This window comes from Pseudomonas sp. NFACC51 (genome assembly GCF_900103575.1).
GTDB classification, from domain to species: domain Bacteria; phylum Pseudomonadota; class Gammaproteobacteria; order Pseudomonadales; family Pseudomonadaceae; genus Aquipseudomonas; species Aquipseudomonas fluorescens_Q.
The window spans coordinates 258457-316127 of record NZ_FMXH01000008.1 but is presented as its reverse complement, the minus strand read 5'-3'; the positions used below and the strand labels follow the sequence as shown (position 1 = coordinate 316127).

General features: G+C 60.7%; 44 protein-coding genes (2 of these 44 only partly in view). 33 read left to right on the top strand and 11 right to left on the bottom strand.

Features of this window, described 5'->3' with window-relative positions:
• Positions 1-2734: part of a type I secretion C-terminal target domain-containing protein coding region (locus BLT00_RS18355; protein ID WP_139209645.1), annotated on the top strand (this coding region is incomplete at its 5' end). 446 nt of the annotated region lie to the left of the window's left edge; the window shows 2734 of its 3180 annotated nt.
• 263 nt (positions 2735-2997) lie between these two features.
• Here BLT00_RS18355 and BLT00_RS18350 read toward each other — a convergent pair.
• Positions 2998-3393, bottom strand: coding sequence for a YbaN family protein (locus tag BLT00_RS18350; protein WP_063322443.1), 396 nt, complete (start codon positions 3391-3393; stop codon positions 2998-3000).
• Positions 3394-3401: 8 nt separating this feature from the next.
• Positions 3402-3989: a UPF0149 family protein gene (locus BLT00_RS18345; protein ID WP_003198997.1), complete on the bottom strand. Its 588-nt coding sequence runs from the start codon at positions 3987-3989 to the stop codon at positions 3402-3404.
• A 433-nt stretch (positions 3990-4422) separates the two neighbouring features.
• Between BLT00_RS18345 and recQ the strand changes: the two genes are divergently transcribed.
• The 3 genes from recQ (at position 4423) to BLT00_RS18330 (ending at position 9168) form a co-directional block, all read left to right on the top strand.
• Positions 4423-6549, top strand: coding sequence for a DNA helicase RecQ (gene recQ / locus BLT00_RS18340; protein WP_092145032.1), 2127 nt, complete (start codon positions 4423-4425; stop codon positions 6547-6549).
• A gap of 118 nt (positions 6550-6667) precedes the next feature.
• Entirely contained in the window at positions 6668-7102 is a 435-nt protein-coding gene (locus BLT00_RS18335; RefSeq protein ID WP_003199001.1) for a MarR family transcriptional regulator, read from the top strand.
• A gap of 113 nt (positions 7103-7215) precedes the next feature.
• The gene (locus BLT00_RS18330) at positions 7216-9168 is read left to right on the top strand and encodes a FimV/HubP family polar landmark protein (protein ID WP_092145030.1); all 1953 of its coding nucleotides are present in this window, start codon (positions 7216-7218) and stop codon (positions 9166-9168) included.
• A 133-nt stretch (positions 9169-9301) separates the two neighbouring features.
• Here BLT00_RS18330 and BLT00_RS18325 read toward each other — a convergent pair whose 3' ends face one another.
• The gene (locus tag BLT00_RS18325) at positions 9302-11503 is read right to left on the bottom strand and encodes a patatin-like phospholipase family protein (RefSeq protein WP_092145028.1); all 2202 of its coding nucleotides are present in this window, start codon (positions 11501-11503) and stop codon (positions 9302-9304) included.
• Positions 11504-11573: 70 nt separating this feature from the next.
• Between BLT00_RS18325 and BLT00_RS18320 the strand changes: the two genes are divergently transcribed.
• Positions 11574-11861: an Rdx family protein gene (locus tag BLT00_RS18320; protein WP_063322439.1), complete on the top strand. Its 288-nt coding sequence runs from the start codon at positions 11574-11576 to the stop codon at positions 11859-11861.
• On the opposite strand, the gene BLT00_RS18315 is transcribed toward BLT00_RS18320, so the two are convergent.
• On the bottom strand, positions 11855-12745 hold the full coding sequence (locus BLT00_RS18315) for a DMT family transporter (RefSeq protein WP_092145026.1): 891 nt from the start codon (positions 12743-12745) through the stop codon (positions 11855-11857). The two genes, BLT00_RS18320 and BLT00_RS18315, sit on opposite strands and share 7 nt — an antisense overlap.
• Positions 12746-12862: 117 nt before the next feature.
• The gene (locus BLT00_RS18310; RefSeq protein WP_092145024.1) at positions 12863-13612 is read right to left on the bottom strand and encodes a helix-turn-helix transcriptional regulator; all 750 of its coding nucleotides are present in this window, start codon (positions 13610-13612) and stop codon (positions 12863-12865) included.
• Positions 13613-13747: 135 nt separating this feature from the next.
• On the opposite strand from BLT00_RS18310, the gene BLT00_RS18305 reads away from it, so the two are divergent.
• Complete coding sequence (locus BLT00_RS18305; RefSeq protein WP_092145022.1) at positions 13748-14566, top strand: UDP-2,3-diacylglucosamine diphosphatase; 819 nt, start codon at positions 13748-13750, stop codon at positions 14564-14566.
• A gap of 188 nt (positions 14567-14754) precedes the next feature.
• On the opposite strand, the gene BLT00_RS18300 is transcribed toward BLT00_RS18305, so the two are convergent.
• Entirely contained in the window at positions 14755-15345 is a 591-nt protein-coding gene (locus BLT00_RS18300) for an HD domain-containing protein (RefSeq protein WP_092145020.1), read from the bottom strand.
• A 12-nt stretch (positions 15346-15357) separates the two neighbouring features.
• On the bottom strand, positions 15358-15669 hold the full coding sequence (locus BLT00_RS18295) for an Mpo1-like protein (protein WP_063322434.1): 312 nt from the start codon (positions 15667-15669) through the stop codon (positions 15358-15360).
• Between the two features lie 320 nt (positions 15670-15989).
• On the opposite strand from BLT00_RS18295, the gene BLT00_RS18290 reads away from it, so the two are divergent.
• Complete coding sequence (locus BLT00_RS18290; protein ID WP_092145018.1) at positions 15990-17051, top strand: AraC family transcriptional regulator; 1062 nt, start codon at positions 15990-15992, stop codon at positions 17049-17051.
• Here BLT00_RS18290 and BLT00_RS18285 read toward each other — a convergent pair.
• Complete coding sequence (locus BLT00_RS18285; protein WP_092145016.1) at positions 17008-18462, bottom strand: TrkH family potassium uptake protein; 1455 nt, start codon at positions 18460-18462, stop codon at positions 17008-17010. The genes BLT00_RS18290 and BLT00_RS18285 overlap by 44 nt on opposite strands.
• A gap of 162 nt (positions 18463-18624) precedes the next feature.
• On the opposite strand from BLT00_RS18285, the gene BLT00_RS18280 reads away from it, so the two are divergent.
• Entirely contained in the window at positions 18625-19188 is a 564-nt protein-coding gene (locus BLT00_RS18280; protein WP_092145014.1) for an NAD(P)H nitroreductase, read from the top strand.
• A gap of 192 nt (positions 19189-19380) precedes the next feature.
• Here BLT00_RS18280 and BLT00_RS18275 read toward each other — a convergent pair whose 3' ends face one another.
• The 3 genes from BLT00_RS18275 to phhA all read right to left on the bottom strand — a co-directional run bounded on the left by BLT00_RS18275 (position 19381) and on the right by phhA (position 21815).
• On the bottom strand, positions 19381-20574 hold the full coding sequence (locus tag BLT00_RS18275; RefSeq protein WP_092145012.1) for an amino acid aminotransferase: 1194 nt from the start codon (positions 20572-20574) through the stop codon (positions 19381-19383).
• Positions 20574-20930 (bottom strand): 4a-hydroxytetrahydrobiopterin dehydratase, encoded by a 357-nt coding sequence (locus tag BLT00_RS18270; RefSeq protein ID WP_003184087.1) that lies wholly within the window; start codon positions 20928-20930, stop codon positions 20574-20576. The genes BLT00_RS18275 and BLT00_RS18270 overlap by 1 nt, the downstream gene beginning before the upstream one ends.
• 99 nt (positions 20931-21029) lie before the next feature.
• A complete protein-coding gene (gene phhA / locus BLT00_RS18265; RefSeq protein WP_053120239.1) occupies positions 21030-21815 on the bottom strand; it encodes a phenylalanine 4-monooxygenase in 786 nt (261 codons plus the stop codon).
• 411 nt (positions 21816-22226) lie between these two features.
• Between phhA and BLT00_RS18260 the strand changes: the two genes are divergently transcribed.
• The 25 genes from BLT00_RS18260 to pseI form a co-directional block, all read left to right on the top strand.
• The gene (locus tag BLT00_RS18260) at positions 22227-23789 is read left to right on the top strand and encodes a sigma-54-dependent transcriptional regulator (protein WP_092145011.1); all 1563 of its coding nucleotides are present in this window, start codon (positions 22227-22229) and stop codon (positions 23787-23789) included.
• A 347-nt stretch (positions 23790-24136) separates the two neighbouring features.
• Positions 24137-24874: a flagellar basal body rod protein FlgF gene (locus tag BLT00_RS18255; protein ID WP_092145009.1), complete on the top strand. Its 738-nt coding sequence runs from the start codon at positions 24137-24139 to the stop codon at positions 24872-24874.
• 49 nt (positions 24875-24923) lie between these two features.
• Positions 24924-25709 carry a flagellar basal-body rod protein FlgG gene (gene flgG, locus BLT00_RS18250; RefSeq protein ID WP_053120245.1) on the top strand — a complete coding sequence of 262 codons (786 nt, stop codon included), beginning with the start codon at positions 24924-24926 and terminating at the stop codon, positions 25707-25709.
• A 70-nt stretch (positions 25710-25779) separates the two neighbouring features.
• Entirely contained in the window at positions 25780-26475 is a 696-nt protein-coding gene (flgH, locus tag BLT00_RS18245) for a flagellar basal body L-ring protein FlgH (protein ID WP_018614454.1), read from the top strand.
• A gap of 45 nt (positions 26476-26520) precedes the next feature.
• On the top strand, positions 26521-27591 hold the full coding sequence (locus BLT00_RS18240) for a flagellar basal body P-ring protein FlgI (protein ID WP_162488974.1): 1071 nt from the start codon (positions 26521-26523) through the stop codon (positions 27589-27591).
• Between the two features lie 14 nt (positions 27592-27605).
• Positions 27606-28907 carry a flagellar assembly peptidoglycan hydrolase FlgJ gene (flgJ, locus tag BLT00_RS18235; RefSeq protein ID WP_092145043.1) on the top strand — a complete coding sequence of 434 codons (1302 nt, stop codon included), beginning with the start codon at positions 27606-27608 and terminating at the stop codon, positions 28905-28907.
• Positions 28908-28917: 10 nt separating this feature from the next.
• Positions 28918-30984, top strand: a complete 2067-nt coding sequence (gene flgK, locus BLT00_RS18230; RefSeq protein WP_092145007.1) for a flagellar hook-associated protein FlgK — start codon at positions 28918-28920, stop codon at positions 30982-30984.
• A 13-nt stretch (positions 30985-30997) separates the two neighbouring features.
• Entirely contained in the window at positions 30998-32563 is a 1566-nt protein-coding gene (locus BLT00_RS18225) for a flagellar hook-associated protein 3 (protein ID WP_092145005.1), read from the top strand.
• A gap of 94 nt (positions 32564-32657) precedes the next feature.
• Positions 32658-36224, top strand: a complete 3567-nt coding sequence (locus tag BLT00_RS18220; RefSeq protein WP_092145003.1) for a glycosyltransferase — start codon at positions 32658-32660, stop codon at positions 36222-36224.
• A 166-nt stretch (positions 36225-36390) separates the two neighbouring features.
• Positions 36391-40011, top strand: coding sequence for a beta strand repeat-containing protein (locus BLT00_RS18215; RefSeq protein WP_092152544.1), 3621 nt, complete (start codon positions 36391-36393; stop codon positions 40009-40011).
• Between the two features lie 271 nt (positions 40012-40282).
• Positions 40283-42022, top strand: a complete 1740-nt coding sequence (locus BLT00_RS18210) for a type I secretion system permease/ATPase (protein ID WP_092144999.1) — start codon at positions 40283-40285, stop codon at positions 42020-42022.
• On the top strand, positions 42022-43332 hold the full coding sequence (locus BLT00_RS18205; protein ID WP_092144997.1) for an HlyD family type I secretion periplasmic adaptor subunit: 1311 nt from the start codon (positions 42022-42024) through the stop codon (positions 43330-43332). Before BLT00_RS18210 ends, BLT00_RS18205 begins: the two co-directional genes overlap by 1 nt.
• 214 nt (positions 43333-43546) lie before the next feature.
• Positions 43547-44320, top strand: coding sequence for a glucose-1-phosphate cytidylyltransferase (gene rfbF, locus BLT00_RS18200; protein ID WP_063322426.1), 774 nt, complete (start codon positions 43547-43549; stop codon positions 44318-44320).
• Positions 44302-45384, top strand: a complete 1083-nt coding sequence (gene rfbG, locus BLT00_RS18195; RefSeq protein WP_092144995.1) for a CDP-glucose 4,6-dehydratase — start codon at positions 44302-44304, stop codon at positions 45382-45384. The genes rfbF and rfbG overlap by 19 nt, the downstream gene beginning before the upstream one ends.
• Complete coding sequence (locus BLT00_RS18190) at positions 45381-45941, top strand: dTDP-4-dehydrorhamnose 3,5-epimerase family protein (protein WP_092144993.1); 561 nt, start codon at positions 45381-45383, stop codon at positions 45939-45941. Before rfbG ends, BLT00_RS18190 begins: the two co-directional genes overlap by 4 nt.
• Positions 45938-47164 carry a class I SAM-dependent methyltransferase gene (locus BLT00_RS18185; RefSeq protein WP_063322423.1) on the top strand — a complete coding sequence of 409 codons (1227 nt, stop codon included), beginning with the start codon at positions 45938-45940 and terminating at the stop codon, positions 47162-47164. The genes BLT00_RS18190 and BLT00_RS18185 overlap by 4 nt, the downstream gene beginning before the upstream one ends.
• Positions 47161-48018, top strand: a complete 858-nt coding sequence (locus BLT00_RS18180) for an NAD-dependent epimerase/dehydratase family protein (protein WP_092144991.1) — start codon at positions 47161-47163, stop codon at positions 48016-48018. Before BLT00_RS18185 ends, BLT00_RS18180 begins: the two co-directional genes overlap by 4 nt.
• Positions 48008-49078 (top strand): class I SAM-dependent methyltransferase, encoded by a 1071-nt coding sequence (locus BLT00_RS18175; protein WP_092144989.1) that lies wholly within the window; start codon positions 48008-48010, stop codon positions 49076-49078. The genes BLT00_RS18180 and BLT00_RS18175 overlap by 11 nt, the downstream gene beginning before the upstream one ends.
• A gap of 15 nt (positions 49079-49093) precedes the next feature.
• Entirely contained in the window at positions 49094-49831 is a 738-nt protein-coding gene (locus BLT00_RS18170) for a cephalosporin hydroxylase family protein (protein ID WP_063322420.1), read from the top strand.
• 51 nt (positions 49832-49882) lie between these two features.
• Positions 49883-52816 carry a TIGR00180 family glycosyltransferase gene (locus BLT00_RS18165; RefSeq protein ID WP_092144987.1) on the top strand — a complete coding sequence of 978 codons (2934 nt, stop codon included), beginning with the start codon at positions 49883-49885 and terminating at the stop codon, positions 52814-52816.
• A gap of 25 nt (positions 52817-52841) precedes the next feature.
• A complete protein-coding gene (gene pseB, locus BLT00_RS18160; protein WP_063322418.1) occupies positions 52842-53843 on the top strand; it encodes a UDP-N-acetylglucosamine 4,6-dehydratase (inverting) in 1002 nt (333 codons plus the stop codon).
• On the top strand, positions 53840-55000 hold the full coding sequence (gene pseC, locus BLT00_RS18155; protein WP_092144985.1) for a UDP-4-amino-4,6-dideoxy-N-acetyl-beta-L-altrosamine transaminase: 1161 nt from the start codon (positions 53840-53842) through the stop codon (positions 54998-55000). Before pseB ends, pseC begins: the two co-directional genes overlap by 4 nt.
• 2 nt (positions 55001-55002) lie before the next feature.
• Positions 55003-55704, top strand: a complete 702-nt coding sequence (gene pseF, locus BLT00_RS18150) for a pseudaminic acid cytidylyltransferase (protein ID WP_092144983.1) — start codon at positions 55003-55005, stop codon at positions 55702-55704.
• A complete protein-coding gene (pseG, locus tag BLT00_RS18145) occupies positions 55701-57206 on the top strand; it encodes a UDP-2,4-diacetamido-2,4,6-trideoxy-beta-L-altropyranose hydrolase (protein WP_092144981.1) in 1506 nt (501 codons plus the stop codon). Before pseF ends, pseG begins: the two co-directional genes overlap by 4 nt.
• A protein-coding gene (pseI, locus tag BLT00_RS18140) for a pseudaminic acid synthase (RefSeq protein ID WP_063322414.1) crosses the window boundary here: on the top strand, positions 57199-57671 show its 5' end (the start). Its footprint extends 580 nt past the window's final position; the window shows 473 of its 1053 coding nt (coding positions 1-473); the start codon lies at positions 57199-57201; its stop codon lies beyond the right edge, outside the window. The genes pseG and pseI overlap by 8 nt, the downstream gene beginning before the upstream one ends.

The following is a 57671-nucleotide window of genomic DNA, read 5'->3' as shown; positions in this document are numbered from 1 at the left end:
TACCGGTGAAACCGCCAGCGGGACCTTGGTCGGCTCGGTCAGCGGTGCCACGGGCGCCGTCACCTTCACCCTGGTGGGCAATGCCACCGGTGCCTACGGTCAGTTGCTGCTCCATCCTGATGGGTTGTACACCTACACCTTGACCTCGCCGGCCACGACCACACCCCATGCCAACGATGGCCCGAACGTGTTGAGCGAAAGCTTCACCTACCAGGCCACGGACTCCCTGGGCAACAGCACCACCGGCAGCCTGGTGGTCAGCATCGTCGATGACATACCAAAGGCTGTCGCGTCCGAGCGTTCGGTCACGGCGGTGGAGGTCGATTCGAACCTGCTGATCGTGCTGGATGTGTCCGGCAGCATGAAAGACGATTCCGGCGTGCCGGGGCTCTCGCGTATGGATCTGGCCAAACAGGCGATCAGCGCCTTGCTCGACAAATACGACGACATGGGCGACGTCAAAGTCCAGCTGGTGACCTTCAGCGGCAGTGCCACCGACCAGAGTGCCGTGTGGGTGGACGTGGCAACTGCCAAGACACTGATCGCCGCGCTGAGCGCGCACGGTGACACCAATTACGATGCGGCCGTGGCGATGGCCAAGACGGCGTTCGCCACCCCCGGACAACTGACCGGCGCCCAGAACATTGGTTATTTTTTCTCCGATGGCAAGCCGACCTTGGGCGAAATCGGCTCGGCGGACGAGGTCGCATGGAAAGCCTTTCTCGATGCCAACGGCATCAAGAATTACGCCGTCGGCCTGGGCAGCGGCGCCAGAAACATCAACCTCGACCCGCTGGCCTATGACGGCAGCACGCACACCAACACCAACGCGGTGGTGGTCACCGACCTGAACCAGCTCAACTCGGTGCTTTCCGGTACCGTGCAAGGCGCGCCGGTCACCGGCAACCTGCTGGGCGAGGGAGGCTCGTTCGGCGCCGATGGCGGGTTTATCAAGAGCCTGGTGGTCGATGGCACCACGTACAGCTATGACCCGGCGGCCAACGGTGGCCATGGCGCGCTGACCGCCAGCGGCGGGCTCAACCATGGCTCCTTCAATACCGCCACCAACACATTGAGCATCGCCACCGACCACGACGGCACCCTGGTGGTCAACCTCGATACCGGTGCGTTCAGCTACACCTCCCAGACGGCCACCAGCACCTTGATCTCCGAGCACATCGGCTACACCGTCAGTGACCATGACGGTGACCTGGCGAGCTCCAACCTGGTGATCAACGTCGTACCCAACAGCCCACCGATAGCGGCTGACGACAACATCATCACCAACGTGCTGTCGGGCAACATCGTGATTCCGGGTGAATTGCTGTTGGGTAACGACAGCGACGCCAACGGCGATCCGCTCAGCGCGTCACCCACCAGTTTCAATACCGGTTGGGTCGCCAAAGGCGCGGACTTCACCGGCAGCACCGGCACGGCCAGCTTCACCGGCAACAACGTGCAATCGATCAACCTCAGCCGCAGCGCTTTCGTCGCCAATACCGCGAGCATGACGGCGATGTTGGTGGTCAGCGGTGCACTGGGGATGGTGTCCAATAACAACACCAACGATGAAGACCGGCTCAACATCAGCCTCAAACAGGGCGAAACCCTCACCCTGGACCACAACCTGTCGGCCGGTCGCATTGCGATGGAGTATTCGCTCAACGGCGGGCCATTCATTGCGATCAACGATGGGGCTTCTTTCACCGCGGCAGCGGATGGCAATTACCAGATCCACGTCACCAATATCGCCAATCCCGGCGGCGGTAATTCCAACGCTGCGGAGAACTATCAACTGACCCTCACCGTTGACTATTCCGGGGCGCAAGACAAAACACCGGACTACCACGGCAGCTACACCGCCAGCGATAACCATGGCGGCAGTGACAGCGCAGCGGTAGGCATCAGTTACCAGGCGGGCCATACCCTGACGGGCACCAGTGGCGACGATGTGCTGTTGGCTAGCAACGGCGACAACATCCTCAACGCCGGCGACGGCAACGACGTACTCAGCGCCGGTTCGGGCAACAATACCCTGAACGGAGGGGCCGGCAATGACTTGCTCTACAGCGGCACGGGCAACGACCTGCTCGATGGCGGTACGGGCAACGACACCGTCAGCTACGCCCATGCCACGTCGGCAGTCACGGTGAACCTGGGCCTGCTGGCGGCGCAGAACACCCTGGGCGCGGGCACCGATACATTGATCGGCATCGAAAACCTGGTGGGCTCGAACTTCAACGACACCCTCACCGGCGACGGCGCCAGCAACCGCCTCGACGGTGGTCTGGGCCATGACGTGCTCAATGGCGGTGGCGGCGATGACCTGCTGATTGGCGGCCTGGGCAACAACACCCTCACCGGCGGCAGCGGCGCCGACACCTTCCAATGGCAGGCGGGCAACAGCGGCCACGACGTGATCACCGACTTCGCGCCCGGTGTCGACAAACTCGACCTGTCCCAGTTGTTGCAGGGGGAGAATGGCAGCGCGGCGTCACTGGACGATTACCTGCATTTCAGCGTGAGCGGCAGCGGGGCGTCGGTCATTACCAGCATCGACGTCAGCGCCATCGCCGGCGCCACGCCGAACCAGACCATCGACCTGGCCGGCGTCAACCTCGCCAGTCATTACGGCGTCACACCCGGCGCAGACGGAATGATCGCAGGTGCAGATACGGCGACCATCATCAACGGGATGTTGAATGACCACTCGTTGAAGGTGGACACGGTGTGAGATGAGCTGAAATAACAAAACCCGCGATTTCCGGTCTGGAAATGGCGGGTTTTGTTTTTCTGAACCTTGTGGGTGGATCCACAGATTGCTGGACGCATGCATGCCTTTGTGGCGAGGGAGCTTGCTCCCGCTCGGCTGCGCAGCAGTCGCAAAAAAGGCTGGGTGCGATGAGCCAGGAAAATTGAGTTAGTTCATTTGGGGTGGCTTTGCCACCCAGCGGGAGCAAGCTCCCTCGCCACAGGAGATCCAGGCTCGTGCCACAGTCAAGGCTTGCGCAGCGTCTTTTGCCTGAGGATATAAACCGTTACCAGCACCGCACTGGTGAGCATGAACCCCCGGGCCCACGGCAGGGGCACCAGGTAGCAGGAAAAGAGGATGCTCGCCCACATCAGTCCGATGGCATAGACCTTACCCTTGAGCGGGATGCCCTTGCCACTGAGGTAGTCACGAATCCACGGGCCGAGGCGGGGATGTTCTACCAGCCATTGGTAGAAGCGCGGCGAACTGCGGGCGAAACAGGCCGCCGCCAAGAGCAGGAAAGGGGTGGTGGGCAGTACGGGGACGAAGATGCCGATGACCCCCAGCGCTACGCTCAGCCAGCCGATGGCCAACAGAACGTAACGCAGGATCAGCGGGCGATTGCCAATGGGCGAGGGCACCCGGTCACTCAGTGGTGGCGAGGCTTGAGGATCGCCGGTTTCTCGTCCGGTGCGTTGCACAGCAGGTACAGGGCCGTGAGGGCTTCGGGGATCTGGACGATCATGTCGTCCATCAGGTTGGCGTCGGCGGCGATGTCGGAAAACTCCGGTTGCTCGTCGAACAGACCGGAACCGACCATGATCGGCAGCAGCATTTCGCTGACTTCCTCTTCGGCGGTTTCGAACCAGGCGGCTTCGCGCAGGAACACGCCTTCCATGAAGCCGATGCACCAGCCACGCAGTTCCGAATCGTCCGGGTCATCGCCCAAGTCCAGGTCGCACGGCAGTTCGAACTCTTCGTCGGAAGCCAGTTGGCGGGCGATGTGGGCCTTGAGGCCGACCAGCGTGGCTTCGATTTCGGCACGCTGGGCTTCGTCGCTGTAATGCGGCTCTTCGGCGAACAGGGCGTCGATCCACTCACGGTCCGGCACCGTTTCTGCGCAGATGGACAGGGCGGTCAGATAGCCGTGAGCGGCCACGTAGTCCAGCGCCTCTTCGTGCAGCTCATCGGCGTCGAGGAAGACTTGCAGGCGGGTCAGTTGCTCAGCGAAGGACATTACGGGCTACCTTGGGGAATAAACAATGCGGGAATTCTAGGCCTTCTTGAGCGCCCAGGCCAGCCGCGTGGCGTATTTGCCTTGCCGGTAAGGGCTGGGTTGCCCGCATGCCCTGGCATTTATCCCCCGTGGCGAGGGAGCTTGCTCCCGCTGGGGCGCGCAGCGGCCCTGTTTTTTGGGGCGGCTTCGCCACCCAGCGGGAGCAAGCTCCCTCGCCACAGGTTCGGTGCATGACTGGCAACAGTGCAAGGGCTTCATCGAACACCTCTTGTCAGCAGCGCCCTTCGCAACGAAGGCCTCGGGTATACTGCCGCGTTTTGTGATGCCCTGCGGCGTCCCGCCGGTTCGAAACGCGCACTTACGATTTGCCGGTGCAGCTTTTGTGATTCTGAACCAGCCTTGCAGGGATGTTTCGGTGATTTTTGGAGTTTCTATGCTCGAACAGGCTCAACGCGTCCTCAAGGACATCTTCGGCTACGACAGTTTTCGTGGCCGCCAGGGTGCCATTATTGAGCGCGTGGCCAGCGGTGGCGATGCCCTGGTGCTCATGCCCACCGGCGGCGGCAAATCCTTGTGCTTCCAGGTCCCGGCGTTGTTGCGCAACGGCCTGGCCGTGGTGGTCTCGCCACTGATCGCATTGATGGACGACCAGGTTGCGACCCTCGAGGAACTGGGGGTTGCCGCTGCTTCGCTGAACTCCACCCTCAGCGCCGAGCAACAGCGGGACCTGGCGACACGCATCAGGCGCGGCGAAGTGAAGATGTTGTACCTGGCCCCGGAACGCCTGGTGCAGCCACGTATGCTGGCGTTCCTGCAGAGCCTGGAAATCGCCCTGTTCGCCATCGACGAAGCCCACTGCGTGTCCCAATGGGGCCATGATTTCCGGCGTGAATACCTGCAACTGGGACAACTGGCGGAACTGTTCCCCGACGTGCCGCGCATCGCCCTGACCGCCACCGCCGACAAGCGCACCCGCGAGGAAATCGTCGAGCGCCTGCACTTGCAGGATGCCGAGCGCTTCCTGTCCAGCTTCGACCGTCCGAATATTTTCTACCGCATCGTCCCCAAGGAGCAGCCGCGCAAGCAGTTGCTGGCGTTTCTCGCCGAACGTCGCAGTGATGCCGGCATCGTCTACTGCCTGTCGCGCAAGAAGGTCGATGAAGTGGCGGCGTTTCTGTGTGAGCAGGGGTTCCCGGCGTTGCCGTATCACGCCGGCCTGCCCAACGACCTGCGGGCCTATCACCAGAAGCGCTTCCTCAACGAGGAAGGCCTGATCATGGTGGCCACCATTGCGTTCGGCATGGGCATCGACAAGCCCAACGTGCGTTTTGTCGCGCACCTGGACCTGCCCAAGTCCCTCGAGGCGTATTACCAGGAAACCGGGCGTGCCGGTCGTGATGGCTTGCCGGCCGACGCCTGGATGGCCTACGGCCTGCAAGACGTGGTGATGCTCAAGCAGATGTTGCAGAGCTCCGAAGGTGATGAGCGCCACAAGCGCCTGGAGCAGCACAAGCTCGACGCGATGCTCTCTCTGTGCGAAGAAACCCGCTGCCGGCGCCAGACCCTGCTGGCCTATTTCGACGAAGACATGCCCCAGCCTTGCGGGCATTGCGACAACTGCGTTGATGGCGTGGAAACCTGGGACGCCACCGAACCGGCCCGCCAGGCCTTGTCGGCGATTTTCCGCACCGGCCAGCGCTACGGTGTTGGGCATCTGGTGGACGTGTTACTGGGCAAGGACAACGAAAAGGTCCGCAGCTTTGGCCACCAGCACCTGTCGGTGTTCGGTGTGGGCAAGGCGCGCACCGAGAGTGAGTGGCGTTCATTATTCCGACAACTGGTCGCCCGCGGTCTGGCCGACATCGACCTGGAAGGCTACGGCGGCCTGCGCCTGAGTGCGACTTGCCGGCCATTGCTCAAAGGTGAAGTCACCCTCGAACTGCGCCGCGACCTCAAACCGGCAACGGCGGTCAAGAGCAGCAAGAGCCAGGCCAGCCAACTGGTGCGTGGCGAAGAGCGCGATCAATGGGAAGCCTTGCGGGCCTTGCGGCGCAAGCTGGCCGAGGAGCACGGCGTCCCGCCGTACGTCATCTTCCCCGACTCGACGCTGTTGGAAATGCTCCGCAGCCAGCCCACCTCCCTGGCGGAAATGGCCCGGGTCAGTGGCGTGGGCGCGCGCAAGCTGGAGCGGTATGGCGAGGCCTTCCTCCAGGTCCTGGGCGGCGAGGCCGAAGCACCGAAAGCGGTGGCCGATGTACGCCACGAACTCATCACACTGGCCCGGGCCGGCATGACGCCGTTGCAGATCGCCGGGCAACTGCAGTGCTCGGAAAAGAACGTCTACACGATGCTGGCCGAGGCCATTGGCAAACAGCAGTTATCCCTGGAACAGGCACTGGATCTGCCCGAGGAACTGCTGGGTGAAGTGCAGGATGCCTTCCTGGACGGCGAAGGCGAGTTACCACCAGTGTCTGAAGTTGCCGCACTGTTTGTCGGACGGGTTCCCGAAGGCGTGTTGTATTGCGTCAGGGCTGCATTGCAGTCGGAATTTGAAGTCTGATCAGTAAGTTGCGTTCCTTTAACGATTCAGTACAAGGCGAGCCTTGCTTGAATCCAAAGCTCATGCTTAGCTGACTAATAATTAGTTTTTCTCTATTTCAGATCTGATGAGTTTTTTTATGCCGTTAACCGATCAACACCGTTTTGGCATGCAGTTGGCGCAAATGTCTCGGGGCTGGCGTGCCGAACTGGATCGTCGCCTGGCCGGGTTGGGCCTGTCCCAGGCGCGTTGGCTGGTGCTGTTGCACCTGGCCCGTTTCGAACAGGCGCCGACCCAGCGTGAACTGGCCCAGAGCGTCGCCGTCGAAGGACCGACCCTGGCCCGGTTGCTCGACAGCCTGGAAACCCAGGGGCTGGTACAGCGCCAGGCCGTGGCCGAGGACCGCCGGGCCAAGAAAATCGTGCTCTGCGCACCGGCCCTACCGTTGATCGAACAAATCGAAACCATTGCCACGCAATTGCGGCGTGAGCTGTTCGAAGGGGTCGATGAAGCGGACATGCGCGTGTGCATGCGGGTCCACGGTACGATCCTGGCCAACCTGGAAAAATCCTGAGGCATATCCCTGGCGCCAGACTTTTGAGATTCGGCGATTAGCGAACTATAACCAGTACTAAGTGATCGTATTGGATGCGTTTACGCTCAGTCTGGTAGTCGAAAGGGATACCCATGCTTGAAAGTTTGCAGTCCACGTTGCGCAGTTGGGTCAACGTGTCGGTCGTCGTGGGTGCCCTGGGGTATTCGGCCTTGGCGTCGGCGCTGGGACTGGGGGACATGACGCTCCATTCCGCCCTGAACCAGCCGTTGCGCGCCGATATCGCCTTGGTCGATGTGGCCGGCATCGGCGAGGGCGATCTGTCGGCCAGCCTGGCGAGCCCGGACGATTTCAGTCGTGCGGGTGTGGAGCGGGCGTTTTTTCTCAACAACCTGCGCTTCACGCCGGTCTTGCGCGGGGAGCGCAGCTTCATTCGGGTGACCTCCAGCAAACCGGTGGAGGAACCCTTTCTCAACTTCCTGGTGCAGCTCAATCAGCCCAACGGGCGCCTGCTGCGCGAATACACCGTGCTGATCGACCCGCCGGGCACACCGGGTATCGTGCCTGTCCGTGACGAACCTTCCGAGGCCCCGCCGTCCATCAAGCCGCCCCCGGCGGTACAGGGCAAGCGCTACACCGTGGTGCCGGGGGACAACCCCTGGCTCATCGCCAAACGCCTGCATGACGCCGGCAGCAACGCGTCGATCAATGAGTTGATGCAAGCAATCCAGGCCTTGAACCCCGGCAGCGACCGGCTTTCCATCGGCCAGCGCTTGTTGTTGCCCGACTCGGCCGTGCTGCCGACGTCGGCTGCAACCCCGGCCGGCCAGGCCCCCGCCGCGTCCGATGAGCAATTGGCCGCCAGCGTGCTGCTAAACCAGCAGCAACAGAAGACTATCGAGCAACTGCAGGCCCGGCTCCAGGCCCAGGACGAGGAAGTCGCTGGCCAGCGCAAGCAGATCAGCGAATTGCAGGCCCGGCTGGCCGAGGTAGCGCCAGCCCCTGTCGCATCGACGCAACCGCAACCGGCGCTTCCTGCATCGGAACCGGCGTCGAACGCGCAACCCGCTACAGAACCGGTAGCAGAGCCAGAGGGCATCAATTGGACATGGGTGGCGGGGCTGGTGGGCCTGTTGGGGTTGCTGGCGCTGTTACTGTTCGTTCGGCGTCGGCAGCAGCAGGCCGAGTTGGAACCGATGACCGGGCGTCCCGAGCCGATGCTGGAGGAGGGCGACGAAACCTTTGCATCAATCCCCGACACGGAGCCGTCCGAGAACGCGGCATCGTTCAATAACGGTGACACGCCCCTGGGTGATGTGCTGGAGGGCGTCGGGATCTACCTGACCTACGGTCGATTCACCGAGGCCGCAGGGCTGTTGCGCGCCGCGTTGCTGGCGGAGCCGGAACGCACCGACCTGGGCCTCAAGTTGCTGGAAGTACTGGGCAAGCAGGGCGATGTCATCGGTTTCCAGGCCCAGGAGCATCATCTACAGGCACAGGGTATCGATGCCGGGACGTTGGAGGAGGTCCGCGGGCGCTACCCCAAGGTTTCCATGATCGCCGCGCCGACAGTGGCGTCGGTACCATCTCAGGTCCCGGCTCTTTCATCTACACCGACACCTGCTCCTGAACGTGAGCCGGTGCCCGGTGACGAGTTCGAGTTGGACCTGGATGCGCTGTCCATGGAAACCAGCTGGGACCTCGCCGATGCCCAGGACAACACTGCCGATAAAGAGGCTGTTTCACCTTATGCCGCCGAGAGCTTTTCGCTTTCAGGTTTTGACGAACCGGACCTGCAATGGGAAGCGCCACTGGAAACCGAGTCGCTGGACGATGCCTTCCTCGATAGCTTTGCCGACGAAGAACAGTCGCTGGAACTTGAGCCACTGGCCCTTGAACCTGTTTCCCTGGACACCCTGTCCCTCGAGCCTCAGGCCCCGGAACACTCGGTCAAGCTGGAACAGGCACAGAATTGCATCGACGATGGAGACCTGAAAACCGCCGTCTCCCTGCTTGAAGAACTGCTCGAGGAGGGTGACGAACCCCTCAAGGAGACCGCCCGGGTGCTGCTGGCGGGGATTCGCTAAGAACCATCGAGGCTGTAGCGGCTGGCCTCATCGCGAGCAAGCTCGCTCCCACAGCCATCTGCGTCCCCATGTGGGAGCGAGCTTGCTCGCGATAGCGGCCTATCAGGCTGTCAAATCCTGTCCAGACAGCCCCTCAAAACGTCTGCCCCAGGTTCAGATACACCGCCTGTTCATCATCGTCGTTAAAGCCATAGCTGAAGTTCAGTGGCCCCAGCGGTGTATCGAAGCCCAGGAAAATGCTGGCGGCGTTGATGTAGCCGCTGTCGAATTCGTTGTCGTTGTTCCAGGCCCGGCCGCGTTCCAACGAGCCGCCGATGTACAGCGGGAAGTCCAGTGGCAGATAGGCCCGCGGTGTGAGGCGGCGGTAATACACGGCACGCATCAGGCTGATGTTCTGTCCGGATACCCCGTCTTCGCGAAAGCCTGACAGCTGCCGCGCGCCACCGAGCACAAAGCTGGAGGTCACGACTTCAGCAGTGTCCAGTGTTCGACCGTAGCGCCCGCCCAGGATGAAGGTATCCGGGCCGCTGCTCAGGGCTTTGTCCAGCTTGAACTCCCACTGGCGGTAACGCTGGTCGGAACCCAGTCCTGGTTCGTATTGACGCCAGCTCAGGCCGATATCTTCCCCTTCGTGGGGGAAATACACGTTGTCGAAGGAATCGAAGGAGTACTTCAGCTCATAGAAACCTTCATTGAAGTTTTCGCTGGGCTGGTCGTGATCGCCAATGCGCACATCCGCCTTGCCCCAGGCCTGGCCGACACCGAAGCGGATTTCGCCGTTGTTGCTGATCTGGCGGCCCACGTTCAGCCCGAAGCCATAGCGCTCGACGCGATACTGGGCCACCGGATCGTTGTCCAGGATGGACTCCACGTTGCGAGATTCAAATTGCCCGTAGGGGGCGATGAAGTAACGTGAACCGACATCCAATGGTTGGTAGAACTCGCTGTACAGCTCCTGCTTGTCGCCGATCTGCGCCCGGGTCAGCCATTCGGCACCGAGGCGATTGATGCCGTTGACCCGATAGCTGGCTCCCAGGTTGAAAGCGCTGTCGCCGCGCATGTCGTCCGACAGGCTCAGCCCCAGCCGCAGGTAGTCGGTGCCGGTGCGTCTGCCCCGGGCGCTGATCACCAGCGTGTGATCCGGGCCCTTGCGGACCACGCGGTATTGCACCTGTTCGAAGTAATCCAGGCCGTACAGTGTGCCCATGTCGGTCTGCAGGCGACCCAGGTCCAGCGGCTCGCCGATTTTCTGGCGAACGTAATATCGGATCACGTCATCGCCGACTTTCGAGTCGTTCTCCACACGAATGGCGGTGATGACCGGCGTGCGCTCGCTTGGGGTGCGCGCGGCCATGAGCTCGGCGTCGGGCGCCTCGGACGGGCGTAGAGGCGCCAGGCGTGTCTCGAGTATCCGCGTGGCACGGTAACCGGCGTCGATCATGTCCTGGGCCCGGCCGAAATCGGTGGAGCCGAAGCTCGCCAGCGCCGGCTGGATCAGCACGTCGTCTTTCTTCAGCGTTGCCAGTTGCTCTTCAGAGTTGCGCCGGGTCATCAGGGTGGTCGACTGGTTCAGCACATCGACCACCGTGACCAGTTGCTTGCGGTTGCGCAGGGGCGTACCGATGTCGACCACGATGGCCACGTCCACGCCCATTTCCCGGGCCACATCCAGCGGGATGTTGTCGGACATGCCGCCGTCCACCAGCAGTCGGTCGTCCAGTTCCACCGGGGCGAATACCGCCGGGATCGACATGCTGGCGCGGATGACCTTGGGCAGGTGGCCTTTGCGGAACACGACTTTTTCGCCCGTGGCGATGTCAGTGGCGACTGCGCGAAACGGGATCGGCAGTTTGTCGAAGTCCCGTGTATCGCTGGCGTGGGCCAGCAGGCTTTCGAGCAGCAGGGCCAGGTTCTGGCCCTGGATGACCCCCAGGGGCAGGCCGAGGCTGCCGTCGTCACGGAAACTCAGTTTCTGTTTGACCAGGAAGTCCCGGTCATCCTGCTTGCGCCGGAAGGGTACGTCCTTGCGTGGCGGCGCATCGGACAGAGCCTGTTGCCAGTCGATGCCCAGGGCGAGTTTTTCCAGTTCGTCGATCTTGTAGCCTGAGGCATACAGCCCGCCGATGACCGCGCCCATGCTGGTGCCGGCGATGGCATCGATCTTGATGCCTTGCTCTTCCAGGGCCTTGAGCACGCCGATGTGAGCCAGCCCTCGTGCGGCACCGCCGGACAGCACCAGGCCGATTTTCGGGCGTGGCGCTTCGACGGCGGGCACGTTGGCATGGCCGAGCAGGGGCAACAGCAACAGAAGCAGGAGGGGCAGGAGGCGGCGCATCGTCAATCTCGGGGCGGGCGTCAAAGGCGGGTATTATAACGACGCCTTCGAATCCAGGAGTCCACCCGCAATGACCGAACATAAACCGGAAGTCGTCATCACGTATTGCACCCAGTGCCAATGGCTGTTGCGCGCTGCCTGGCTGGCCCAGGAACTGCTCAGCACCTTCGGCGACGACTTGGGCAAAGTGTCCCTGGTGCCGGGCACCGGTGGCGTGTTCCACATCAGTTGCGACAATACGCAGATCTGGGAGCGCAAGGCCGATGGCGGTTTTCCCGAAGCCAAGGTCCTCAAGCAGCGGGTCCGCGACCGGATCGATCCGGAGCGGGACCTGGGCCACAACGATCGGGTTCAGTGAGACGCGGCTTGGGCGCCAACCCCCGGTTTCTTCGAACCACCCAGTTGGCTTGAGAGCACGATGGCCGCGATGATCACCACGCCGCCCAGCAGCATGCGCAGGGTCGGGTTCTCATCGAACAGCCACCAGGCCATGGCGATGCCATAGACCGGCTCCATGGCGAACACCACCGCCGCCGTGCGGGCCTTGATCACCGCTAGGCTGGCGACGAACAGGCTGTGGGCCAGGCCGGTGCAGAACACGCCGAGCAAGCCGATCCACAACCAGTCGAGGGGGCGAACGTCGCTCAATTGTGGCGCGGCCATCGGCAGCAGGCACAACCCGACCACCACGTTCTGGCACAGCGCGGCCTGAACCGGCGGGACGTGCGCCGAACCGGCACGGTTGGTCAAGGACAACAGGGAGAAGAGTAACCCCGAGGCCACGGCCCACAGCAGGCCAGTGGTGGCACCGCTGGCCAGGTCGAAGTTCGGCGTGACCAACACCAGGCCGACACTCACCAGCACCACCAACCAGATTTCATTGGCGCGAATCCGTTCGCGGAAGATCAGCCCCTCGAGCAATACCGTGAAGGCCGGGAAACTGGCGAACCCCAGCGTGGCGACCGCCACGCCGGCCACCTTCACGGCGATGAAGAAACTCACCCAATGCCCGGCCAGCAACAGCCCCCCAAGCAACAATCGCCGGCCATCCCGGGCCCGCAGCTTCTGCCAGCGGCTGTTGCTGGCGAACCGGGCGAACATCGCCAGGGCCAGCACGGCGAAGACGGCGCGCCCGAACACGATGACCGCCGGCGAAGCCGCGGCGAGTTTGCCAAAGACACCGGTCAGGCCAAACATGAGTGCGCCGATGTGCAGGGCGCCGAGGGCGGTACGAGGTGTCATTTCAATCCTTTCAACAGATAAGCCAAAACCGACGGACAAACATCGATCCCATGGGGGTATTTAAGCGTTGGGGAGGTGCTGGCGTCTGTCGCGATCCTAGCGATTTTTAGCGCGAAGCTAGCGCTGACGCCGCAGCTTGCCCGGCGAGACGCCGAATTCGCGCAGCACCGCCGCGGAGAAGGCACTTTGGGAGCTGTAGCCGACGCGGTGGGCGATCTCACCGATGGGCAACTGCGAATCACGCAACAACGCCACGGCCTGGTGCAAGCGGCGGCTGCGGATGTACTCCATCGGGGTTTGCCCGCACTCGGCGACGAAGCGTGCGTGCAGGCGGGCGTTGGAGAGGCCGGCGATTCGCGCCAGGTCCGCCACTTGCAGCGCATAGGCGGCGTTCTGGTCGATGTGGGCATTGAGTGCGGCGTAGGGCAGGCGCCGCCCACCGACGGGGCGCTGGCGAACGTCATTGAGACTCGCCAGCAGCAGCACCGCGCCTTGCTGGGCGATCACCGGATCGTCCACCGGGCTGCCCGCCAACCAACTGACCAACTGGCTTTGCCCCGCATCCAGGGGCGCGCGCGCGGTGTCGTCGAGCAAGCGGCGGCTGGCGTCGGCGTGATCCCCCAGGCATTGCCCGACCCAATCGTCACTGGGCACATCCAGCACCAGGCAACGGCTGCCGTGGGGGCTGCCGCAGGCGTGATGGGCACCGGCGGGTACTACCACGAAACTCTGTTGCACCACCTGGCTGCCACGCCCTTCGACCTCGAAATCCAGCGCGCCGGACAACCCGAACACCAGTTGCGCGTGGTCGTGGCTATGGACAATCAGATCGTGGCTGTAGTGGCGTAGCGTGAGGATCGGTCTCATCGCGGTCTCCCGTATCAGGCCGCCAGCATACACCGAGGGCACACCGCCCCGCGCTGTCATGTAATGGACTTGTGTTTGTCATGGGCCATTAACCGCTGGCGTGCACAGTGGCGAAAACGATCAGAGGGTTGCCCAATGACCAGCGCCGAGCTCGCCAGACCCAGCCGCAAACAGCGTGTACGCACCCTGTGGATTTCCGATGTGCACCTGGGTACCCGGGATTGCCAGGCCGAGCACTTGTCGCAGTTTCTCAAGGGCTACCACGCCGACAAGATCTACCTGGTGGGTGACATCATCGATGGTTGGAAACTGCGCGGTGGCATGTATTGGCCCCAGGCCCACACCAACGTCATTCGTCGCTTGCTGACCATGAGCAAGCGCGGCACCGAAGTGATCTACGTCACCGGCAACCATGACGAATTCCTGCGGCGCTATTCGAAGCTGATCCTGGGCAATATCCAGTTGGTAGACGAAGCGGTGCACGTCACGGCCGATGGCCGGCATCTGTTGGTGATCCATGGTGACCAGTTCGATGTCATCACCCGGTACCACCGTTGGCTGGCGTTCCTCGGGGATTCGGCCTATGAGTTCACCCTCACGCTGAACCGCTGGCTAAACCATTGGCGAGCCCGTTACGGCTACGGCTACTGGTCGTTGTCGGCGTACCTCAAGCATAAGGTCAAGACCGCCGTCAGCTTCATCAGCGATTTCGAAGAAGCCATCGCCCACGAGTGTGTGAAGCGCGAACTGCATGGCGTGGTCTGTGGGCATATCCACCACGCCGAGATGCGTAGGGTGGGCGAGGTGGAATACCTCAATTGTGGCGATTGGGTCGAATCCTGCACGGCGCTGATCGAGCATTGGGATGGGTCGATCGAGTTGTATCGGTTGGCGGAGGCCCAGGCGCGGGAGGCGTTGCTCAAGGCAGAGTTGAAAATGGCCGAGCCGGTGTAGGTCGGCTTGATACTTTCGCAAGCAAACATCTGACCCTGTTTGCACCGGACAGGGTTAACCCCTGTGGCGAGGGAGCTTGCTCCCGCTGGGGCGCGAAGCGGCCCTGTTTTTCGGGGCCCTGTTTTTTGAGGGGCGGCTCCGCCACCCAGCGGGAGCAAGCTCCCTCGCCACATAGGTTTCTGCGTCTGTCAGGGCGGCGTTTGTTCCGCCATCGCCGCCTTGTAGATCGATTGCTTCGGCGTGGCAAAGACCCTTTCCAGCATCGGCTCGAAGAAACTCAAGGGCAGGGTGTCGTATTCGGCATCGAATGCCGCCGCGTCGTACTTCGCACAGAACTCAATGGTCGCCTGGTATTGCGGATGACCACTGAATTGCTCGCGCAGGTGTCGGTCCATGCCCAGGTGATGGAAGAAGTAATAGCCCTGGAAAATCCCGTGCTTCTCCACCATCCACAGGTTTTCGGCGCTGACGAAGGGCTTGAGGATCGCCGCGGCGATGTCCGGGTGGTTGTATGAACCCAGGGTGTCACCGATGTCGTGGAGCAGGGCGCAGACCACGTACTCCTCGTCCCGCCCGTCACGGTAGGCGCGGGTGGCGGTTTGCAGGGAATGGGTCAGGCGATCCACCGGGAACCCGCCGAAATCGCCGTCCAGCAGTTTCAAGTGGGCGAGGATCCGGCCCGGCAATTGCCGCGCGTAGGCGCTGAAGTCGGCCGCGATGATCGCCCAGTCTTGTTGGGTGCCTTCTTTCATGTGGGTAAAGCGCGCGTGGTTGCTCATCGGCAGTCCTTGTTAGAACGCGACCTTGCCCAACAGCATGTCGCGGTACATGACGAAATCGCCGAGCAGGCTGTAGAGCGGATGCTGGAAGGTGGCGGGACGGTTCTTTTCGAAGAAGAAGTGCCCGACCCAGGCGAAGCCGTAGCCGGCCACGGGCAGGGCGAGCCACAGCCACCCGCTACCCACGACGAGAGCGAGGGCGAACACCAGGATGACCAGGGAGGTGCCGATGAAATGCAGTCGTCGGCAGGTGCTGTTGCTGTGTTCGCTGAGGTAGTACGGGTAGAACTCGGCGAAGCTATTGAATCGTTTAGTGTTTTCCAAGACTGCAGGCTCTTTGGTTATTGTTCTGGCGACCGATGCATCCAGTGGCTTGCTTTGAGTCTAGAGCCATCATTTGCAACAGCCAGTGACAATGGGCGCCACTCTAGTGTCCGGTCTTACCAATAACGCCCCTTTTGGACGGCTTCTGTTGCCGTCATGCTGCGTTGCCACTCCTCGCCATAGCGGGCTATGACTCGTCGTGGCGTCTTGCCTGACAACAACAGCCGCTCGTCCAAAAGGGGCGTTATTGGTAAGACCGGACACTGCTATCCTTCGCAAATCCAGCCGTACCCTGCGGCTCGTCATGCAAGTAAAACGTCATGAACGAACGAACGACTTCTTCAAGCTGGGCGATGGGGATTGTCAAGGCGTTGGAAATCGACGGCCTGGATTGTCGGGTGCTGTTCAAGCAACTGGGGCTGGACTTTGATGCGCTGGACGATCCGGATGCACGTTTCCCCCAGGACTCGATGACGCGGCTCTGGCAACGGGCGGTGGAATTGTCAGGTAACCCGGCCATTGGCTTGAACATGGGTAAAGTGGTGCGCCCGGCCTCGTTCCATGTGGCGGGCTACGCCTTGATGTCCAGTCGCACGCTGGTGGAGGGGTTCCAGCGACTGGTGCGATACCAGCGGATCATTGCCGAAAGCGCCGACTTGAGTTTTCGCCGCTTGGAAGAAGGCTACGGGCTGATTTTGACGGTACACGGCGATCATTTGCCCCCGACCCGCCAAAGTGCCGAAGCATCCCTGGCCTGTGCGTTGGCCCTGTGCAACTGGCTGACCGGGCGTACCTTGCACCCGGTAAAAGTGCTGTTCCAAGGCACCGAACCCTTGGACCTGGCGCCATATCAGCGAGCCTTCTGCGCGCCGCTGGAGTTCGGCGCGTCTTATGATGCGCTGATTTTTGAACGGGCCGACATGGAGGCGCCGCTGCCTACGGCCAACGAAGCCATGGCGCAGTTGCATGACCGGTTTGCCGGTGAATACCTCGCGCGTTTTTCGGAAAGCCGTGTGACCCACAAGGCGCGACAAGTGTTGTGCCGACTGTTGCCCCAGGGCGAGCCCAAGCGTGACGTGGTGGCGCAGACGCTGCACCTGTCACAGCGCACCTTGCAGCGGCGCTTGCAGGAGGAGGGCACCAGTTTCCAGAGTTTGCTGGAGGACACCCGTCGTGAACTGGCCGAGCAGTATCTGGCGCAGCCGGGCATGACGTTGCTGGAGATCGCCTATCTGTTGGGGTTTGCCGACCCGAGCAATTTTTTCCGGGCCTTTCGTCGTTGGTTCGACACCACGCCCGGCGAATACCGGGCACGGTTGGCGAGCCAGCCAGAAGCGGTCAGTGACGCCAGAACGCCGGGATACACAGCACGAACACCGTGATGATCTCCAGTCGGCCCAGCAGCATGCCTGCGGACAGAATCCACTTGGCCGCGTCCGGCAGCGGTGCGAAGTTGCCGGCCGGCCCGATGATCTCTCCCAGCCCCGGGCCGACGCCGGACACGGTGCTGGCCGCACCGGTCAGCGCCGTCATCCATTCCACGCCCAGCAGCGACAGCAGCAGGGCGATCACGCAGATGGTGATGGCGAAGAAGAACGAGAACGTAAGGATCGAGCGGACGATTTCTTCGTCAAGGCGATGACCGTTGTATTTCTGTTTGATCACCGCGCGGGGGTGGATCAGTTGATTCAGGTTGGCCCGCAGCAGGATGTAGGCGACCTGGAAGCGGAAAATCTTGATCCCGCCGGCCGTCGAGCCTGAGCAACCACCGACGAACCCCAGGTAGAAAAACAGCATCAGCGAAAAATTGCCCCACAGGCTGTAGTCGCCGAGGGCGAAACCGGTGGTGGTGACGATGGACGTCACGTTCAGCGCCACGTGCCGCAGCGCGTCCAGCCAATGCAGGTCGGTGGTCGCCCAATACCAGGTGCCGAGCACCAGCCAGGTCACCAACAACACCCCGATGAGCCCCTGGACCTGCTGGTCCTTGATCAGCGCCCGGCGATTGCCCCGCAACATCGAGACGTACAGGGCAAACGGCAGGCTGCCGAGGATCATGATGACAATGGCGACCCAGTGCACCGCCGGCTGGGTCCATTTGGCCAGGGACAGGTCCGAGGTGGAGAAACCGCCGGTGGAGATCGCCGACATCGCATGGTTGATGGCATCGAACAGGCTCATCCCGGCCCACCAGAGCGCCAGGGTGCCGAGGATGGTGATGCCTACGTAGGACGCCACGATCAGCCGCGCCACCATGTGGGAACGGGGCATGACTTTTTCCGAGCGGTCCGACGATTCGGTCTGGAACAGCCGCATGCCACCGATGCGTAGCAGGGGCAGGATCGCCACAGCCATGCCGATGAAGCCGATACCGCCGAGCCAGTGCAGCAGCGAGCGCCACATCAGGATGCCCGGGGACATGGTGTCCAGGCCGCTCAGGACGGTGGCGCCGGTGGCGGTGATGCCCGACATGCTTTCGAAAAACGAGTCGGTATAGCTGATCTTCTGGGTCAGCAGGAACGGCAGCGCGGCAAAGATACACACCACCAGCCAACTGCTGACAGTCAGCAAGTACATGTCGCGCGGGCGCAGGTGGATGTGTTCCGGGCGCCCGGGAAGCACCAGGGCCAGGCCGGCGAGGAAGGTGATCATGCTCGACCAGAGGAACGACGGCAGGTCGGCGGTGCGCTCGAAGACCATCAGGGTGGCCATGGGCACGACCATGAAGATCGCCAGGGTGATCAGGAAGATGCCGATGATGAAACCAATGATCCGCAGGGTCGGCAACGCCATGAAGTCCGCTCAGGCTGGAAAAGGAAGGGCGCCATTCTACCCGCGACAAGCGCCCTGTAAACCGGCACCCGGCGCCGAGTGGGCAACTGGCCGCGGAATTTGCGCTGACGAACTCGCCGCACAGCCACTAGAATAGCTGGACATTTTTTCAGGAGGTGGCCGATGCAGGCTCTCGACGCTTTGCTCAACCGTGTTTCCGTCCCGCGCCTGGTGGACCCGGCCCCCACTGCGGAGCAGCGCGAGCTCATGTTTGCCGCGGCCATGCGGGCGCCGGATCACGGCCAGTTGCGGCCATGGCGTTTTCTGACGGTCGAAGGGCAGGCGCGGCATCGCATGGGCGAACTGCTGGCCGAAGCTGCGCGGTTCAATGACCCGCTGGTACCGGAAAGCGTCGTGGAAAAGGCCCTCAACGGCCCATTGCGCGCGCCCTTGGTCGTGGTGGTGGTCGCCCGTCTGCAGGACCATTTCAAAATCCCCAAATCCGAGCAACTGTTGGCGGCCGGCTGCGCGGCCCATGGCATCTTGTTGGCGGCGTATGCCCAGGGGGTTGGCGGTGTGTGGCGTACCGGTGAACTGGCGTACTCGCCGCATGTGGCCAGGGGGCTTGGCCTTGAGGACGGGGAAGAGGTGATCGGTTTCCTCTACCTGGGCACGCCGCAGAAAGAAGCGCGCACGGCACCGCAGGAAGATGTCGGGCAGTTTGTCCGGGAGTGGACGGGCCAGTAACGTCTCAAGGGCGGCGGATGACTTGGGGGGGTGATCCACTGTGGCGAGGGAGCTTGCTCCCGCTGGGCGGCGAAGCCGCCCCAAAAGCCTGGTTAGAGGCCGCCTGACACGCCGAGGTGCCAGGTCTCAGGGCTGCTGCGCAGCCCAGCGGGAGCAAGCTCCCTCGCCACAGGGAAAGTGCCTGGCCTTGGGTTACTTGCAAGCGTCGGCAATCGCCTCGGCCAGCAGGTCCAGGCGCGTGGCGTCGATGCCGGCCACGTTGGCCCGGCCGGTGCCGACCATGTAGACACTGTGGTGCTCGCGCAGGTGCTTGACCTGTTCCGGCGTCAGGCCGGTGTAGGAAAACATCCCGCGTTGCACGCCGATATGGGCGAAGCGCTCGCGTAAGCCATGGGGTTCGAGGGCCTCCAGCAAACCGCTGCGCAATTGCGCGATGCGCAGGCGCATGGCCTGGACTTCATCGGCCCACAGGCTTTTGAGTTCCGGGTTGCCGAGAATGGTCGCCACCACGGCCGCACCATGATCCGGCGGTGTCGACCACAGGTTGCGGGCGATGTTTGCCAGTTGGCTGCGGATGTCCACCAGCTTCTCGGCATCCCGGGCACAGACGATCAACGCACCGGTACGATCGCGGTACAGGCCGAAGTTCTTCGAGCAGGAACTGGTGACCAGCACTTCCGGCAGGGCTTGGGCAAACAGCCGGACCGCCCAGGCGTCCTGTTCCAATCCATCGCCGAAGCCCTGGTAGGCGAAATCGATCAGCGGCAGCAGGTCGCGGTCGCGCACCACCTCCAACACCTGACGCCATTGCTCATGGGACAGGTCGAACCCGGTGGGGTTGTGGCAGCAGGCGTGCAGCAGCACGACATCGCCTTTGGGGGCCTGGTTCAAGGTCGCCAGCATCGCCTCGAAATCCAGGCGGTTATCGGCGCCCACGTAAGGGTAGTGACCGACCTTGACCCCGGCCGCGGCGAAGATGGTCTCGTGGATCGGCCAGGTCGGGTTGCTCAGCCACACGCCACGGCCCGGCAGGCATTGAGCGATGAAGTCGGCACTCAGGCGCAGCGCACCGGTGCCACCCGGTGTCTGGGTGGCGCCGGCACGTTTTGCGCTGATCAGCGGAGAGTCGGCACCCAGTACGAGCTCGTTGATCAATTGGCCGAATGCAGCGTCGCCATGGCCGCCGATGTAGGTCTTGGTGGTCTGGCGATCCACTAGCCGTTGTTCAGCCTGTTTCACTGACTGAAGAATCGGCGTCAGGCCCTGGGCATCCTTGTAGACGCCCACGCCCAGGTCGAACTTGCTCGGGTTGGCGTCCGCCCCGTAGGCCTCCATCAGGCCCAGGATCGGGTCGCCGGGGACTCGGCCGATGGCGTCGAAATGCATTACTTGCGGCCCTCGGCGGTCTTGGCCACGTCATCGGTGCGGGCGGCCATGATGAAGTCGTTGCGGTGCAGGCCCTTGATGGAGTGGCTCCACCAGGTCACGGTGACTTTGCCCCATTCGGTGAGCAGGCCTGGGTGGTGGCCTTCGGCCTCGGAGATCTCGCCGACGGCGTTGGTGAACGCCAGGGCGTGCTTGAAGTTCTTGAACAGGAAAACTTTTTCCAGTTGCATCACGCCGTCGCGCACTTCGATGTTCCAGTCGGGGATCTGCTTGATCAGCACCGGCAGTTCTTCGTCGCTGACTTGCGGGGCATCGGCGCGGCAGGCTTCGCAATGGGCTTGGTTCAGAGTGTTCATGGTGTGTTCCTGGATCGAATATTTGGAAAACGTCGATGCACCCACGCTAAAGCAAAGCAGCGTCGTGCAACAGACTCAATTGGGATTAAAAGAGGCGGTTCACGCCGCTTTTGGTGGGAATTTCGGGGCATGCAAGCCCAGCTCCCGACCGCGCTTGACCATGCCCATGATGTCTTCGTGAGCCAGGTCGAACAGACGCTTGAGTTCGGGCAGCACGAAATACACCGGTTGCAGGATGTCGATGCGATACGGCGTGCGCATGGCTTCCAGCGGATCGAAGGCCTGGTGTTCCGGTTCGTCCGACAGGCAGTACACGGTTTCCTTGGGCGAAGACAGGATGCCGCCGCCGTAGATGCGCCGGCCCTGCGGGGTCTGCACCAGGCCGAACTCGATGGTCATCCAGTACAGGCGCGCCAGGTAGACGCGTTCTTCCTTGGAGGCCTGTAGGCCGAGTTTGCCGTAGGTGTGGGTAAATTCCGCGAACCAAGGGTTGGTCAGCAATGGGCAGTGGCCGAAGATCTCGTGAAAAATGTCCGGCTCTTGCAGGTAATCCAGCTCTTCTCGGGTACGAATGAAGGTCGCCACAGGAAACTGTTTGCTGGCGAGCAATTCGAAAAAGGTCTGGAAGGGGATCAACGCTGGCACCCGGGCGACTTGCCAGCCCGTGGTCTCGCCCAGCACCTTGTTGATTTCGTCCAGTTGCGGGATACGGTCGTGGGGCAGGCCCAGCTTGTCGATGCCATCCAGGTACTCCTGGCACGCACGGCCTTCGATGACTTTCAACTGGCGGGTGATCAGCGTGTTCCACACCGCGTGTTCTTCGGCGGTGTAGTGGATAAAACCTTGCGCATCGGGCTCGCGGGCCACGTACTGCGTCTGCTTCATGCTGCTCTCCTGCTGATTTCCCTCGTGGGGAAGGCTGTTTGTTTTTATGTCCAGCGATGCATTAGAGATAACCCGAAGCAGGAGCGCGTGCAGCCGAAGAAAACAGGTGGGTAGGGACAAGTGCGTGTCATTTTGTAAAGTTTTCGTTACGTATGAGGTCGAGCCGCGGCCATGTCGAGATTTTTGGCTGGGAAATGGTCTACAGCTGTCACATAATCTTGACAACTATTTGTGTGCCTAGACAAAAAACCAACATAAAACCCGTGGCGAGGGAGCTTGCTCCCGCTGGACTGCGCGGCAGTCCCAAAAACAGGGCCGCTTCGCAGCCCAGCGGGAGCAAGCTCCCTCGCCACAGGGTGTGTGTCGGGCTTGAATGGGGCACCACTCTCTCATCCACATCCGGGCCTTTTCATGCGCATCAAAGTCCATTGCCAGAATCGCATCGGCATCCTGCGGGACATTCTCAACCTATTGGTGGAATACGGTATCAACGTCGCCCGAGGCGAGGTCGGTGGCGAGCATGGCAACGCGATCTACCTGCACTGCCCAAACCTGATCAACATCCAGTTCCAGGCGCTGCGTCCGAAATTCGAAGGCATCGCCGGGGTGTTTGGCGTCAAGCGCGTAGGACTGATGCCCAGTGAGCGTCGGCACATGGAACTCAACGCCTTGCTCGGCGCTTTGGAATTCCCGGTGCTATCTATCGACATGGGTGGCTCCATCGTTGCGGCCAACCGGGCGGCGGCGCAGTTGCTCGGGGTGCGAGTGGACGAGGTGCCGGGCATTCCCCTGTCCCGCTATGCCGAGGATTTCGACTTGCCGGAACTGGTGCGGGCTAACCAGTCGCGCATCAACGGCCTGCGGGTCAAGGTCAAGGGCGATGTGTTCCTGGCCGACATCGCGCCACTGCAATCGGAGCACGACGACAGCGAAGCCATGGCCGGTGCGGTGCTGACGCTGCATCGGGCCGACCGCGTGGGCGAGCGGATCTATAACGTGCGCAAGCAGGAACTGCGCGGCTTCGACAGTATTTTCCAGAGTTCGAAAGTGATGGCGGCTGTGGTCCGCGAGGCCCGGCGCATGGCCCCGCTGGACGCGCCGCTATTGATAGAAGGCGAAACCGGCACTGGCAAGGAGCTGCTGGCCCGCGCCTGTCACCTGGCGAGCCCGCGCGGGCAATCGCCATTGATGGCGCTCAACTGTGCCGGGCTGCCGGAGTCCATGGCCGAGACCGAACTGTTCGGCTACGGGCCGGGGGCCTTCGAAGGCGCCCGGGCCGAAGGCAAGCTCGGCCTGCTGGAGCTGACCGCCGGGGGGACGCTGTTCCTCGACGGGGTCGGGGAAATGAGCCCGCGCCTGCAAGTGAAACTGCTGCGCTTTCTGCAGGACGGTTGCTTCCGGCGTGTCGGCAGCGATGAAGAGGTGTACCTGGACGTCAGGGTGATCTGCGCCACCCAGGTCGATTTGTCCGAACTCTGCGCCCGGGGCGAATTCCGTCAGGATCTGTACCACCGCTTGAACGTGCTGTCCTTGCACATCCCACCGCTGCGCGAATGCCTCGATGGCCTGGCGCCGCTGGTGGAGCATTTTCTTGACCAGGCCAGCCGCCAGATCGGTTGTCCGCTGCCCAAGCTGGCCCCGGCGGCGATGGAGCGTCTGAGTCACTACCACTGGCCGGGCAACGTCCGGCAGCTGGAAAACGTGCTGTTCCAGGCCGTTTCCCTGTGCGATGGCGGCACGGTGAAGGCCGAGCATATCCGCTTGCCGGACTACGGCGTGCGCCAACCCCTTGGCGATTTTTCCCTGGAGGGGGGGCTGGACGAGATCGTTGGGCGTTTCGAGAAGGCGGTGCTGGAGCGCTTGTACTCCGAGCACCCGAGCAGCCGGCAACTGGGCAAGCGGCTGGGGGTTTCCCATACGACCATTGCCAATAAATTGCGCGAATATGAAGTCGGCAAAGACCCCAGTGCGTAATCAATTGTGGCGAGGGGATTTATCCCCGCCGGGCTGCGTAGCAGCCCCAAAGCAGTCAACCTGACACACTTTAGTTGTCTGTTTTTAGGGGCGCTTCGCACCCCTGCGGGGATAAATCCCCTCGCCACAAGAATGTGGAGCAGTTGCCGCAGGGGTATACCTTTGCCTTGCAGCGGCATGACACCGCCGGTTTTTCGTCTTCGATCCATTCCAAAATTCCCTTCCAGAACCCACAAGCCCTTTGTTTACCGGGGCTCGTGGCGCCAGAAAAAAGTTGGTCTGCAAATTGCTTGAGGCTGTGCAACACAGCAGTGGGCGGCAAACGTCCGGCATGCAGAGGAACGACAGTGGACAAGTACCTTTATGTGGCAATGACCGGCGCCAGCCAGAACGCACTGGCGCAGCGGGCCCATGCCAACAACCTGGCGAACATCTCCACCAATGGTTTTCAGAAAGACCTGGAGCAGGCGCGCTCGATGCCGGTGTTTGGCGACAGCTTTCCGGCGCGGGCCTTTGCCATGTCCGAACGGCCTGCCACTGACTTCACCCCGGGCGCACTGGTGGAAACCGGTCGTGACCTCGACGTCGCGGTGAGCGGGCCGGGTTGGATGGCCGTGCAGAACCCCGACGGCGGTGAAAGCTACGTGCGCACCGGCAGCCTCAATGTCGACGCCCTGGGCGTGCTGCGGGCTGGCAACGGCATGCCGGTGATGGGCAACGGCGGGCCGATCGCCGTGCCGCCAGAGCAGAAAATCGAAATTGGCCAGGACGGCACCATCAGCATTCGCGCCATGGGCGAAGGCCCGCGGGTGATGGCTGACGTGGACCGCATCAAGCTGGTCAACCCGGACCTCAAGAACATGACCAAGGGCCTGGACGGTTCGATCCGGACCAAGGACGGCCAGCCGGCGCCCATCGATGCCAATGTGCAGTTGGTGTCGGGTTTCCAGGAGGCGAGCAACGTCAACGCCGTGGATGAAATGACTTCGGTGCTGGCCTTGGCCAAGCAGTTCGAGCTCCACGTCAAGATGATGAACACCGCCAAAGAAGGCGATGAAGCCATGGCTCGGGTCTTGCAGATCTAATCATTAATTACAGCGCTGCGCCGAAAAACAGGCGTACGAGGAGAATCGAATGCTTCCGGCTCTATGGGTTGCCAAAACAGGTCTGTCCGCCCAGGACACCAACCTTTCCACTATTTCCAACAACCTGGCGAACGTCTCGACCACGGGTTTCAAACGTGACCGCGCCGAGTTCCAGGACCTGCTGTATCAGGTAAAACGCCAGCCTGGCGCCCAATCGACCCAGGACAGCGAATTGCCGTCGGGCCTGCAAGTGGGTACCGGTGTACGCATTGTCGGCACCCAGAAAAACTTCAACGCCGGCAGCCTGCAGACCACCGAGCAGCCGCTGGACATGGCCATCGACGGTCGCGGTTTCTTCCAGATCCTGCAACCGGACGGCACCACGTCCTACACCCGTGACGGTACGTTCCACCTCGACTCCAATGGCCAGATCGTCAACGCCAGCGGTTTCGCCCTGGAGCCGGCGATCGTCATTCCGAACGATGCCCAGACCTTTACCGTGGGCCGTGACGGCACCGTGTCCATCACCGTGGCAGGCAACCCGGCCGCCCAGGTGATCGGCAACCTGCAGACCGCCGACTTCATCAACCCGGCCGGCCTGCAAGCGGTGGGCAACAACCTGTTCCTGGAAACCGCTGCCAGTGGCGCGCCGCAAGTCGGCACCCCGGGCCTGAACGGTTTCGGCACCACGCTGCAGAACACCTTGGAAACCTCCAACGTGAGCACCGTCGAGGAGATGGTCAACATGATCACCACCCAGCGTGCCTACGAGATGAACTCCAAGGTGATCTCCACCGCCGACCAGATGCTCTCGTTCGTTACGCAGAATCTGTAATCGTCACAACGTCCGTCACCACGTAGACAGGGCGACCCCAGGGTCGCCTGCAACACCAAGAGGTAGGGTCATGAAACGCTTCGTATCTGTTCTGGCACTGAGTGGCATCACCGCACTCGCGGGCTGTGTCGCGCCGACACCCAGGCCCAATGACCCGTATTACGCTCCGGTGTTGCCACGCACGCCGTTGCCGGCTGCCGCCAACAATGGCTCGATCTACCAGGCCGGCTTCGAGCAGAACCTGTACAGCGACCGCAAGGCCTTCCGGGTCGGTGACATCATCACCATCACCCTGAACGAGCGGACCCAGGCCAGCAAGAACGCCAACTCGCAGATCGACAAGACCAGCGAAACCAGCGTCGGCCTGACCTCGCTGTTCGGCTCCAGCCTGACCACCAACAACCCGATCGGCAGCAATGACCTGAGCCTCAACGCCGGTTACAGTGCCGACCGGGCCACCAAGGGTGACAGTCAGTCGGGCCAGAGCAACAGCCTGACCGGTTCGATCACCGTGACCGTCGCCGATGTGCTGCCCAACGGCATCATTGCCGTGCGGGGCGAGAAGTGGCTGACCCTCAACACCGGTGACGAGCTGGTGCGCATCGCCGGCATGGTTCGCGCCGATGACATCTCTACCGATAATACTGTTCCGTCAACTCGTGTGGCCGATGCGCGCATCACCTATTCGGGCACCGGTGCCTTTGCCGATGCGAGTCAGCCAGGCTGGTTCGACCGTTTCTTCCTCAGCCCGAAGTTCCCTTTCTAGGTGGCCCAGTTGAATCTTAAGCAGCTGTTGATCGGTGCCTTGGTGATGTCCGCAGCCTTTACCGCTCAGGCCGAGCGTTTGAAGGACATCGCCAGCATTTCCGGCGTGCGCTCCAACCAGTTGATCGGCTACGGCCTGGTCGTGGGCCTGAACGGCACCGGCGACCAGACCACCCAGACCCCGTTCACCCTGCAGACCTTCAACAACATGCTGTCGCAGTTCGGCATCAAGGTGCCGGCCGGCTCTGGCAACGTGCAGTTGAAGAACGTCGCAGCGGTGTCGGTCAGTGCCGATCTGCCGGCATTCGCCAAGCCCGGTCAGCAGGTGGATATCACCGTGTCGTCCATCGGTAACTCCAAGAGCCTGCGTGGCGGTACGTTGCTGCTGACGCCACTCAAGGGTATCGACGGCAACGTCTACGCCATCGCCCAGGGCAACCTCGTGGTGGGCGGTTTCGATGCCGAGGGTCGCGACGGTTCGAAGATCACCGTCAACGTTCCGTCGGCCGGTCGCATTCCCGGCGGTGCTTCGGTGGAACGTGCGGTGCCGAGCGGTTTCAACCAGGGCAACAGCCTGACGCTGAACCTCAACCGTTCCGACTTCACCACCGCCAAGCGCATCGTCGACAAGATCAACGACATGCTTGGCCCAGGCGTGGCCCAGGCCATCGACGGCGGTTCGATCCGCGTCACCGCGCCGCTGGATCCGAGCCAGCGGGTCGACTACCTGTCGATCCTGGAAAACCTCGAGGTCGATCCGGGCCAGGCGGTGGCGAAAGTCATCATCAACTCGCGTACCGGCACCATCGTGATCGGCCAGAACGTCAAGGTTTCCCCGGCCGCCGTGACCCACGGCAGTCTGACCGTGACCATCACCGAAGATCCGATCGTCAGCCAGCCTGGCCCGTTGTCCAACGGCCAGACGGCCGTAGTGCCCCGTTCGCGGGTCAATGCCGAGCAAGAAGCCAAGCCGATGTTCAAGTTCGGCCCGGGCACTACCCTGGATGAAATCGTCCGGGCGGTGAACCAGGTCGGCGCGGCGCCGGGCGACTTGATGGCGATTCTCGAAGCCTTGAAGCAGGCCGGCGCGTTGCAAGCCGACCTGATCGTGATTTAAGGACACCGGCCATGGTGGATATGCGCAAAGGCGCCTTGATCAGCGGGGATTCGGCTTCCTACTCGGACCTGAACCGCCTCAATCAGCTCAAGGTCGGCGACAAGAACAGCGACGGTAACCTGCGCAAGGTGGCCCAGGAGTTCGAGTCGCTGTTCATTGGCGAGATGCTCAAGTCCATGCGTTCGGCCACCGAGGTGCTGGGCAAGGACAATCCCATGAACACGCCCGAGGCCAAGCAGTACCAGGAAATGTACGACCAGCAGTTGGCCGTTTCCATGTCTCGCGAAGGCGGCGGCATCGGGCTGGCCGATGTGCTGTTGCGCCAGATGTCCAAGAACAAGCCTACGGCCCCTGGTGAGGCAGCCACATTGTCCGCCGCCAAGCAACAGGAGGCGTTGGACAAGGTGGCCAAGCGGGTTCCGACGCCGGTGGCGGCAGGTACATTGCCTACCGACGGTCCCTTGTCGCGTAGCAACGGCCAGCGTCCGCTGTGGGCTTCGCGGGCTGTGAGTGCGCCGCAAGGGGCCGAGGGTATCCACCGCAACGACATGGAACTGCTCAACCAGCGTCGCCTGGCCCTGCCACCGAAACTGGCTGACCGTCTGCTTGCCGGGCTGGTGCCCTCGGCCGCGGTCAACGCCGATGTGCCTGCACAGAACGTCCTGACGGATCGCGCCATCGCCGCCGTCAAACCGGCGACTGGCGAACTGGCCAATGGCGACTGGTTGGCTGCACTCAAGGCAGCCGAGCCGAAAGGCGATATGCAGGTCTATGGCCGCGCCGTGGCCCAGCCGCCGCTGGCACCGGCACGCAAGGCCTTCCGCGATGCCGACGAATTCGTCAATGCCATGCTGCCAATGGCCAAGGAAGCGGCCGACCGCATCGGTGTCGACCCGCGTTACCTGGTAGCCCAGGCCGCCCTGGAAACCGGTTGGGGCAAATCGGTCATGCGCCAGCCCGATGGCAGCAGCAGTCACAACCTGTTCGGCATCAAGGCCAGCGCCAACTGGAAGGGCGATTCGGCCCGGGCGATCACCAGCGAATTCCGCAATGGGGCGATGGTCAAGGAGACGGCCGAGTTCCGTTCCTACGCCTCGTACCGCGACAGTTTCCATGACTTGGTCAACCTGCTGCAAAGCAACAGTCGCTATCAAGATGTGCTGAAGTCGGCCGATAAACCCGAACAGTTTGTACGCGAGTTGCAGAAGGCCGGTTATGCCACCGACCCGAACTACGCGAATAAGATTTCGAACATAGCCCGGCAGATGACGAGTTACCAAAACTACGCTTCTGCAGGTGCCACCACGACTTTATAAGGTCTGAACCATGAGTTTGCTCAATATAGGGATGTCGGGTCTGTCAGCAAGCCAGACCGCGTTGGTGACCACGGGTAACAACATTTCCAACGTCGACACGGCCGGTTATTCGCGTCAGCAGACCGTGCAGACCACCAAAGCCTCCAATCAATACGGCAACGTGTTCATTGGCTCCGGTACAACCCTGGCTGACGTGCGCCGGGTGTACAACTCCTACCTTGAAGCTCAACTGAAAACCACCACCTCGCTCAACAGTGACGCGGCGGCCTATCAGGGGCAAATCACCCCGCTCGACTCCCTGTTGTCGGACAGCGGCACCGGCATGAACGGCGCTCTGACCAAGTTTTTCGCTTCGGTGCAAAACGTCAATGCCAAGCCAGGTGACGATGCCTCCCGTCAGTTGCTGCTCAGCGACGCCCAGGCCCTGAGCAACCGTTTCAACTCGATCGCCAGCCAACTGACGGCGCAGAACGAGAACATCAACGGCAACCTGACGAACATGGTTGAGCAGATCAACAACCTGGCCGCCACCGTCGCTCAACTGAACAAGAAGATCGCCGAGGTCTCCAACTCCGGCGGTGCTCCTAACGACCTGCTCGATGCCCGCAACGAGACCATTCTCCAACTGTCGACCTTCACGGGTACTCAGATTGTGGAAAACGGTAGCAGCCTGGATATCTACCTGGGTTCCGGCCAGCCGCTGGTGATGGGCAACACCGTCAATACCCTGCAAGCCGTGCCGGACAAGAACGATCCGGGGCGCGTGGGCATCCAGCTCAACAGCGGTTCCAGTTCGATGGACCTGACCTCGGTGCTCACCGGTGGCGAGATCGGCGGCCTGATGCGCTACCGCAGCACCGTGCTCGACCCGGCCATGAACGAGCTGGGTCGCGTGGCCCTGGTGGTCGCCGACCAGATGAACAGCATCCAGGCCTCGGGCATCGACAAGAACGGTGCCTTCGGTTCGAATCTGTTCAGCAGCATCAACAGCGCCGCTCAGATGAGCCAGCGTAGCGTCGCCGCGTTGACCAACAGCGCAGGGTCCGGCAACTTCAACGTGTCCATCGAGGACACCGGCAAGCTGACCGTCAACGACTACAAAATCACCTTCACTACAGGCACGGACTATACCGTCCAGCGCCTGCCCGACGGCACGTCGATGGGCGCGTTCAACACCGCGACCACGCCGCCTCCGGTGGTCGATGGCTTCTCGCTGACCTTCGGCAGCGGCACGGCGGCGGCCGGTGATTCGTTCAAGATCACCCCGACCCGTAACTCGGCGACCAGCATCAAGACCGAGATGACCGATTCCAAGCGGTTGGCGATTGCCGCGCCATTGGGCGCGGCCATCACGCCGGGCGGCAGCGGTACGCTGACCATTCCGGCCAGCGGCCAACCGACGATGACCACCAAGCTGGACATCTACGACGAAGCCACCACGACCATCATCCAGAACGGCATCAAGAGTTCCATGCCGGTCAAGGTGGTGTTTGGCGCGACTTCGGCCGGGGGCACCAGCCAGGCTTACCGATTGCTGGATGCCAAAGGCGGCCTGATCAGCAGCGGCACGATCAAGCCAGGCCAGAGCAACACCCTGAGCCTGAGCGTTCCACTCAAGGACGCCAGCGGCGCCCCGATCATGGATTCATCCATACCGCCGGCGCAGCGTACCGTCACCTTTGACATGTCCATCGCCGGTTCGCCATCCGACGGTGCTGGCATTGACGTCAGCCTCAGTCAGCCTGGTAGCCTGGACAACCGTAATGGTACGGTTCTGGCCGGCTTGCAGACCGCCAAGACCGTGGACACCAGTTCCGCGAGCAAAGGGATTTCCCTGAACGACGCCTACGGCAAACTGGTGGAGGGTGTCGGCTCCAAGGCCGCCCAGGGCAAGCTCGACAGCGCCGCCACCGGTGCAATCCTGGACAACGCCAAGACCGCCCGCGACTCGTTGTCGGGCGTGGACCTGGATGAAGAAACCGGCAATCTGGTCAAGTTCCAGCAGTACTACACCGCGTCTTCGCAGATCATCAAGGCGGCGCAGGAAATCTTCACCACATTGATCAACAGTCTTTAAGGAGCCGTAGCCCATGCGCATTTCCACCTCCCAGTTCTACGAGAGCACGGCTGCGAACTACCAGAAAAACTTCGCCAAGGTGGTCAAGACCAGCGAAGAAGCCAGCAGCCTGGTGCGTGTGAATACTGCCGCCGATGATCCGGTGGGGGCTTCGCGTCTGCTGCAGTTGGGCACTCAGGCGTCGATGCTTGCCCAGTACGAAACCAACGCCAACACCATCAAGGCGACCCTGGGCACGACCGAAGCGGTGATGACCAGCATCGGCAACGTACTGCAGCGCGCCAAGGAATTGGCCGTCGGTGCTGGCAACGCCGGCTACACCGACGCCGACCGTCAAGCCAACGCCTCGGAGCTGGCACAGATCGAAGAGCAGTTGCTGAGCCTGATGAACAGCAAAGACGAGAACGGCAAGTACATTTTCGCAGGCTCCAAGGGCGATACCATTCCGTTCACCCGCAACAACGATGGCAGCTACAGCTATAACGGCGACCAGGTGACCCTCGACCTGCCGATTGGCGACACCATGTCGATGGCCACCAACAGCACGGGATGGGAAGTCTTCCAGCAGGCTGTCAATACCAGCCGCAGCCAGGTCACTATGACCGCCCCGGCGGTGGATGATGGCCGTGTTGTGCTGTCCAATGGTCAGGTATCGTCCAGCGTCAGCTACAACAGCAAGTTCCGCAGTGGGGAGCCGTACACTGTCGAGTTCACCAGCGGCACGCAACTGAAAATCACCGACTCCGGCGGCAATGATGTCACCGCGGAAGCCAGCCGGGGTGGTGCTTTCGACCCCAACAGCAAAAGCGGCCAGGCGGTGCAGTTCCGGGGACTGGAATTGACCCTGAACATCAATCTGCAGACCGGTGATAACGCCGGTACCGTATTGCCCGGCCATACTTTCACCCTGGCCGCCAAGCCGGACACGTTTGTCCCGACCCGCAGCCCGGGTAACCCGACCACGGTCCAGATTACCAACAGCACGATCACTGACCCGGTGGCGTATCACGCCAGCTTCCCTACCGGTTCGGCTGTGTTGAAGTTCACCAGCGCCACTGATTTCGACCTTTACGCTGCGCCGTTGACCGCTGACAGCCAGCCGGTGTCCAGCGGCACTCTGGCTGGCAACGTGGCCACCGCTTCGGGGGTGAGCTTCACCCTGGACGGTACGCCGGCTGCTGACGATCAGTTCAGCATCGCGGTCAACACCCACGAGACCCAGAACATCCTGGATACCGTGAACCAGCTGAAAACCGCACTGAGCACGCCGACCAACAATGATCCGATTGCTGTGCAGAAGTTGCAGGCGTCGCTGGCCTCCGGTATCGGTAACCTGGCGAGCGGCACCGATCAATTGTCCAGCGCCTTGAGTTCGGTGGGTGGGCGCGGACAGGCCTTGGAAAATCAGAGCGACACCAACCAGAGCCTGATCCAGGCCAACACCCAGACTCAATCGTCGATCCGTGATTCCGACGCGGCCGAAGTGATGACCCGACTGACCTTGCAGCAGACCATGTTGCAGGCCTCGCAACTGGCCTTCAGCAAAATTACCCAGTTGGGTCTGTTCAACAAGATCTGAGCCGGTATCGACCGAGCCGCCAACCGTCTTTTTTTAAGCGGTTCCGGGGCGCCGATCCGAAAGGGTCGGTGCCCGCCGCTCGAGAGTTTTAACCGTGAAGTCACTTCCGCTCGTCAGCATCGTCATCCCCGCGTACAACCCTCGGTTTTTTGACCAGGCACTGCTCAGTGCCTTGGCCCAGACCTACGAACACATCGAGATAATCGTTTGCGATGACTCGCCAGGCGATGAAATTCGCCAGATCGTCGACTCCTTCCCTGAGCCGTCCCATCCGATCCGCTATTTGCGAAACCCGCAGCGACTGGGGCTTCAGGGCAACCTGTTGCGGTGTGTCGAAGAGGCCAGCGGTGAGTTCATCAAGGTGCTATGCGATGACGATCGCCTATTCGCACCGAGCATTGCGATGCAGGCCCAGGCGTTGATGGATCATGCAGACGTGAGCGTGGTGTTTGCGCTTCGGCTGTTGTGCGACGCAGGCAACTTCATCTTGCCACCCCGCGTGGACAACTGCCGCTTCTCGCCTAATGACGCCTTGCTCAAGGGCGACGACATGCTGGCGATTTTCGAGAGCACGCCAACCAACTTCATTGGCAATTTCAGTTCGGCCCTGATGCGTCGCGCCGATGTGCTGGAGTTGTTGCCCGCGCTGATTCAGGACGGTGCCGGTTTTGTTGCGGTGCTCGACTTTGCTTTGTTTGTCTGTCTGATGCGACGCGGCAATCTGATTGCCTTGAACACTGTATTGAGCATTGAGCGCCTCTACCCGGAGCGTTTGAGCAAGACCCCGGAGATGCTCAAGGCTGCCAAATTAGAGTGGGAATGGCTGGCTCAGATGCTTGTTGCGCGCAGCGGTGAAGCGGCTCCAGCCTCGGGTTGGGTGCGTTGCATCGATTTGAATAAAATCACTGACCAGCCTCATGCCTGGCAGGAGCTCTGCGTAATCCGCGTGCTGGGCAACCGAAGTACCGTCGTCAACGGTCGGGTAGGCGCCCAGAGCGAGAGCTATGCCGAGTTCTACCGTGAATGGCTGTCGAATCGTCGTTTCAGTGAGGTCGAACAGCGTGTCATGCCTGCGCGCATCGACAGTTGGCCGTTGCGTCCGAACATCGTGCCCATTGTCATCGACGGTGCCGGTGACGATGTGGCATTGGCGTCCACGCTGCGCAGTATAGACGGCCAGCTCTATCCGGCCCAGGCTGTCGTGGTGCTTTCCGACGCCCGTTGCGAGGCTAATGATCGGGTGTTGCAGTTGCCCTATCAGCCCGATTGGGCGCGGCAACTCAATGCCATTGTCCCGCAGTTGGAGGGCGCGCATTGGTTCTATCTTCTGCGCGCTGGCGATACCCTCCGTGATTCAGCATTGTTGATCCTGGCCGAACGCGTGGCCGGGAAGCCGGGAATTCTCTGCGCTTACAGCGATGAGGGCGCACTGGTAAACGGCGAGTCCATCGAGCCGGTATTCAAGCCTGATTTCAACCTCGACCTGATGCGCGCCTATCCTTACGTCGGCCGGGCCCTGGCCTTCGAACGTGAGCGTTTCATGACCTTGGGCGGTTTCGACCCGACCCATGGTGAGCTGGCACCTCACGATTTGCTCTGGCGGTTGGTAGAAGAGGCCGGCCCGCAGACCATCGAGCACATTGCCGAGATTCAGGTGGAATCCAGCCTTAGCTTCGCCCAATGGTTGTCGAGGCCCGAGGTCATCGAGGGCAACGCCGCGATGGTGGGGGCACACTTGGACCGCATTGGGGCGGTTCATGAGATTCGCCAGGATACGTTGCCGTTGATTAATCGCATCGACTACCGACACGGCTCGCGTCCCTTAGTGTCGATCATCCTGCGCACCGGTCACTCGCTTGCAGCATTGCAGCGTTGTACCGAAAGCCTGATCGAACGTACGGCCTATACCCACTATGAAATTCTGATCGTGGACAGTGGCGTCCGAGACCTGGCCACGCTCGATTGGCTGGCGAACATGGCGCAGTTGGGCGCAAGCATGCTGCGCGTGCTGCGTTACGCCGGTGACGACAATGAGGCTGCGGTGCGTAACTTTGCCGCGACCCAGGCCCGGGGCGACTACTTGTTGCTACTTAGCCCACAGATGGTCATTTGCGAAAGTGATTGGTTGGACGAACTGATCAACCATGCCTTGCGCCCCGAAGTCGCGGTGGTCGGCGCAAGGATACTCAGCCCCCAGGGTACGATTGTCAGCGCAGGACAGATCCTCGGGTTGGCCGGACCGGTGGGATCACCGTTTTATGGCGAGTCCGCGACCTCGCGTGGCTACATGCAGCGTCTGCACACCACTCAGAACTGGAGTTCGGTCAGCAGCGACTGCCTGATGGTGCGCAAGCAGGTGTTCGAAGAGCTCGATTGTCTTGATGAAGCGACGTTCACCCAGGGCCTCAGTGACGTCGATTTGTGCCTGCGCATAGGTAAGGATGGCTATCTGGTGGTCTGGACGCCTTACGCCAGCGTCATGCAAGCAACCGAGCAATCGCCAGCCCAGCCGGAAGAAGCGTTGCAGGAGCGCGAGCGTGAAGTTTTCTATCGCAAATGGCTGCCGCAGATTGCTCGTGACCCGGCTTACAGTCCTTCCTTGAGCCTGGGGGCGTCGAGCTTCGGTCTGGAACCTTCGCTACGCAGTAACTGGAACCCGTTTTGCACCCGTACATTGCCACTGGTACTTGGTTTGCCAGTCAACGCCACCGCAGTTGGCCATTATCGCGTCACGGCCCCCCTGGCTGAGCTTGAAGCTGCCGGTCGAGTGATTGCCCGGGTGGCCTACGAGTCGCCTTCGACCGTTGAAATCGAGCGGCTGTCTCCAGATGCCATCGTGTTGCAGGGGCGCTACAGCGAAGGTGCTGCTGGCGACATTCTACGAATGAAGAAGTATTCCGGCGCTTTGAGGATTTTTGAACTCGACGACTACATCGTAAGCGCGCCCAAGAAAAACACCCACACGCGCAACAAACCGGTCAACACCGAGCAGATGTTGCGCGAGGGTATCGCGTTGTGTGATCGCGTGGTGGTGACAACTCAGCCGCTGGCGGATGCCTTATCCTGCATGCACAACGAGATCCGCGTGGTGCCTAACATGTTGCGACCCGAGCCATGGGCCCGGTTGAGCAGCCGGCGCGGAACATCCTCCAAGCCACGGGTCGGCTGGGGCGGCGGGACCAGCCACAGCGGCGATCTGGAAATCATTGCCGACGTCGTCCGCGAGCTTGCCAATGAGGTGGAGTGGGTGTTCTTCGGGATGTGCCCGGAAGTATTGCGCCCCTACATTCATGAGTTCCACGCCTCCGTCGGGTTGCAGACTTACCCGTTCAAACTGGCCAGCCTGAACCTCGACCTGGCACTGGCGCCGCTGGAGTTCCACATCTTCAACGACTGCAAGAGCAACCTGCGCTTGCTGGAGTACGGCGCCTGCGGCTACCCGGTGATCTGCACCGACACCAAGGCCTACGACGGTTTCTTACCGTGTACCAAAGTACGCAGCAACAGCACCGAGGAGTGGCTCTCGGCAATCCGCATGCACTTGGCCGACCCTGACGCCAGCTACCGCATGGGCGATGAACTGCGCGAAGCGGTGTTGCGGGACTACATGCTCAGCGGCAAGAACCTGCAACATTGGTTGTGGGGGTGGTTACCGGACTAGCTCTGACAAAACTTGGAACAATGGCGACTTTAGTCGCCTTTTTTTCGCTTCAATCCCCATGCCCACAAGCCGATAAAGGCAGATGAGTTTCTTTTGATCGCGAGCGGTTTTATCCAATGCTGCTTGAAAAAATACCCGGTTTCTCAACAGAGCAAGGAAGAAGCAAATGGCAGTGATAAATGGAACGAGCGGCGCGGATACACTGGCCGGGAGCAGTGATGACGATGAGGTCTATGGATTGGCCTCCAATGATGTACTCCTGGGCAGCACTGGTGCGGACAGACTGGATGGGGGGACGGGGGTCGATACGGTGGATTATTCCGCTTCGACGGCTGCCATCGACATTGATATTCGCAACGGTGTAGGCCGGGCTGGGGTCGGTGGTGATGCGGAGGGCGATACGCTGGTCGCGGTCGAAAAAGTCATCGGTACGGCCTTTGATGACAGTTTCACCAGTACGATCGGTAATTTGACCTTTGAAGGTGGTGCTGGCAACGATATCTACAACGTTGCCACGAGCGGTGTAAAAATCATTGAGCAGGCCGATGGAGGTATCGACGAGTTGCGTACCAGTTGGACGGTGGCGACCATGGATCCCTTTATCGAGAAAATGGCTTACACCGGCAGTGGCAACTTCACCGGTTATGGAAATGCCAGCGACAATATCATCATCGGTGGTGTAGGCACCGACGTGCTGTTCGGCGGTGATGGCGCCGATCAATTCTTTGGCGGCGCGGGGCTGGATGTGGCCGGTTATACCGACAGCAAAGTGGCCGTAACCATTAACCTTAAGACCGGTGTCCATTCCGGCATCGCGGCGGGCGATACCTTCACCGACATCGAAGTAATTCGGGGGACAGGCGCTGCCGACACCTTTGTCGCGGATGGCCGGGCGATCGGTTTTGATGGGGGGGCGGGAATTGACACAGTGGACTATTCCACTTCGGCCGAGGCGATCAATGTCGATATTCGCGTCTATAAAGGCCTGCCAGGAACTGGCGGTGATGCCGAGGGCGATACGCTGGAAGGCATCGAAAAGGTCATCGGTACGGCGTTCAATGACACATTCACCAGTGCCTGGGGCGCCGTGACGATGGAAGGCGGGGCCGGAGATGATCTTTATACCGTCAATACCAGCGGCAACAAGACGATCGAGCTGGCTGATGGCGGTTATGACGAAGTGCGCACCAATCAGGCCACTTTCACCCTGAACCCATTTATCGAGAAATTGAGCTACACCGGCACGGCCTCTTTCACTGCTTACGGCAACGCCAGCGACAACATCATCATTGGCGGTGCAGGCAACGACGTGCTGTTCGGCGGTGACGGCGCCGATCAGCTCTTCGGCGGCGAAGGCCTGGACGTGGCCGGTTATACCGACAGCAAGGTGGCGGTGAACATCAATCTCAAGACGGGTGTTCACTCGGGCATTGCCACTGGCGACACCTTTACCGGCATCGAAGTGATCCGTGGCTCGAATTTGAACGACACCTTTGTGGCGGACGGCCGGGCGATCGGTTTTGACGGCGGCGCGGGCGTCGACACGGTGGATTACTCGACGTCGGCCGAGGCGATCAATGTCGATATTCGCGTCTATAAAGGCCTGCCAGGAACTGGCGGTGATGCCGAGGGCGACACGCTGGAAGGGATCGAAAAAGTCATTGGTACCGCATTCAATGACACGTTCACCAGCGCCTGGGGAGCCGTGACGATGGAAGGCGGGGCAGGGGACGATCTCTATACCGTCAACACCAGCGGCAACAAAACGATCGAGTTGGCCGATGGCGGCTTCGACGAAGTGCGTACCAACCAGGCCAGCTACAGGATGGATCCGTTCATCGAGAAACTGACCTACACCGGAACGGCCGCTTTCACCGCCTATGGCAACGCTAGCGAAAATATCATTATCGGGGGCGCAGGCAACGACGTGCTGTTCGGCGGTGACGGAGCCGACCAGTTCTTCGGCGGCTCGGGGCTGGACGTTGCCGGTTATACCGACAGTAGCGAGGCCATGTACATCAACCTCAAAACCGGGGTTTATTCGGGTATTGCAGTTGGTGATACCTTTACCGACATCGAAGTGATCCGTGGCTCGAATTTGAACGACACCTTTGTAGCTGACGGTCTGGCGATTGGCTTCGATGGTGGTCTGGGAATAGACACGGTGGATTATTCGACCTCGGCCGAAGCGATCAATGTCGATATTCGCGTCTATAAAGGCTTGCCTGGGATTGGCGGTGATGCCGATGGCGACACGCTGGAAGGTATCGAAAAAGTTATTGGTACGGTGTTCAATGACACGTTCACCAGTGCCTGGGGGGCTGTAACACTGGAGGGAGGGCTCGGTGACGACGTCTACATTGTCAACACCAGCGGGAACAAGACGGTCGAGCTGGCCGATGGCGGCTTCGACGAAGTATTTACTAATCAGGCCATCTTCACCATGGACCCGTTCATTGAGAAGATGACTCACACTGGCACGGTGGCATTCACAGGGTACGGCAACACCGGCGATAACATCATCATCGGTGGTGGCGGCAACGACGTACTGTTCGGCGCTGCTGGTGCAGATCAACTCATTGGTGGAGCAGGCGTGGATGTCGCCAGCTATGGCGATAGCCGGGTAGCGGTTACCCTTAATATGACCACAGGCGTCCATTCCGGTATTGCAGCAGGCGATACCTATCAAGAGATTGAAACGCTGCGTGGGTCGGGTTTTAACGACACCTTCATCGGCGGTTCGCAAGCGATGGGCGTGGATGGCGCGTTGGGAACTGATCTGGCCAGCTATGAACAGTCCTCCAGCGCGGTGACCATCGACCTGACAACCAATGTGAATGCCGGTGATGCGGCAGGCGATACGTTTACCGCGATTGAGATCTATCAGGGCTCCGATTTCGATGACACGCTATTGGGCTCTGCTAAAGCCGACATTTTTATTGGTGGTGCGGGCGCCGACGTCATTGATGGTCGCGATGGTGTGGATCAAGCCTGGTATATCAACAGTGCTGCCGCTGTGGATATCAACCTTCAGACGGGTATTCACCAGGGCGGCGACGCCCAGGGTGATGTGCTGACTAACATCGAGCGGGTCATGGGCAGCCAGTTCAATGATTCGATGACAGGAGACAGCCTGGCTAACTGGTTGGAGGGTGGGCTGGGCAATGACACCATCTACGGGGGCGATGGCGCCGATTACATCTATGGCGGCTTGTACACTGCTACAGGCCCGATGCTTCCCGGTGGCCCTGCCAACGTAGCCCAGGCCGATCAGCTCTATGGCGGCCTCGGCAACGATGCGCTTACCACGGCCAACCTGGACACCGGAGCAGTGGCCTATGGAGAGGCAGGCAACGACGGCATTGCCGTGTTCAGCGGCACTGCTGATGGTGGGGCTGGCAACGATATTTTGTTGGGCAGAGGGGATGGTTTCCGCTTGTTGGGCGGGGCCGGCGATGACACTTTAACTGTCGCCGAAGGTGGTCAGGGGTTCGTTAATGGAGGTCAGGATGACGATACCTACGTCATCGATACCTACGGCCAGGTCACGATCAAGGATGACGGTACAGGAGGGTTTGATCGGGTGTTGCTGAACGGAATGGAGTCGATGGACACGATAACGACCGTGCGCAGTGGCAATGACGCCTATATCTTCAATACCTCGAGCTACCATTCAGGCCAACCGCTTTCGGACATGGGCGTGAAGCTGCAGGATTGGTACGCGGGCTTCAACACCATCGAGCAGTTCCATACCTCTAATGGAGATGTCTTTACGATCCCCGCATAACAGCGTTCCCCCTTGCCCGGGGTGCTTGATATAGGACAGGGCTACAAAAACGCCTCTGGGTCAATAAGACCCAGAGGCGTTTTTTATTTGCCCGCGCAGCATGGGCGCAATCTTACGCAGGCGAGTCCAGCCGTAAACGGACTGTCTGGTGCGGAACTTGCAGCCCAGCGCAAAGCGCTCGAAGAGCGTCAAGTTTCCTTACGACCTCTGTCATCAAGTCAGTATTGACTGGCGACATGGATGTCATGAAAAACCAAGGGATGGATAACAGTTGAAAACCCCTAACGCTGTCAGTGCGCCTGTTGTTGCGCCTCCATTGAAATCGGCATTGCGCCGGGGGCTGATAGGCGCCGCGCTGTTTTCCGGGGTGATCAATATCCTGGCGCTGATTGGCCCGGTGTTCATGCTGGAAGTCTACGACCGGGTCATTCCCAGCCAGAGCGTCCCGACCCTGGTCGCCCTGGGGCTACTGGCGCTGGGGGTTTATGCGCTTTCGGGCCTGCTGGATATCATTCGATCCCGAGTCATGGTGCGAATTGCTTCCTCGCTGGATCTGACGCTGTCTTCGAGAGTCTTCAACGTGATTGCCGGTGCTTCGCTGAAAACGCCGATTACCGGAGACGCTTTGAAACCGGCCCAGGAGCTGGATCAGATCCGCGGTTTTATTGGTGGTCCGGGACTTGTGGCATTTTTCGATTTGCCGTGGATGCCGGTTTACCTCGCGGTCTGCTTTTACATTCACCCGCTCTTTGGTCTTTTAACCGTCGCCTTGATGATTATCCTCATCGCGCTGACCGTACTCACTGACCGGCAGACCCGCAAATTGATGCAGGCGTCGGCCGATGCGTTGAACAAGCGCAATCACCTGGGCCAGCAAGCTCACCAGAACGCCGAAGCGCTGATGGCCATGGGCATGTTGGCCAACACGTCGACTATCTGGCAGAAGAATCACAGCACCTTCATTACCCTGCAACGACGCTCGATCGACATTGGTGGCTTTTACGGTGGCATTTCCAAAACCCTGCGCCAGGTCGTTCAGTCGGCTGCCCTGGCCTTGGGTGCATGGCTGGTGATCCAAGGCGACTTGAGCGGCGGCACGATGATCGCGGCCTCGATTATTGTGGCGCGGACGCTGGCACCGGCGGAGCAGGTCATTGCCTCGTGGCGCAGCCTGTTGGGTGCCCAGATCGCCTGGAAGAAACTAGTGGAAGTGTTCTCGCTGTTCCCGGATGCCCAGAGCAAGACCGAGCTTCCTGCGGCCCATCGCAACTTGCAGGTCGAAAGTGTTTTCGCCGCGCCACCCGGCGCGCAGCGCCTGACCTTGCAAAATATCAACTTCCTGGTCGCCGCGGGCACTGCCGTGGGGGTGGTGGGGCCGAGCGCATCGGGCAAGTCGTCATTGGCGCGGGTCCTAGTCAACGCCTGGGCCCCGGCGCGGGGGCATGTCCGGCTCGATGGCGCGCCGCTGGATCTGCTGACCGAACAGGCTCGAGGCAAGTTGATCGGTTATCTGCCGCAAAGCGTTGGGCTGTTTACCGGAACCGTCGCCCAGAACATCGCCCGCCTAGACCCTTCGGCACCGGACAGCGCGATTGTCAGCGCTGCGCAATTGGCCGGGGTTCATGAGCTGATCCTGCAGTTGCCCCGAGGCTATGAAACCCAAGTAGGCGAGGGCGGAGTCAACCTCTCGGCCGGTCAGCGACAACGGGTGGCACTGGCCAGGGCTTTATTCGGTGATCCGTTCCTGGTGGTGCTGGACGAGCCAAATTCAAACCTCGATGCCGAAGGCGAACAGGCGCTGGCCAAGGCCATCCTGGCGCTCAAGGCTCGTGGTGCAATCGTGGTGGTGATTGCCCATCGCACCAGTATCTTGTCAGTGATTGACCATGTGCTGATTCTCGAAAACGGCATGCAGGCAGCTTTCGGTCCCAAGGATGTCGTCCTTAAAAGGCCGCCTGCACCAGTTCCCAGGCCCGCCAACAATGTCGTGGAATTGGGAGTGCCCAACTGATGCAGGCCGATCAAGAAGCCAATCTGACCGATTCTTTATCCCGTCATCTGCGTTGGGGGGCGGTGTCATTGGTGCTGCTGCTCGGTGGAAGCCTGACTTGGGCGATGTTGACCAACCTGTCTGGTGCAGTCATTGCCTCGGGGGTAGTGGCCGTGGAGGGCAGCGTCAAGACGATTCAGCATCCTACCGGAGGTGTGGTGGCCGAATTACTGATCAAGGAAGGGCAGACAGTCGCGGCAGGGGACGTGCTGTTGCGCCTTGATGCCACATTGCCCGCCGCCAGCCAGGCCATTGTCAGTAAATCCTTGAACCAGGCTTGGGCGCGTCTGGCTCGCCTGGAGGCCGAGCGGGACGATGCCAGCGAGGTAGTGGTACCAACGGAGTTGCTGTCCCGCATGAGCCTGGAGGAGGCCGAGTCGGTCATGGCTATAGAGCAGCAACTGTTTCTTGACCGGCGCGCTTCCCGCGAAGGCCAGAAGAAGCAACTGCGCGAGCGTGTCCAGCAACTCAACGAAACCATTGCCGGTCACGACATCCAGCAGAAAACCAAGCTGGAAGAAATCGAACTGATCGATAGCGAATACCAGGCCGTCAAGAAACTGTTCGACAAAGGCATGATGACTCTCGATCGGGTCAATGCCCTGGCTCGAGGTATTGCCCGCTTGCGCGGAGAGAGGGGACAGTTGATGGCGTCCATTGCCGAGGCTCGGGGCAAGATCGCCGAAACCGAGTTGCAACGACTCCAGGTTGACCAGACTTTCCGCAGTGAAGTGTCCCAGGAACTGAGAGATTTGCTGGCCCGTCAGGGCGAATTGATCGAGCGGGAAATCACTGCCAGCGATCAGCTCAAACGCATCGACATCACCTCGCCTATTGCCGGACGCGTGCAGCAATTGGCCGTCCACACAATCGGTGGCGTCATCTCACCGGCCGAGGGGCTCATGCAGATCGTACCCGCCGACGATGAACTGCTGGTGGAGGCGAAAATCAGTGCCCAAGACATTGACCAGCTAACGGTCGGGCAATCCGCGACCTTGCGCTTGAGCGCGTTCAACCGCAGCACCACGCCCGAACTGACCGGCACCGTGGTGCGACTGTCAGCAGATCTGATTCAGGATGAGCGCACAGGGGCGGGGTTCTATCGGGCGGGTATCAAAATTCCTCAAAGCGAATTGGCGAAGCTGCAAGGGCTAGCCCTGGTGCCGGGAATGCCGGTTGAGTCGATGATCCAGACCGGCTCCAGAAACGTCATGTCTTACTTGCTCAAACCAATCAGCGACCATGCCCAGCGAGCATTCAGAGAGGGCTAGTTTTTAACGTTGAATGGCTTGGCGAGGTTATGAACGCTAGAGCTTTCGATACCAGGATTTGCTGGCGCGTTTCCTGCAAGCCCCCCTCATATCGCCATAAAACGAGCGCTCGCGGCCCATCGCGGCGTCCGGATCGGCATCGAAGGTGTAATCCCCGCGCCCGCAAAGCGAAACAACGCTTGGCCGAGCCCGGTGATGAACAAGAGGGGAGACGATGAAGGCAGTTATCTTGGCAGGTGGTCTCGGTACGCGGATCAGCGAGGAGTCGCACCTCAAGCCCAAGCCGATGATCGAAATCGGTGGCAAGCCAATTCTTTGGCACATCATGAAGCAGTATTCCGCCCATGGAATCCACGACTTCGTCATTTGCCTGGGCTACAAGGGCTACGCTATCAAGGATTTCTTCGCCAATTACTTCCTGCACACCTCCGACGTCACCTTCGATATGTGCAACAACCGCATGGACGTTCACCAGAACTACAGCGAGCCGTGGCGCGTGACCCTGATCGATACTGGTGAAGACACCATGACCGGCGGACGGCTGCGTCGTGCGGCCCGTTACCTGGAAAATGAAGAGGCGTTCTGCTTCACCTATGGCGATGGTGTTTCGGACCTCAATATCGGTGCGCTGGTGGATTTTCATCTGTCACACGGCAAGCTGGCCACGGTGACTGCAGTCCAGCCTCCCGGACGCTACGGCGCGCTTGAACGCGATGGCGATACGGTCCTGGGCTTTACTGAAAAACCCCGGGGTGACGGTGGCTGGATCAACGGTGGTTTCTTTGTACTCTCGCCGAAGGTCCTGCCTTATATCGCTGACGACCAGACTTCCTGGGAAGCCGAGCCGCTGGCGGAGTTGGCGACCGAGCAGCAGCTCCAGGCGTTCCAGCACGATGGCTTCTGGCATCCCATGGACACCCTGCGGGATAAAAACCACCTCGAAGCCCTGTGGCAAAGCGGGGAGGCTCCATGGAAGCAATGGGACTGAACCCGGAGTTCTGGCGCGGTAAGCGGGTGCTGGTGACCGGTCATACCGGTTTCAAGGGCAGTTGGCTGACGTTGTGGCTGCAAAGCCTGGGTGCCCAGGTCTGCGGCTTTTCCCTGGACCCGGCCACCAAGCCGAGCCTGTTCGAGTTGGCCCGGGTGGGCGAGGGCATCGACGATCGGCGTGCTGACCTGCGTGACCTTGGTGCCTTGCTGGAAGTGCTTGCCGACGTGCAGCCGCAGATTGTCCTGCACCTGGCGGCCCAGCCGTTGGTGCGTGAGGGGTATCGCGATCCGTTGGGTACCTATTCCAGCAATGTCATGGGCACCCTTAACCTGCTCGAAGCGATCCGTCAGATTGGCGGCGTACGCGCCTGTGTCCTGGTCACTACCGACAAGGTCTACGCCAATCAGGAATGGCTGTGGCCCTATCGCGAAAATGAACCTTTGGGTGGTCACGACCCCTACAGCAGTAGCAAGGCCTGCTGCGAATTGCTGGCGCAGTCTTATGCCGCGTCGTTCTTTTCGGCCGAGCGATTCGCTGAGCACGGCCTGGCCTTGGCCACGGCGCGGGCTGGCAACGTATTGGGCGGCGGTGATTTTGCCCCCGAGCGCCTGATTCCGGACGTGCTCAAGGCCTGGTCGGCGGACGAGCCGGTGACGCTACGTTATCCACAAGCCGTGCGCCCGTGGCAACACGCCTTGGAGCCGTTGGCCGGTTATCTACAGTTGGCCGCTGGCCTCTATGAGCAGGGGCCGGAATTTGCCGGTGCCTGGAACTTCGGCCCTGGCGAAGCGGACATGTGCAGCGTTGGCGAAGTCGTCCAGTTACTGGCCGAGCGCTGGCCGCAAGCGCCCGGCCTGCGCATCGAACCGAGCGACTTACATGAGGCTGGCCTGCTGCGTCTGGACAGCAGCCGCGCCCGGCAATTGCTGGGTTGGCAGCCGCGCTGGTCGTTGCAGCAGTGTCTTGCCCAAACCCTTGATTGGCATCTGGCGTGGCAGAACGGCGATGACATGCGCCAAGTCACGCTGGGTCAGTTGAACCTGTACCGAGGCACGTTGTGAGCGAGTTCGCATTGAAGGCATTGCCGCTGGCCGGCTTGTTCAGCGTCCAGCACAAGCGCTTCGAAGACCAGCGCGGGCATTTCGCCCGGCTGTTCTGCGAAGGCAGCCTGAGCGCGTTCGGCCAGCCGTTTCATATCCGCCAGATCAACCATTCCTGCACCCGTGAGCGGGGCAGCGTGCGTGGCCTCCATTATCAGAATGCAGCACAACCGGAAGCCAAGCTGATCACCTGCCTGCGGGGTGAAGTCTGGGACGTGGCCGTGGATCTACGACCCGATTCCGAAACGTTCCTGCATTGGCATGCCGAGCAGTTGAAGGCGGGTGATGGCCGCAGCCTGTTGATCCCGGCCGGGTTTGCCCATGGGTTCCAGACCCTGACCGACGATGCCGAGCTGCTTTACTTGCACAGCGCCGACTACGCCCCGGAGCATGAGGGCGGCCTGTCGGTGAGTGATCCGCGGCTGGCGATTGCCTGGCCGCTGCCTGTCAATAATCTGTCGACCCGGGACAGCAGTCATCCCCTGCTCGATGGGCGTTTCGCTGGAGTGTGTCTATGAATTGCCGCGGTTGCGGGACTGCCCTGGCGTTGCCACTGATTGACCTCGGTACGTCACCGCCGTCCAACGCCTACGTGCGGGCCGACCAACTGGAACAGGCCGAGCAATGGCTACCCCTCAAGGTCGCTGTGTGCCAGCAGTGCTGGCTGGTGCAAACCGAAGACTACACTCGCGCCGACAGCCTGTTCGACGCCGAGTATGCCTATTTCAGTTCGTTCTCCAGCACTTGGTTGGCCCATGCCGAGCGCTACGTGGCCGAGATGGTCGAGCGCTTTGGGCTGGACGCCGATAGTCGTGTGGTGGAAATTGCCGCCAATGATGGGTACCTGTTGCAGTACGTCGCCAGGCGCGGCATCACATGCCTGGGCGTCGAGCCGACCCACAGCACCGCCGAGGCTGCCCGTGCGAAAGGCCTGGAGATTCGTGAGCTGTTCTTTGGTCGCGAAACGGCTGCGCAATTGAAGGGTGAGGGTTGGGCTGCCGATCTGATGGCGGCCAATAACGTGCTGGCTCATGTACCGGACATCAACGATTTCCTCGCAGGTTTTGCCACGTTGCTGAAGCCGACGGGGGTGGCGACGTTCGAGTTTCCACAACTGCTGACGCTGATGGCCGGGCAGCAATTCGACACTCTGTATCACGAGCATTATTCCTACCTGTCGCTGACTGCCGTACAGGCCTTGTGTGAGCGCAACGGCCTGGAGGTGTTCGACGTCAGCCCACTGTCGACTCATGGCGGTTCGCTGCGGGTGTTCGTCCAGCGGGCCGACGGCATTCGCCGGCCAGTGCTGGCGACGGTGCAACAGCAATTGCAGGCCGAACGGGATGCCGGCGTGAAAACCGCTGCGTACTACGCCACGCTGGCGCCGGCCGCCGAAGCCATCAAACATGGGTTGCTGCGCTTTCTGTTACAGGCCAAGGCCGATGGCAAGCGTGTGGTCGGTTACGGCGCCGCGGCCAAGGGCAATACCTTGCTCAACTATGCCGGGGTCAAGCCGGACCTGCTGACCTGGGTGGCGGATGCCAACCCGCACAAGCAGGGCAAGTACTTGCCGGGCAGTCGGATTCCTATTGTGTCGCCCGAGCGTATTGCGATAGAGAAACCCGACTACATTCTTGTCCTTCCCTGGAACTTGCTGAGCGAAGTCAGCCAGCAGTTGGCTGAGGTTCGCCAATGGGGCGGGCAATTCGTCATCGCGGTGCCTGAGTTGACGCTGCTATGAAGGTTTTAGTGACCGGCGCCACCGGCTTTGTCGGCCGTCATCTGGTCACGGCCTTGCTCGCGCGAGGTTGTCAGGTCCGGGCCGTTGCGCGCCGCGTGGAACCGGCCAGGGCATTGCCCTGGTTCGAGCGGGTTGAATTCGTCGCGACCGATGTCCACGCAGCAGAACTGGACGTCGCTGCTTTGGTCGAGGGCGTCGATGCCTTGGCGCATCTGGCGTGGCCGGGACTGCCGAATTACCAGGCATTGTTTCATTTCGAACATAACTTGCTGGCCGATTATCAGTTCATCAAACAAGCCGTCGTGGCGGGGGTGGGACAGGTGCTGGTCACGGGCACCTGCTTCGAGTATGGCCTGCAGAGCGGGCCGCTCGATGAGCAGATTGCGCCGCAACCGGCCAACCCGTACGGCTTGGCAAAAAATACCTTGCGCCTGTTTCTTGAACTCCTGCAGCGCGAGCACCCGTTTACCTTGCAATGGGCACGATTGTTCTACCTGCACGGCGCCGGCCAGAACCCCAGCAGCCTGCTCGCGGCGCTGGACCGGGCCATCGATGCCCAAGCCTCGGTATTCGATATGTCCGGGGGCGAGCAGCTGCGCGATTACCTGGCAATCGAAACAGCCACTGCTTATCTGGCGGGCCTGCTGTCGCGGCGCGAGTTCAATGGTGTCGTCAATTGCTCAAGTGGCGTACCAGTGTCGGTTCGCTCGCTGGTGGAAACACGGCTGCGCGAGCGTGGCGCGGCCATTCGCCTGAACCTGGGCCATTACCCCTATCCGACTCACGAACCCATGGCGTTCTGGGGCGTGGCCGAGCGTTTGCACACCTTGTTGGGAGCCGAACATGATGCGTGAGCTGTACCGGGCCACCGGCCTTCCGGTTCTGCAGAACCGTACCTTCGCCGATGAGCAGTCGGCCAGAGCCTCGGCGAGTGCCGACATGGTCCTGGTCCAGGACGAAGTGAGCGGGTTGGTCTTCAATCAGGCATTCGATGCGGACAAGCTCTGCTATGACAGTGATTATCAGAACGAACAGGCCCACTCAGGGCAGTTCCAGCGGCACCTGGCTGATGTGGAGGGCATCATTGCTCGACATTTCAGCGGCCAGGAACTGATCGAGGTCGGTTGTGGCAAAGGCTATTTCCTGGAGCTGCTCAAAGAGCGGGGCTATGCCATCACCGGCATCGACCCGGCTTATGAAGGCGACAATGCTGACGTAATCAAGGCGCCGTTCACTCGCGATCTGGGCCTGTCGGCCGATGCGGTGGTGCTGCGTCATGTACTGGAACATATCCAGGACCCAGTGGCTTTCCTGGCTGAAATCGCAGCGGCTAACCAGGGTGGGCAGATTTATATCGAAGTGCCATGCCTGGACTGGATTCTGGAGCATCGTGCCTGGTTCGACCTGTTCTACGAGCACGTCAATTATTTCCGCCTCGATGACCTGAGCCGGATGTTCGGTACGGTACATGAGGCCGGGCACCTGTTCGGCGGTCAGTACCTGTACATCGTTGCCGATCTGGCCACATTGCGCCTGAAGCCGGGGCAGCCCGTTCCAGCCTTGCAATTGCCCGACGAATTCACCGCCAGCCTCGGTCGCGCCGTACAGATTGTTCAGGCTGCGCCGCAACAAGGCTCCGCGATCTGGGGGGCCTCCTCCAAGGGCGTGATCTACTCGCTATTCCTGCAACGAGCCGGTGTTGCAGTGGACTGCGTGGTGGATATCAACCCGGCCAAGCAAGGTCGGTATCTGCCGTTGAGTGGTGTGCGGGTTTCCTCGCCTGAGGAGGCGATGGGTGCTCTGCCTGAAGGGGCGCACGTATTTGTAATGAATTCCAATTACCTCGAAGAGATCAAGCGGATGACCGGTGGGCGCTATGTCTACCACGCCGTTGACAGCGCTTCGTTCCAATAACCGCGAGATTCGAAAATGACCGACAACACTATCCATAAAGCTTTCGAAGCCCAATGCCAGACCGAAATCGCCGGTCAAGGCCAAGACCAGAAACTCGTCGGCTTGGCCAAGGAGTTTTTCAACGAATCGGCCCGCCACAAGTACAGCTACCATTTTTCATGGATGGGGCGGCCGATCATCCAGTTGCCACAGGACATGATGGCGATGCAGGAATTGATCTGGCAGATCAAGCCTGACCTGATCATCGAATGCGGCATTGCCCACGGCGGTTCGATCATTTATTACGCCTCGTTGCTGGAGCTGCAGGGCCATGGCGAAGTGCTGGGCATCGACCTGGATATCCGTCCCCATAATCGCGAAGCCATCGAGAGCCACCCGATGAGCAAGCGCATCTCGATGATCGAAGGTTCGAGCATCGATCCGGCCATCGCCGAGCAGGTCCATGCAGCGGCCAAAGGCAAGAAAGTCATTCTGGTGCTCGATTCCAACCACACCCATGATCATGTGCTCGAAGAGCTGCGTTTGTATGCGCCACTGGTCTCGGTGGGCAGCTATTGCGTGGTGATGGATACGGTGGTGGAAGACATGCCAGCTGACTTTTTCCCGGATCGCCCATGGGGCCCGGGTGATAACCCGAAAACCGCTGTGTGGAAATACCTTGAAGAAAACGACTGCTTTGAAATTGACCAGCAACTGCAGAACAAGCTGCTGATCACTGTTGCACCGGATGGTTATCTGCGTCGGGTTCGTTAATCCATCCGTTTCAAGTCATTGGTGTCTGGCAGGTTGTGGGGACTAGGAAATATGCAGGTTCGAAATATGCTTCAAAACAACGTGGCACCGCTGAGCGAGCGGTTCACCGTGGTGGTCATCTCCCACAACCGCAGCGCATTCCTGCGGCGTACCTTGCATTACTACAGCAGCTACCCCTGTTCGGTGCTGGTGCTTGATTCGTCGGTTGAGCGCGATGAGCAAATCGCTCGTGATTTTCCGTCGGTTGATTATCGCCATTTGCCTCAGTTCACCTACAAAGGGCTTCAGGAAAAACTGACCTATGGCGTCAACGAGGTCAGGACGCCTTACATGGTGTTCGCCGCTGATGACGATTTCCTGCTGCACGATGCCTTGACCGAGTCGGTGGAGTTTCTCGAAGCCAATCCCGACTACGGCCTTTGCCACGGCTACGGCATCATGTATTTGTCCTGCGCCACGGAAGTCTGCTACTTCCGCCGTGACCGCAAGGTACATGAGGACTACGACAGCGAACTGGCCGAGGACCGTGTGATCCGTTTCATGGATCAGTTCCTGCCGCCGTTCTACGCCGTGACCCGCACTGACCTGCTGCAACAGTGGTACGGCATGCTGCCGCCAGGGACCAGTTTCGAGTGGCAGGAAATTGGCCATACCTTTTACCTGTTGGCTTGCGCCAAGGCACGGATCCTGCCGATTCCATTTGCCGTTCGCGAGGCCAATTACGGCGGTTCCGAGCACAACACCAATGTGTTGACCGTGCTTAGCTACCAGGACGCCAAAAGCGTTGCCGAGCGCGAGCAATTTGCCGAGTTCCTGGCATCTCTTCCAACGCCGCTGCGCGAGCAAGCGCACGGACGTGCCAAGCAGATTGCTCTGGACAGCTTCGCGGCCATGGCTGACTGCCTGCAGCAAGGGCGTTCACTCAAGGGTACACAGATCATTCGTTCGGCCTGGCCGCAGGCCGGTAGTGAGCCAGTGCGTTCGTTTGGCCCGCAACAATTTGTCGAGATGCCTTTTTACAACCAGCGGGTATTCGATCTGCTGACCGAGTTTGAATTCCTGCTGCACGCCATGCCGGCCGGTCGCCTGCAGCTCCAGCAATTGGAAGGTATTCTGCTGCGCCAGCATGAACTGATGCGCGTGCATCCTAATGACAACGAGCGCACGGTGCGCAGTCGCTTGTGGGAGGCCCAAGGCCTGTACGCGTTCAACCGTACCGTGGTCAAGCGTTTGGCCGAATCGTTGAAGAACAGCGACGAGCCTGAGGAGGCGGTGAGGTTGCAAGCGTGGCTCGAGCGTCTGGACTCGGTGCCTGGGCAGCAGGATCGTCGGTTACTGGAGAACATGCACTCCGGTCGCTTGTTGAGCTGGCTTGAAGCACGTAACCCTGATGAACGGCAACTCACGTCCATCGCCGCCCACTTGGCCGAGCATCAGGGAGGACCGCGGTTTGGCATCCTGCTGCTGGATCTGGACGCTGATATGTTCAAGTTGCAGGCTACCTTCGACAGTCTGGTCAACGGCCATTGCAAAGCATTCAACGTAGTGGTGTTCACTACCGGTGACTTGCCAGCGACCACCACCGTGCGTGACACCGTGCACTTCGTCAAAGTCAGCACCACCAATTACGTCGAACGCATCAATCAGATCGTCGGGCAATCTACCGCCGACTGGCTGTTGCTGGCCGAAGCCGGTGACCAGTTCACCCAAAGCGGCTTGCTGCGCGCCAGCCTCGAGCTGATCGGTGCCGACGGTGTGCGCGCCGTGGCCATGGATGAAATCCAGCGCAAGGCCGATGGCAGCCTCACCGATGTATTCCGTCCGGGGGTCAACCTTGATCTGTTGCAGTCAGTACCTTCGCTGATGGCGCGGCACTGGCTGATTCGTCGTGATGTGCTGGCCCAGGCGCGCGGCTTTACGGCTGAATACACCCAGGCCTTGGAGCTGGATCTGTTGTTGCGCCTGATTGAAGACGCAGGGTTGGCCGGCCTGGCACACCTGGCCGAGCCGTTGTTGATCTGCAACGCTCCGGCCCAGGAAGAAAACCCACAGGAGCGTCAGGTACTGACACGTCACCTGGCTGCCCGAGGGTACCGCCCCCAAGTCACCTCGGCGCAGCCGCTGACGTACCAGATTGATTACCAGCACTCCGATCGGCCACTGGTGTCGATCATTCTCGAAAGCCGGGACAACCTTGAGCACGTACAGCAGGCGCTGGTCAGCGTGCTGCAACGTACGCGCTACCAACGTCATGAAATCGTGATTGCCGACAACCACAGCCAATCCGAGGACCTGATCCAGTGGCTGGATAGCCTGGAAGGTAAGGGCGAACGGGTTCGTATTCTGCGCAGCGACCGTCGCTTGAGCGCTTCGGCGTTGTACAACTGGGCCAGCGGCCAGGCCAAAGGTGACTATCTGGTGCTGCTATCGTCCCAGGTGCAAGTAATCAACGCCAACTGGCTCGACAGTCTGCTCAATCAGGCCCAGCGGCCTGAAGTAGGGATCGTCGGCAGCAAGCAAATGGACATGCGCGGTATTACCACCCAGGCTGGCCTGGTGCTTACTGCCGATGGGCAGGTGGGCTCGGTATTCGTGGGCGAACGCAAGGACGCCAAGGGCTACCTCAACGGCCATCAAGTGGAGCAGAACTACTCGGCGGTGTCGGGCGCTTGCCTGATGATCCGTAAAGACTTGTTCGAAGCCGTAGGCGGCCTGGACGAAGATCATTTCGCCGAGGCCTTTGCCGACGTCGACCTGTGCCTGAAAACCGCCGACGCAGGTTATCTCACGGTCTGGACACCCCAGGCCCAGATGCTGCACACCGGTGCGTTCCCTGATGCGCCGGAGGCGGCCGACGCCTTGCACGAGAAGTGGCAGGCGCGCTTCGAGCATGACGCCGCCCGCAACCCGAACCTGGCCTTGACCGGCACCGGTTTTGCGCTGGGCACCGCCACGGCTGTCGACTGGTCGCGGTTGCTCGCATAAGCCCTCCAGGCAAAAGGAATCAGGTATGTTCAACGGCAAATCGATTTTCATCTCAGGCGGTACCGGTTCGTTCGGGCGCAATTTCATCCGCCGGTTGCTGGAGCAATACCAGCCCAAGCGCGTGGTGGTGTTTTCCCGCGATGAACTCAAGCAGTACGAGATGCAACAAACCTTCAATGCGCCATGCATGCGCTATTTCCTGGGGGACGTGCGCGATGCCGATCGTTTGCGCCAGGCCATGCGTGGCATTGATTATGTGGTGCATGCCGCGGCCCTCAAACAGGTGCCGGCCGCGGAATACAATCCCACCGAATGCATTCGCACCAACGTCAATGGCGCGGAAAATATCATCGCAGCGGCGATCGATAACGGCGTAAAAAAAGTCGTTGCGCTGTCCACCGACAAAGCGGCCAGCCCCATCAATCTGTACGGCGCGACCAAGTTGCTGTCGGACAAACTGTTCGTGGCGGCCAACAATATCGCGGGTGAACAGCAGACCCGGTTCGCCGTGGTGCGCTACGGCAATGTCGCCGGCTCGCGGGGCTCAGTGGTGCCGTTCTTCAGCAAACTGATTGCGGACGGTGCGACGCAGCTGCCGATTACCGATGAGCGCATGACCCGTTTTTGGATCACCCTCGATCACGGCGTGCAATTTGTGCTCGACAGCTTTGCCCGCATGCACGGTGGGGAAGTCTTCGTGCCAAAGATTCCGTCGATTCGCATCGTCGATCTGGCGTCAGGCATGGCTGGGCATCTGCCCCACAAAAACGTCGGGATTCGCCCTGGTGAAAAACTCCACGAACTGATGGTGCCGCTGGACGATGCACGCATGACCATCGAGTTTGCCGATCACTACACCATCCAGCCGTCCATTCGCTTTACCAGTGTGGATGTGGATTTTGGTGTCGACAACCTGGGTGAGCGAGGCAAGCCCGTGGCAGAAGACTTCGAATATCGTTCTGACACCAACCCGCACTTTTTGTCGGTGGAGCAGATCGCTGACCTGCACGCGCGGTTATCGGCATGATCCCCTACGGTCGGCAGAGCCTCGATCAGGCTGACATTGATGCGGTGGTGGCCGTATTGCAGTCCGACTGGCTGACCCAGGGGCCGACCCTAGAGCATTTCGAAGAGGCCATGGCCAATCGTTGTCAGGCCGCTTACGCCGTGGCGGTGTGCAACGCGACGGCCGCACTGCACATCGCCTGTCTGGCAGCGGGGTTGGGGTCTGGGGATCGTCTATGGACCACCCCCAATACGTTCCTGGCCTCGGCCAACTGCGGTCGGTATTGCGGTGCGCTGGTGGATTTTGTCGACATTGATCCGCTGACCTGGAATCTTGACGCTTGTGCGCTGGCCGCCAAGCTTGAAGAGGCCGAGCGTGACGGAACGCTGCCCAAAGTGTTGGTGGCGGTGGCGTTTTCGGGGCAAAGCTGTGACATGCGCAAGATCGCCCAGTTGTCCGAGCGATATGGCTTCACGGTGATTGAGGATGCGTCCCACGCAGTCGGGGCGTCTTATGCTGGTCGCCCGGTGGGGTGTGGCGAGTTTGCGGCCATGACCGTGTTCAGTTTTCATCCGGTGAAGATCATCACCAGCGGTGAAGGCGGCATGGTCCTGACCAATCGCCCGGAACTCGCGCAGCGGCTGCAACGTCTGCGCAGCCATGGGATGACTCGCGACGCGCAGCAGATGACCGAACCCAGTCACGGCCCCTGGTACTACCAACAAGTCGAGCTGGGTTTCAATTACCGCATGACCGATCTGCAGGCTGCGTTGGGACTTTCGCAACTGAATAAACTGGATGACTTCATCGCTCGGCGTCGGGAACGGGTGGCGCGCTACAATCATCTGCTGGCAGGTTTGCCGCTCGTTTTGCCCGGCTTGCAACCTGAAGCCGAGTCGGCCTGGCATTTGTATGTGGTGCGCTTGCAACTCGATAGCATCACGCTTGGTCATCGTCAGGTGTTCGAGGGCTTGCGTGCAGCCGGGATTGGCGTGAACCTTCATTACATCCCGGTTCATTTGCAGCCGTATTACCGCGACCTTGGGTTTGCCGCAGGCGATTTCCCCCAGGCCGAGCGTTATTACGCCGAGGCCATCAGCTTGCCCATGTTTCCTACCCTCAGTGATGAACAGCAGGACTATGTGGTCGAGCAACTGCGCGAAATGCTTGAGGAGTGACGGTGAGCTCAGTCGCGATCATCCCCGCCCGTGGCGGTAGCAAACGGATTCCACGCAAAAACCTGAAGCTGTTCGATGGCGTGCCAATGATTGTCCGGTCGATTCAAACCGCGTTGACCTCTCGGCTGTTCGATGAGGTAGTGGTCAGCACAGACGATGAAGAAATCGCCGATATGGCGCAGGCTCATGGTGCTCAAGTTCCGTTCATGCGGCCGGCGTCGCTGGCTGATGATTTCACCGGGACGGCAGCCGTGATTGCCCACGCATTGACTGAACTGCACGAGCGCTCGTTCGATTTCGCCTGTTGCATCTATGCCACCGCGCCGCTGTTGCAGGGGAGGTTCCTGCGCCAGGGGTATGAAGCGCTGCGCACGCATCCTGACAAGTCGTACGCATTTTCGGTGACGGGTTTCGGCTTTCCCGTACAACGTGCCTTGACGCTGGATGAGCAGGGCGCGCTGACGCCGCTCTATCCCCAGTTTCGCGACACTCGCTCCCAGGACTTGCCCGAAGCGTTCCAGGACGCGGGCCAGTTCTACTGGGGGCGCCGGGAGGCCTGGTTGCGCGGTGACGTGTTGTTTTCGCCCAAGAGCTTGCCGGTGGTCCTGCCTCGTCATCTGGTACAGGACATCGACACACCAGAGGATTGGAAGCGAGCCGAATACCTCTACGCCGCATTGAAGGCAGGTGGGGAGCTGGAATGAGGGTTTTGATCCGCGCTGACGCTTCGCCAACCATTGGCAGCGGACACATCGCCCGCTGCCTGACCCTGGCTCGCGTGTTGCGTGGGCACGGCGCGCATGTCACGTTTGCCTGCCGCCAATTGCCAGGACATCGCTTACACGCGTTGGCGGCGGAGGGCTTCGAGACGTTCGCCTTACCGGATTTCTATCCTGGGGAGGATCCGCAGCAGGCCATTGAATCCTTGCTGCCCTGGCAGGCGGATATCGCGGCGTTGCAACAGATATCGAGCGACCAGCCTGGTTTCGATTGGGTCATCGTCGATCATTATGGCCTGGACCATCACTGGCAGACGGCTGCCCGGTGCTTTGCCCCAAGAATCATGGCAGTGGATGATCTGGCGACCCGTACCTACAACGTCGATCTGCTGCTCAACCAGAACGTGTCTGGTACCCGGGCCGCCTACACGGGTTTGTTGCCCGAGTCTTGCCGAACGCTGCTCGGACCGCGTTACGCCCTGTTGCGCGATGAGTTTCGCTGTGAGGCGATTGACATCAAGCCCAGGGCCAGGCGAGTGCTGGTTAACTTTGGCGGGTTTGATGCGGCGATGCAAACCCACCATGCCATGTTGGCGTTGGCGGATTTCCCGGCGCTTGAAGTCGATTTTGTCGCCGGTGCGGACAACCCGGCCTGGGCTCGGATGCAGGTAATGGCTGCGAGTCAACCCCACTGGCGCTTGCACAGCTTTGTCGGCCATTTCCATCAACTCATGATCGAAGCTGATTTGTTCATTGGGGCTGGTGGCGGTACCAGTTGGGAGCGCGCTGCCCTGGGCTTGCCCACGATCTGCATCGCGGTGTCGAATAATCAGCATGCCAATAGTGAGGCGATGGCGACGTTTGGAGCCCACGTTTATCTCGGCCCTCGAGAGAACGTCACGGTCGGACAGTTGCGCCTGGCCATCGGCTTCGTTGCAGGCAATCAAGGCTTGCGCAAAAGCTTGGCTGAGCATTCCCGGCGGTTGGTCGATGGCTTGGGCGTCCAGCGGGTCGCCGCCACGCTGGCCGGTGCATTATTGAGGGTTCGCCCAGCTAAACAGGCCGATGCCCAATTGATTTTCGAAGGTCGTAACGCCGAGGCTGTACGCCGCGTATCGATGGATACATCATGCATTGACTGGAGCAGTCATTGCCAATGGCTGCAAGCCAGCTTGGTCAACGGGCAACGCCTGCTACTGGTCGGCGAAGCGGCTGATGGACCGGTAGGCGTATTGCGCTATGACCTGCAAGGCAGTGACGCGCTCGTATCCATTTATCTGTTCGAAGGCCGCATCGGGCTTGGTTGGGGAAGGGCATTGCTGGCCCGCGGCGAAGCGTTTGCCGTTGCCCACTGGCCTCAATTACGAAGCCTCAGCGCTCAGATATTGCCCGCCAATCGAGCCTCCCTGAGTCTGTTTAGCCAGGCTGGCTTTACTCAAAACACTTGCGTGTTTACGCGCATCTTGAAGGATCACCTCCATGGCTAGTTTCAAGATCGGCCACTGTGTCATTGGGGCTGAGGCACCGCCTTTCATCATTGCCGAAATGAGTGGCAACCATAACCAGTCCCTGGAGGTGGCGCTGGAAATCGTCGAGGCTGCGGCCAAGGCCGGTGCGCACGCTTTGAAATTGCAGACCTACACCGCCGAGACCATGACGCTGGATCTGAATGAGGGTGAGTTTTTCATCAAGGATCCCAACAGCCTGTGGGCTGGAACGTCGCTTTATGAGCTGTATGAAAAGGCCCACACACCGTGGGAATGGCACGCTCCGATTTTCGCCCGTGCCAAGGCGCTGGGCATGTTGGCGTTCTCGACGCCGTTTGACGAGACGGCCGTGGATTTTCTTGAAGCCCTCGACGTGCCGGCCTACAAGATCGCCAGCTTCGAAAACACCGATCTACCGCTGATCCGGCGAGTCGCCGCCACCGGCAAGCCGTTGATTATTTCCAC

Coding starts and splice junctions, on each gene's coding strand:
- flgG (WP_053120245.1), top strand. CDS start 24,924: ATGCTTCCGGCTCTATGGGTTGCCAAAACAGGTCTGTCCGCCCAGGAC.
- BLT00_RS18330 (WP_092145030.1), top strand. CDS start 7,216: ATGCTTGAAAGTTTGCAGTCCACGTTGCGCAGTTGGGTCAACGTGTCG.
- BLT00_RS18320 (WP_063322439.1), top strand. CDS start 11,574: ATGACCGAACATAAACCGGAAGTCGTCATCACGTATTGCACCCAGTGC.
- BLT00_RS18215 (WP_092152544.1), top strand. CDS start 36,391: ATGGCAGTGATAAATGGAACGAGCGGCGCGGATACACTGGCCGGGAGC.
- BLT00_RS18310 (WP_092145024.1), bottom strand. CDS start 13,612: ATGAGACCGATCCTCACGCTACGCCACTACAGCCACGATCTGATTGTC.
- phhA (WP_053120239.1), bottom strand. CDS start 21,815: ATGAAGCAGACGCAGTACGTGGCCCGCGAGCCCGATGCGCAAGGTTTT.
- BLT00_RS18260 (WP_092145011.1), top strand. CDS start 22,227: ATGCGCATCAAAGTCCATTGCCAGAATCGCATCGGCATCCTGCGGGAC.
- BLT00_RS18275 (WP_092145012.1), bottom strand. CDS start 20,574: ATGCATTTCGACGCCATCGGCCGAGTCCCCGGCGACCCGATCCTGGGC.
- BLT00_RS18300 (WP_092145020.1), bottom strand. CDS start 15,345: ATGAGCAACCACGCGCGCTTTACCCACATGAAAGAAGGCACCCAACAA.
- recQ (WP_092145032.1), top strand. CDS start 4,423: ATGCTCGAACAGGCTCAACGCGTCCTCAAGGACATCTTCGGCTACGAC.
- BLT00_RS18285 (WP_092145016.1), bottom strand. CDS start 18,462: ATGGCGTTGCCGACCCTGCGGATCATTGGTTTCATCATCGGCATCTTC.
- BLT00_RS18315 (WP_092145026.1), bottom strand. CDS start 12,745: ATGACACCTCGTACCGCCCTCGGCGCCCTGCACATCGGCGCACTCATG.
- BLT00_RS18325 (WP_092145028.1), bottom strand. CDS start 11,503: ATGCGCCGCCTCCTGCCCCTCCTGCTTCTGTTGCTGTTGCCCCTGCTC.
- flgH (WP_018614454.1), top strand. CDS start 25,780: ATGAAACGCTTCGTATCTGTTCTGGCACTGAGTGGCATCACCGCACTC.
- BLT00_RS18175 (WP_092144989.1), top strand. CDS start 48,008: ATGATGCGTGAGCTGTACCGGGCCACCGGCCTTCCGGTTCTGCAGAAC.
- BLT00_RS18240 (WP_162488974.1), top strand. CDS start 26,521: ATGTCCGCAGCCTTTACCGCTCAGGCCGAGCGTTTGAAGGACATCGCC.
- BLT00_RS18290 (WP_092145018.1), top strand. CDS start 15,990: ATGAACGAACGAACGACTTCTTCAAGCTGGGCGATGGGGATTGTCAAG.
- BLT00_RS18270 (WP_003184087.1), bottom strand. CDS start 20,930: ATGAACACTCTGAACCAAGCCCATTGCGAAGCCTGCCGCGCCGATGCC.
- BLT00_RS18180 (WP_092144991.1), top strand. CDS start 47,161: ATGAAGGTTTTAGTGACCGGCGCCACCGGCTTTGTCGGCCGTCATCTG.
- rfbG (WP_092144995.1), top strand. CDS start 44,302: ATGGAAGCAATGGGACTGAACCCGGAGTTCTGGCGCGGTAAGCGGGTG.
- rfbF (WP_063322426.1), top strand. CDS start 43,547: ATGAAGGCAGTTATCTTGGCAGGTGGTCTCGGTACGCGGATCAGCGAG.
- BLT00_RS18205 (WP_092144997.1), top strand. CDS start 42,022: ATGCAGGCCGATCAAGAAGCCAATCTGACCGATTCTTTATCCCGTCAT.
- BLT00_RS18335 (WP_003199001.1), top strand. CDS start 6,668: ATGCCGTTAACCGATCAACACCGTTTTGGCATGCAGTTGGCGCAAATG.
- BLT00_RS18165 (WP_092144987.1), top strand. CDS start 49,883: ATGCAGGTTCGAAATATGCTTCAAAACAACGTGGCACCGCTGAGCGAG.
- pseG (WP_092144981.1), top strand. CDS start 55,701: ATGAGGGTTTTGATCCGCGCTGACGCTTCGCCAACCATTGGCAGCGGA.
- pseB (WP_063322418.1), top strand. CDS start 52,842: ATGTTCAACGGCAAATCGATTTTCATCTCAGGCGGTACCGGTTCGTTC.
- BLT00_RS18305 (WP_092145022.1), top strand. CDS start 13,748: ATGACCAGCGCCGAGCTCGCCAGACCCAGCCGCAAACAGCGTGTACGC.
- BLT00_RS18345 (WP_003198997.1), bottom strand. CDS start 3,989: ATGTCCTTCGCTGAGCAACTGACCCGCCTGCAAGTCTTCCTCGACGCC.
- BLT00_RS18225 (WP_092145005.1), top strand. CDS start 30,998: ATGCGCATTTCCACCTCCCAGTTCTACGAGAGCACGGCTGCGAACTAC.
- flgK (WP_092145007.1), top strand. CDS start 28,918: ATGAGTTTGCTCAATATAGGGATGTCGGGTCTGTCAGCAAGCCAGACC.
- BLT00_RS18170 (WP_063322420.1), top strand. CDS start 49,094: ATGACCGACAACACTATCCATAAAGCTTTCGAAGCCCAATGCCAGACC.
- pseC (WP_092144985.1), top strand. CDS start 53,840: ATGATCCCCTACGGTCGGCAGAGCCTCGATCAGGCTGACATTGATGCG.
- BLT00_RS18280 (WP_092145014.1), top strand. CDS start 18,625: ATGCAGGCTCTCGACGCTTTGCTCAACCGTGTTTCCGTCCCGCGCCTG.
- BLT00_RS18185 (WP_063322423.1), top strand. CDS start 45,938: ATGAATTGCCGCGGTTGCGGGACTGCCCTGGCGTTGCCACTGATTGAC.